This is a genomic window from Acidovorax sp. 22279 (assembly GCF_052045435.1).
GTDB classification, from domain to species: Bacteria; Pseudomonadota; Gammaproteobacteria; order Burkholderiales; family Burkholderiaceae_C; genus Acidovorax; species Acidovorax delafieldii.
The window spans coordinates 219,855-268,380 of the sequence record NZ_JBQEOV010000004.1; the positions used below are offsets into that span (position 1 = coordinate 219,855).

Genomic DNA, 48,526 nt, shown 5'->3' on the forward strand with positions numbered 1-48,526 from the left:
GCCGTGTTTGCGCTGGGCGCGATGCTGGCCGGGCTGGGTGGCGCACTGCAACTGCCGCGCGAGCCCGCGACGCTGGAGATGGACCTGCACACCATCGGTGCCGCCTTCGTGGTGGTGGTGGTGGGTGGCATGGGCTCCATTCCGGGCGCGTACGCCGCCGCGCTGCTGATCTCCGAGATCAAGGCCATCTGCATCTGGCTGGGTGTGGTCGATGTGTTTGGCCTGAGTGTGTCGTTTTCCAAGCTGACCCTGGTAGTGGATTTTCTGGTGATGGCGGTGGTGCTGGTCTGGCGCCCGTGGGGCCTGTTCGGCAGGCCGCAGGCGCCCAGCCGCTACGTGGGCATGCAGGAGGAGCCGCTGCGTCGGCCTGGCAAGGCCTACCTGGTGGCGGCCGCCGTGCTGGGCCTGCTGCTGGCGGCAGCGCCGCTGCTGACCGCGCAGTCGCCGTACACCACGGTGTTGCTGATTGACCTGCTGATCGCAGCGCTGTTTGCGGCCAGCCTTCACTTCATCATGGGGCCTGCGGGCATGCACTCCTTCGGCCATGCCGCCTACTTCGGGCTGGGCGCCTATGGCGCGGCCCTGCTGGTCCGCTCGCTCGGGCTACCGATGGAGATTGCACTGGTGGTGGCGCCGCTGGTGGCGGCGGCCGGGGCGTTTGTCTACGGGTGGTTCGCAGTGCGGCTGTCGGGTGTGTACCTCGCCATGCTGACGCTGGCCTTCGCCCAGATCACCTGGGCCATCACCTACCAGTGGGACAGTTTCACGGGGGGCAGCAACGGCCTGACCGGTGTCTGGCCTGCGGCCTGGCTGGCAGACAAGCGCATGTATTACTGGCTCACGCTGGCACTGGTGGGGGCAGGGGTGTGGTGGCTGCGCCGCGTGCTGTTCTCTCCGTTTGGCTATGCGCTGCGCGCGGGGCGCGACTCTGTGCTGCGGGCCGACGCCATCGGCATCGACGTCAAGCGCATGCAGTGGGCGGCGTTTGTGGTGGCGGGCACGGCTGCAGGGCTGGCAGGGGCGCTGTATGCGTTCTCCAAGGGCAGCATTTCGCCGGAGTCGCTGGCCGTGGGCAAATCGGTGGACGGGCTGGTGATGGTGCTGCTCGGCGGCATCCAGACGCTGGCGGGCCCCGTGGTGGGCGCGGTCACCTTCACCTGGCTGCACGACACCGTGGCGCGCAACACCGACTACTGGCGCGCCATGCTGGGCGCCATCATCCTCATCCTGGTGCTGCTGTTTCCGCAGGGCATCGCGGGCACCATCAAACAGATTTTTGACAACATGCGCGACGCCAAGAACAACAAGGAGGGCACAGCATGAGCCTCCTCAAAGTCACCGGTCTGGGCAAATCGTTTGGCGGCGTCAAGGCGGTGGATGGCATCCACTTCGAACTGGCGGCTGGCGAGCTGCTGGCGCTGATTGGCCCCAATGGCGCGGGCAAGTCCACCACCTTCAACATGGTCAACGGCCAGCTGCCTGCCGATGCAGGCTCCATCCAGCTCAACGGCCAGGAGCTGGTGGGCCGCAAGCCTCGCGACATCTGGCGCATGGGGGTGGGCCGCACCTTTCAGATCGCCGAAACCTTTGCATCGCTGACGGTGGTGGAGAACGTGCAGATGGCACTGATCTCCAACGACGGTCTGCTGTTCTCCCTATGGCGCAGGGCTGCCGACCACAAACGCGAAGAAGCCCTGGCGTTGCTCGACCAGGTGGGCATGAAGTCGCAGGCTGACCGGCCCTGTAGCGTGCTCGCCTATGGCGATGTGAAGCGCGTGGAGCTGGCGATTGCCATGGCCAACGCTCCCAAGCTGCTGCTCATGGACGAGCCCACCGCCGGCATGGCGCCCAAGGAGCGCAACGAACTCATGGCGCTGACCAAGCAGCTGGTGATCGACCGCAATATGGCGGTGTTGTTCACCGAGCACAGCATGGACGTGGTGTTTGCCTATGCCGACCGCATGATCGTGCTGGCGCGCGGGCGGCTGATTGCCGAGGGCAAGCCGCTGGAGCTGCGCGACCACCCCAAGGTGCAGGAGGTCTACTTCGGCACCGGCAAGACGTTTGAGAAGAAAGCCGCAGCCAATGCGGAGGCGGCATGACCATGACGACCCACAACCCCAAAGAACTGCTGCTCCAGGCCAAGGGCCTGCAGGCCTGGTACGGTGCCGCGCAAATCCTGTACGACGTGGACCTGGACGTGCGCCGTGGCGAAGTGGTTGCGCTGATGGGCCGCAACGGCGCAGGCAAATCCACCACGCTCAAGACGCTGATGGGCATGCTGGCCAAGCGAAAGGGCAGTATCCAGTTCATGGGCAAGGACCTGTCCAGAACCGATCCGCACGACGCTGCCCGCCTGGGCCTGGGCTTTGTGCCCGAAGACCGCCGAGTGTTCACCGACCTCACGGTGATGGAGAACCTGGAAGTGGGCCGCCAACCCGCCCGCACCTGGCCCGATGGCACAGCCGCCCCGTTGTGGACGCCCGAGCGCCTGTTCAAGCTCTTCCCCAACCTGGGCGAGATGCCCCAGCGCCCTGGCGGCCGCATGAGCGGTGGCGAACAGCAAATGCTGACCGTGGCCCGCACGCTCATGGGCAACCCTTATCTGGTGCTTCTGGACGAGCCCTCTGAAGGTGTGGCGCCCGTCATCGTGGAGCAGATGGCGCACATGATCCTGGAGCTGAAAGAGCAGGGCGTGAGCATCCTGCTGTCCGAGCAGAACATGCACTTTGCCGAGCTGGTCTCCGACCGCGCCTACGTGCTCGAAAAGGGCCAGATCCGTTACCAGGCCAGTATGGAAGAGCTGGCCGCCAACGAAGAGGTGCGCCGCGCCTACCTCAGCGTGTGAAGCAGAAGTTCCCCGGCCCTGGCCTTACCGGGCCATGGCCGATGTGTCAGTGCGTTCCCAACCGGAGTGTTCACCATGCAAACTGCGCAACGTCGTCGCTTTCTTCTTCAATCGGCCGCGCTTACCGTGGCCGGGGCCAGCTTCCCTGCCAGCTGGGCGGCAGGCAAGATCAAACCCGGTGAGCGAGCGGCGCTCATCGTGGTCGATGTGCAGAACTGTTTTGTTCCCGGCGGCACGCTGCCCGTGGCGAAGGGGGATGAGGTGGTACCGGTCATCAACCGCATTGCCACAGCGTTTGAAAACGTGGTGGTCACGCAGGACTGGCACACCCAGGGCCACGCCTCTTTTGCCAGTGCTCACGCGGGCAAGAAGCCGTTTGAAACCACCAAGCTGAGCTACGGCCAGCAGGTGCTGTGGCCCGACCATTGCGTGCAGGGCACCGACGATGCCGCCCTGCACAAGGACCTCCAGGTGCCCAAGGCCCAGGTGATCCTGCGCAAGGGCTTTCACCAGCATGTGGACAGCTACTCGGCCTTTGAAGAGGCCGACCGCAAGACCTCCACCGGCCTGGCGGGTTACCTCAAGCAGCGTGGCATCAAGACCGTGTTTGTCACGGGCCTGGCCACCGACTTCTGCGTGGCCTGGACGGCGCTGGACGCCAAACGCCTGGGCTTCGAAACCTATGTGGTCGAAGATGCGACCCGCGCCATTGACCTCAACGGATCGCTCGACGCGGCCTGGAAAAACATGAAGGCCAAGGGCGTCAAACGCATCCAGTCCAGCGACATCGATGTCGCCTGACGGCGCACCGCACCGGTGCTTCGGCGCCGGGGTTTGACGGATTCACAACACCCCGCAGAAATGGTTGCGCAGCCGCTCCGCTTGCAGGGAAACTTGCGCCTTTGATGTAAGGAGCGTTTCATGAAATGTCGTGGGATGGAGGAGGGCAGCATCGACCGCCGTGTGGTGCTGACGGCCCTGGCCGCCGCTGCTCTGGGGGCCGCGGGCCCGGCGGCTGCCGAGACCGGGGTGACGGACACCCGCATCAAGGTGGGGCAGTCGGCGGTGTTCACCGGCCCGGCCAAGGATTTCGGGGTGGACTACAAGGCGGGCATTGCGCTGGCGTTCGACAAGGTGAACAAGACCGGCGGCGTGCAGGGGCGCACGCTGGAGCTGGTGTCGCACGATGACGCGTACGAGCCAAAGAAGACCGCCGAGAACACGGCCAAGCTCATTGACGAAGACAAGGTCTTCGCACTGATCGGCTACGTGGCCACCGGCAACCTCATCGCCGCCATGCCCCTGGCAGAGAAGGCTGGCGTTCCCATGTTCGCGCCGCTGGTGGGCACCACCTCGTTTCGCACCAACCACAACCGCTACCTGTTTCACGTGCGCGCCAGCTACGAGACCGAGCTGCGCAAGATCGTGGGCCACCTCGCCACGCTGGGCATCAACAACATCGCCGTCATCTACCAGAACAGCGCGTTTGGCAAATCCAACCTCGACACCTGCCTGCAGATCGCCCAGGGCCTGAAGGTCAAGGTGGTCGATTCCGTGCCCATGGAGATCGCAGCCACCGACGCCAAGCCCCAGGTGGCGCAGCTCACCAAGGCCCAGCCGGGCGCGGTGGTGATGATCATGGCGGGCAAGATGGTGGAGGTGTTCCTGCGCGACTACCGGGCGGCGGGCGCTGCGTCGCCGCTGTACACCATCTCGGTGGGCATCACCGACGCACCGGGCTCCGCGCAGCGCCTGAACGGCGGCATCGAAGGGCTGGTCACGGCCAGCATCGTGCCCTCGCCGCAGGCCAGCCGCCTGGCCATCGTGGCCGACTACCGCAAGGACCGCGCGGATGCAGGCGAAAAAATCGACAGCTACACCATGCTGGAGGGCTATATCGCCGCGCGTGTATTTGTGGAAGGCCTCAAGCGCGCAGGCAAAGCGCTCACGCGGGAAGGCTTCATCAAGGCCATGGAAGACATGGGCACCACCAAGATCGGCGACTTTCCGCTGGTGTACGGCCCGGGCAACCACAATGGCTCCAACTTTGTGGACCTGGAGATGTACACGCGCAGCGGGTCACTGCGACGCTGAGAACAACCCACCGAGACATGCACGCGCCCGCTTCACCCTCCCCGGTCGTCGTCAATGGCCAGCCGTTTGCCCTGCCGCAGAGCACCTTGGCCAGCGCCACGTTGCTGCACGTGCTGCGCAACGACCTGTCGCTCAACGGCCCCAAGTACGGCTGTGGCCTGGGGCAGTGTGGTGCCTGCACGGTGCTGGTGGATGGGATTGCCGCGCGGGCCTGCGTGATCCCGGCGCAGGGCGTGGCGGGCCGCGAGGTGACCACGCTGGAAGGGCTGCCCGGGCGCTGCAGCCGCACCGCAGGACTTCACCCGGTTCAGCAGGCCTTTGTGGATGAACAGGCCGCGCAATGCGGCTATTGCCTCAACGGAATGGTGATGATGGCCGTGGCCTTGCTGGAGCGCAATCCTGACCCCGACGAAGCGGCCGTGCGCCGCGAGCTGTCGGGCAACCTGTGCCGCTGCGGCACACATGTCGAGATCATCCGCGCCGTATTGCGCGCGGCCCAGTTGATGCGCGAGGCCCAGGCATGAACACGCCTCCACCCCTGCGCGCCCACAGCCCGCTCACCCGCGCCGACTTCCATGCCGCCCAGGGCGTGCTGCTGGTGGTGCGCAACCCGCCGCCCGCACCACCGCCCGTCAAGGGCCAGCCCGCCCTGGTGGCGGGCAACCCGGCCGAGGGCGTGGAGATACTGGTCGCCGTGTGGGACGACGGCAGCGTGACCGCACTCAACGGCCATGTGGACCTGGGCACCGGCATCCGCACCGCGCTCGCGCAGATCGTGGCCGAAGAACTCGACGTGCCCTTGGCCCAGGTGAACATGGTGCTGGGCGACACCACACGCGCGCCCAACCAGGGCGCCACCATCGCGAGTGCATCCATTCAGATCCACGCCAAGCCCCTGCGCACCGCTGCCGCGCAGGCGCGCCACTGGCTGGTGGCCCAGGCCGCAGAGCGGCTGGGTGTGCCGGTGGAGGCAATGCAGGTGCGTGCGGGGATCGTGCAGGTCACTGCAGACCCGTCGCGCCACGTGGCCTACGGCGCGCTGCTGGCGGGCGCGCACACCACGCTGGAGCTGGTGGACGCCACGACCACCAAGGCCGCCGCCGATTACACCGTGGTCGGCCAGTCCGTGCCGCGTGTGGACATCCCCGCCAAGGTCAGCGGCGAGCTGGTGTTTGTGCACGACATGCGCGTGCCCGGCATGCTGCACGGCCGTGTGGTGCGCCCGCCGTATGCGGGGGCCGACCATGGCGACTTCATCGGCAACACGCTCGAATCGGTGGACCAGCAGTCCATCGCGCACATCCCCGGCATCCGCGCCGTGGTGGTGATCCGCGACTTTGTGGGCATCGTCGCCGAGCGCGAGGAACAGGCCGAGCAGGCGCTGCGCGAGCTGAAAGTGCGCTGGAAGGACTGGCCCGGCTTTCCGCGCCAGGACAGCGCCGAGGCGCTGGAACAAGCCATCCGCGCCAACCCCGCCACGCAGCGCCGTCTGGTGGACGAAGGCGATGTGGAGGGCGCCCTGGCCGCGCTGTCTGCCGACGGCCAGCCCATGCCGCGCACCTATGTGTGGCCCTACCAGATGCATGGCTCCATCGGCCCATCGTGCGCGGTGGCCGAATGGCGCAGTGATGACAGCACGGGCCGCCCGCGCATGACGGTGTGGGCGGGCACGCAAAACCCCCATGTGCTGCGCGCCGACCTGGCCCGCCTGATGGGCCTGCCCGATGTGGACATCGACCTCATCCGCATGGAGGCCGCAGGCTGCTATGGCCGCAACGGTGCCGACGATGTAGCGGCTGACGCCGCGCTGCTCGCGCGCGCCGTGGGCGCCCCGGTGCGCGTGCAGCTCACGCGCGAGCAGGAGCATTTGTGGGAGCCCAAGGGCACGGCGCAGCTCATGCAGGTGCGCGGCGGGCTCAAGGCCGATGGCACCGTGGCGGCGTACGACTTTGAAACGTCCTACCCCTCCAACGGCGCGCCCACGCTGGCCCTGCTGCTCACCCGCACCATCGAACCCGTGGCCCAGGCCTACGAGATGGGCGACCGCACCGCGCGCCCGCCCTACCAGTACGACAACCTGCGCGTGGCCGTCAACGACATGCCGCCCATCGTGCGCGCATCGTGGTTGCGCGGCGTGTCGGCCCTGCCCAACTCGTTTGCGCACGAGTCCTATGTGGACGAGCTGGCGACAGCGGCGGGTGTGGACCCGGTGCAGTTTCGCTTGCAGTTGCTGAACGACCCGCGCGCTGCCGAGCTGGTGCAGGCCACGGCCGAAAAGGCGGGCTGGATTCGCCGCACCGGCCCGCAGCAGCGCCCCTTGGAGGGTGACAACAAAGGTGAGTGGGTCCAAGGCCAGGGCTTTGCCTACGCCCGCTACATCCATAGCAAGTGGCCCGGCTTTGGCGCCGCCTGGGCGGCCTGGGTGGCCGATGTGGAGGTCAACAAGAAGACCGGCGAGGTGCACGTGCGCCGCGTGGTCGTGGGGCACGACGCGGGCCTGATGGTGAACCCCGCCGGTGTGGAGCAGCAGGTGCACGGCAACGTGCTGCAGACCACCAGCCGCGCGCTCAAGGAGCAGGTGACTTTCGAGCCTGTCAAGCAGGCCGTGGACAACCGTGAATGGGGTAGCTACCCCATCCTGAGCTTTCGCGAGGTGCCGGTCATCGAGGTCATGCACATGCCCCGGCAAGACGAGGCGCCGCTGGGCTCGGGCGAGTCGTCTTCTGTGCCGGGCACAGCAGCGATTGCCAATGCGATTTTTGACGCCACGGGTGTGCGCTTTCGCGCGCCGCCCTTCACGCCCGAGGTGGTGCGCGCCGGGCTCAACCCCTTGCCCGGTGGCGCAGGCGAGGCGGCTGCAGGCAGCACCGCACCCACTGAGCAGGCCGAGGTATTGCCCACGCTGGAGCTGCCCGCACCCACCGTGCCAGCCAGCGCCACATGGCCCACCCAGCGCAGCCCCTGGGCGCGCGCCCTGGCCCTGGCCGCTGGTGGCATCGCCATGGGCGCCGCGCTGCTGGGCTGGCGCCCCTCCATCGCGCCCGTGGTGCAGACGGCGGGTGCCTCGGTCTACAACGCCGCCACCATCGAGCGGGGCCGCCTGCTGGCCGCTGCGGGCGACTGCGTGGTGTGCCACACCGCACCGGGCGGCACGCCCAACACGGGCGGCCGCGCCATGGAAACGCCCTTTGGCAAGGTCTACACCACCAACCTCACGCCCGACGCCGAGACCGGCATCGGCCAGTGGTCCTTCAGCGCCTTCCAGCGCGCCATGCGCGAAGGCATCTCGCGCGATGGCAAACACCTGTACCCCGCGTTCCCCTACACGTCGTTCGCCAAGATGAGCGACGACGACCTCACCGCGCTGTACGCCTACCTGATGGCGCAACCCGCCGTGCGGGCCGAGGTGCCGAAGACAGAGTTGACCTTCCCGTTCAGCGTGCGCCCGCTCATGGCGGGCTGGAACGCGCTGTCCCACGACGCGACCCCGTTCAAGCCCGACCCGAATCGCCCCCCCGAGTGGAACCGCGGCGCCTACCTGGTGCAGGGCGTGGGCCACTGCGGCGCCTGCCATACGCCGCGCAATGCGCTGGGGGCTGAGTTGGGCGGGGCTGCGTTCCTATCGGGCACCATGGTGGATGGCTGGGAGGCGCCTGCGCTCACCGGCCTGTCGAAGGCGCCCGTGCCCTGGACGGCCGATTCTTTGTATGGCTACCTGCGCCACGGCCACAGCCCGCAGCACGGCAGCGCCTCCGGCCCCATGGCGCCCGTGGTGCGCGAGCTGGCCCACTTGCCTGACGACGACATCCGCGCCATGGCAAGTTACCTGGCCTCGTTCACCGCTGCGGACGCGGCTACCCAGCCAGCCACCCTGCCAGTGTCTGACCCGCAGCAGCGCGCCCAAACCGCTGTGGCCCAGGCCGCTGCGCTGGCCCCGCAGCCCGGCCAGGCCCAGCGTTTGTTCGACGGCGCCTGCGCCGCCTGCCACCACGACGGCGTCGGCCCGCGCCTGCTGGGCGTGAACGTGCCCCTGGCGCTGAACAGCAACCTGCACAGCGACCGGCCCGACAACCTACTGCAGGTCATCGTGCACGGCATCCGCGAGCCCGCCGCGCGGGACATCGGCTTCATGCCCGGCTTTGGCCACGCGCTCAGCGACGCGCAGATCACCGAGCTGGCGGGCTACATGCGCCAGCGCTACGCCCCCGGCCGCCCGGCGTGGCGCGATGTGCCCGAGGCGCTGGCCCGTGTGCGGGCGGGGCCTGCACATCCTTAGAGCGGCTAACAAAACTCTTCTGGCGTTGTTGCTGTGTCTTGTCGTACTGCTCGTACTGCCTGCGACACAGCGCCTAGCCAGAACCGCTTCGCTGAGTTTTGTTAGCCGCTCTTAGACGGCTCCGACGACCCTCCAGGCCATGCCTGGGGGAGCGTCAGCACGTTTTGGAGCCTTTTGGTGCTGATGTGCTAGTGGAATATGCGCAAGCAGCTATCAAAAATGGAGCAAATGGATCGTCCGTAGGCCCCGTGTTCAGCCCGACAATCGCGCTACACCACCGCCCAGACACCATGACACCTGCCGCTCCCTCGCCATTGCACAGCGCCCTGCGCATCCCGCACCGGCGCGTGCAGCGCATCGGCGGCGCCGCAACGCTGGCCCTGTGTTGCCTGGCCCTCACGGCCTGCGGGCCGGATGTGCAGGGGTCGCCCAAGCCGCCTCCGGCGTTTGGCCCCGTGCAGAGCAGCTGGTTCGGCTGCCCGTCCTTGCAAGGGGTGTACGCCTGGCCGCCGGTGGAGCCCGGTGGTGTGCGGGGCAGCCTGCCGTTTTTTACCGGCTCGCCGGAGATGCAGGTCTGGGTGCAGCAGCAGCGCGGCGTAACCACGCTGCGCACGCGCACCGTCAACCGCGCGCGCAACGTGCGCACCTCGCTCACCCGGCAGTGGAGCCTCGTCACCTACAGCGGCGTGCAGGCCCGCTGCAGCTCCGGCATGCTCGACCTGGTCCCGCAGACCGTGTCGCCGGACAAAGAGCCTGGGGCCTCGGGCGTGCTGCAAGGGTTCAGGCTGGCGCTGCTCAAGGATGGCGGGCTGGCCGTGGGCAAGCGCACCGTCAGCACGGGCAACAAGGGCTCGTACTTCTCGTGGGGCGGGCAGTCCTACGGCAGCTACGACGCACCTGATGTGGAGACCTGGACCTGGTTCAAGCTGGCCCGCACCGCTGCGGGGGACAGCGAGCCGCCGGTCATTGACGCCTACGTGCCCGGAGCCACCTCGCCTTAGGCTTTTTGGCTGCAGAGCGGCGTGCCAAAAAGCCCGCGAACTTCCCCGTTTATTGCGCTACCGCCTGCGCCGCCTCCTCGGCACAGTGGCATCGGGGCTTGGTCCATGGTGGGGCAGGCCCGGTCGCCCGCCTCTTTTTGTCGTGGCTGGCGCCCATGTCATCGGCCAGCCCCTGCGGCGGCCGCCCACTGTTGCCGTTCAAGGAGAAAACCATGCCCGCTAGCGAAATTGAAATCCACGCGATCGTGCTGCGACTGCTGCGTGAAGGCTATACCGCCCTGACCGCCGCCCAACGCCGGGTGGTGGACACACTGATGGCGGTGTGCTGACAGCTGCCCGCGGGCTGTTCGGAGGCCCCACGGGGCTGTTCGCGATCCGTTTGAAGCCTTTTGGGCCGGATGCGCTAGTGCTGATTGCCTGAATAGCTATCAAAAATGTAGTAACTGCAGTTCGGCCTGCATCGCCTGCGCAATCAGGCGCATGTCGTGGTCGCTCACGGCAAACAGCCCAAACCGGAACTTGCTGCCCCAGCGCTGGCGGTCGTCCACAAACTCCAGCGCGTCCAGCAGCGGCGCAATCGCCGCCTCGCGCGTAGGCACATAGGCCACATCCCGCCGCGACGGCACAAACCCGCCGCCCATGTCAAACGCATACGGCGCGCCCGGCAACACGATGCCGATGGAGACAAACGCCTGCAGCCGGTCCTTGCCCCCCATGGTCACCGTCGGCGCGTAATACGCCACGCGGTCGCCGGGCCGTATGCGCTGCAGCGGCGCCACCTTGCCATGGCACACCTGCATGTAGCCCGCGCCTGGCGTGGCACAGCCCCGGCGGGCATGCTGGGCGCAGGCCACGGCGATCCAGTTGCGGCGCGTGGCGGCCGCAGAGGTCGCTGCCGACAGGGGCATGTCGTTGCGCGCAGGCTCGGCATCCGGCCAAAGAGGGTGTTGCAGCACGGCGTTGGTCATGAGAAAAGCTCCGGATCAAAGAAGCCACCGATGGTGCGGGCGTGCTGCTGACACCGCAGTGTCAGTACCTTTGCAGCATCCCTGTGCGCAGCGCAACGCCTCAGACCAGCTGCCCCCACTGCCACAGTGCAAACCCGCCCAGCAGCAGGGCCGACGCCCGGTTGATGCGCTGGCGCCAGGCGGGCGTAAAGCGCTGCCGCTGGTAGGCAATCGCGCCGGTCAGCAGCAGCCACCAGGCGGCAGAGCCCACCAGCACGCCCGCCACCATCCACAGCGGCGACGGCAGGCTGGGCCGGCCGCCACCCAGCGAGCCAAACACCGCAATGAACGACACGATGGTGGCCGGGTTGGCCAGCGTCAGCGCAAACGTGCCGGCCGCCAGGCCCAGCAGCCCCCGCGCATCGCGGGCCGGGGCTGCGGTGTGGGCCACCGGCGCGTGCCAGGTGCGCCAGGCCAGCACCAGCAGCAGGGCGCCGCCGCCCAGCGCCAGCGGCGTCTTGGCCTGCGTCAGCCCATCGATGAGCCAGCGCACGCTGAAGGCGCCCACGGCGCCATACACCGCATCGGCTGCAGCGGCGCCCAGGCCGGTGGCCAGCCCGGCCGCCAGGCCCCGCTCCAGGGTGCGTTGCATCGTCAACAGGCCAATGGGGCCCACGGGGGCCGCGATGAGCACGCCGATGACGGCGGCTTGCAGAAACACGGTGAGTGAGGTCAAGTCCATGCTCCGATGCTAGGGCGATGGCTGGCGGTGGAGAATGCAGAAAATTCGGCGAATCCAGAATTTGGTTTCGGTTTTTTCTGTGCCAATCGATAAAGGCTTTTATGGAAGTCGATGACAAAGCCTGGCGCCTGATCAGCGCGCTGCAGGCCGATGGCCGCGCCTCGCTCAAGGAACTGGCCGAGGCCGTGGGCCTGTCGGTGCCCGCCACGCTCGAGCGCCTGCGCCGCCTGCAAGAGGCGGGCGTGGTGCGCGGCGTGCATGCCGACATCGACCCCGCCAAGGTCGGCTACGGCGTGCGCGCCGTGGTGGGCATCAACGTGCCGCAGCCCGGCAAGAAGGCACTGATCGACAAGCTGCGCCAGTCGCCCCAGGTGCTTGAGTGCCACCATGTCAGCGGCAACGACTCGTACGTGATGCAGGTCGTGGCGCGCGACCTGCCCGATCTGGAGCGCTTTCTGGGCGACATCAACGGCTATGGCGAAACACGCACATCCATCGTGTTCTCCACGCCCATCCCGCTGCGCGGCCTGACCCGGCCGGAGGCGGGCTGACTCACCCCTCAGAACGTGATCTTCACCGACGCCGCACTGCGCTGCGCGTCGCCATGGAACACCGCCTCGATGTTGTTGCCGTCCGGGTCCAGCACAAACGCCGCGTAGTAGCCGGGGTGGTACGCGCGCTCGCCCGGCCCGCCGTTGTCGGTGCCGCCGTGGGCCAGTGCGGCACGGTAGAACGCATCCACCATCGCCCGGTCCTGCGCCTGAAACGCCAGGTGCGTGCGGCCTGTCAGGTGGCCCTGAGCTGCAGGGCTGTCGGCCGACGACACAAACAGCTCGTCCGCCCAGAAGTAACCCTCGTCCGCCCCGCCCATGGGCACCTGCAGGGCCTGCAGCACCGCCGTGTAGAAGGCCTGGCTGGCCGCCAGGTCGCGCACGACGAGCTGCACATGGTCAAACAGCCTGCCCCGGTGGATTTCTTGCGCTTCCATGGTGTGCTCCTTTTGTAGACCGTTAGTGCGTTCTGGCTTCAAGACAGTGCGTGCAAACCCACGAGGTTGCCATCCAGGTCGTGGATGTGCGCAAAGAACCCCATGCCCGGTGGCAGCGCCTGGCGCGGCAGGGCCACGCGACCGCCCTGGGCCACCGCGCGGTCCAGCGCGGCGTCGAGCGATGGCGATGCGTCCAAGTACACCAGTGTGCCGCTGCCCGATACCTGCGGTGCCGTTGGGCCCATCATCAGCGCGCCGCCCACGCCGTCTGCTGCGCCGTTGTAGGGAAACACAGCACCTTCGCTGGGCCCCATGTTCTCGCGGCGCAGGGTCTGGCCCAGCACGGCTTCATAAAAAGCCTGGGCGCGGTCGAGCTGGGTGGTGGGGATTTCAAACCAGGCGATGGCGTTTTTCATGAAAGGCTCCTTGTGTGTGAAAGAAAGAAGCCTCGATGGTGAATCGGGGCTACTGACAGCGGCGTGTCAGCAGCCTGTCACGCGGCATCACACCGCCGGAGCGGGCGCCGACGCCGCCACCTGCGCCCGAAACGCCCTTGGCGACAGCCCCGCATCGCGCGTGAAGGCGCGGGTGAAGTACGCCGGGTCGGCATAGCCCAGCGTGTAGGCAATGGTGGCCACGCCCAGGTGGGTGTAGGCCAGGTTGCGCCGGGCCTCGCGCATCAGCCGCGCTTCAATCAGCCGCTGGGCAGACACGCCCGTGGCGGCCCGCGCCACGCGGCTCAGGTGCGTGGGCGAAACGGCCAGCGCGCGCGCATAGTCGGCCACCTGCCAGTGCTCCAGAAAATGTGCCTCGATCAGCGCCTCCAGCCGCTGCACCAGGCTGGACTCTGGTGCAGCGGTGTCGCTCGGGCTGTGATCCTCAATGGCCCGCGCCACCCAGCCCAGCAGCGTGGCGCTCAGGCCCCGCAGCACCAGCGCACGCGCCTTGGCGCGGCCCGAGAACTCCTGCCAGATCTGCCCCATGGCCTGGCTGATGGGTGGGCTGGCGGTGACCACGGCGGGCCGCGCCAGGTCGCGGCGCACATCGCCCACGCGCACAAAAATCTCGTCCATCAGCTCGTCCGCCAGCGTGGCCACCCAGCCCTGCGTGTGCTGCGTAAAGCGGAATGCGTGCACATGCCCCTGCGGCACGTTGATGAGCGCACCGGCAAACAGCGCAATCCGCTCGCCATCCAGGTGCGCCACACCCCCGCCCGAGGTGATCAGCAGCACCTGGTGCAGCCGCGTGTGCCGGTGCGGCGCCAGCTCCCAGTCGTGAAGCGCCGATCGCTCGGCAATCGTCTCGCAGTGCAGCACATCGGGCAGGTGCTGCGACTCGCCGAACAGGCTGTACGAGTGGATGGTTCCGATGTTCGAAAAGTGCATGTTCTGGCTCCATCCGTCCATTCAACGCGGCGACTGTGCCACGTATCTTTGGGTGGTCCGTTTGATCAATGTCATGAACGCACCAACCACTACAGGAGACACCATGAAAACCCAGGTTTGCATCATCGGCGGAGGCCCCTCGGGCCTCATGCTCTCGCAGCTCTTGCACCTCAAGGGCATCGACACCATCGTGCTGGAGCGCCAAAGCCGCGAATACGTGCTGGGCCGCATCCGCGCTGGCGTGCTGGAGCACGGCTTTGCTGCGTTGATGCGCGAGGCACAGTGCGGCGAACGCATGGACAAGGAAGGCGAGATCCACGACGGCTTCATCATCGCCCACGACGGAAAGATGGACCGGGTCGATTTGCACAAGTACAGCGGCGGCAGCTCGGTGGTCGTCTACGGCCAGACCGAGCTGACGCGCGACCTCTACGAAGCGCGCGACCGCATGAAGGGCGTCGTCATCCACAACGCCGAAGACGTGCAGCCGCACGACCTCAAAAGCGCCAACCCGTATGTGACTTACCGCAGTGGCGACGAGGTGGTGCGCATCGACTGCGACTTCGTCATCGGCGCCGACGGCTTCCACGGAGTGAGCCGCAAGTCCATTCCGCGCGACGTGCTCAAGGAGTATGAAAAGGTCTACCCCTTCGGCTGGCTGGGCGTGCTCTCGCGCACCAAGCCCGTCTCGCCCGAGCTGATCTACGCCAAGCACGAACGCGGCTTTGCGCTGTGCTCGCTGCGCTCGCAGGCGCTGAGCCGCTACTACATCCAGGTGCCGCTGACCGACACCGTGGAAGACTGGTCCGACGAAGCCTTCTGGGACGAGCTGAAACGCCGCCTGCCCGCCGAGGTGGCCGACAAGCTGATTACGGGCGCATCCATCGAAAAGTCCATCGCCCCCCTGCGCTCCTTTGTGGCCGAGCCCATGCGCTACGGCAACCTGTTCCTGGCGGGCGACGCCGCCCACATCGTGCCGCCCACCGGCGCGCGGGGCCTGAACAGCGCGGCGTCGGACATTTACTACCTGTACCACGCTATGGTCGCGCACTACAAGGATGGCGACAGCACCGGCCTCGACAAGTACTCCGAAAAGGCCCTGGCCCGCGTGTGGAAGGCCCAGCGCTTCTCTTGGTGGATGACGACCATGCTGCACACCTTCCCGGATTCGATTGCCTACGACCAGAAGCTGCAGGACACCGATCTGGCGTACCTGTTCTCGTCCGAGAAGGCGCTGGGGTCGCTGGCGGAGAACTATGTGGGGTTGCCGTTCTGAGCGCCCGGCAGTAGCACTGCTACCCAATCAAAGGCCTGCATGGGGTTCCCTCATGCAGGCCTTTTTTGTATGTGCCCGGTCGGCGTTGTGTGCAAGCGGCGCTCCGTCTGCTCACGCGGCGCGCCCTACGGCCTGCGCACTGCGGCTCCATGCGGCCCTCATGAAAACTCCGCTTTTCATGCAGCAGCCAGGCACAGCAATCTCCATCTGCTACGCAAAATTTAGGCAGAACTGATGCTTACGCCCACACAGCAGGCCCGATAGCATCGCACCAAGTTTTCAGATCATGTGCCCCGTGGTGTCGATGTGCAATTCGACGATGGCTTGAACACGATGAAGCTGCTGGCGCAGCGTTTTGAGGCAATGCACTTCACATTCGATAGTGCCAGCCAACAGCCAGGAAAATCTCAAAAATGGATTGGGTCCCGATAGTCTTCATCACCTTCAAGGTGCTCGTGTTTGGCACCTGCATGTTCTACGCCATCAAGTGGCACCACGACCAAGGGAAGAAGGCGAAAGAAGAAGCCAGCAGATCGCAGGCGCCGGCTGAACGCAAGCCGGGCGTGACGGAGTAGCTTCCCTCAGGAAACATCGCGGTGGGTGTCATCACTGGGGCTCAGCATGCGGACTACAAAATCGCGGAACACCCGCATCACAGGCTGCTCGGTGCGTCCTGCCAGCGTAACCACACCGAGCATGGCGCCCTGATCCAGGTGAGGGACTACCGACAGTTGCACCAGGTCACCCCTCGACATCTCCTGGCGCGCCGCCGCCAGAATGCCCAGGTAAATCGCGTCCGATTGCTGCACGGTTTGCAGCAGGCTGGAAATCTCTTCACACTGCAACGTGGTCATCTCGGCGGGGTCGGCTTTGGGGCCGTAGCGGGCTACAAGGATCCGCGCTATCTCTTCTGACAAGGGGATCGAGGCCACGGGGTAAGACAGCAGGGCTTCGAAGGGCACGCCGTTGGGGTACTGCGCCAGCAAGGGATGTCCGGCACGGCAAACCATGCCAGCAGGCATGTCAAAGGTCGGCCCAATGCTCAGGTCCGCAGCAGGCACGATGCGGCGTATATCCACGACGAGGGCATCCAGCGAGCGATCGCGCAGCTGCCGCAATTGCACCTCTGTCGGGCCGCGCGTCACCGACACTTTCACTCCGGGGTGATGCGTCGCCATGTACACCAGCCACGGCGTCATCAGCAAGGCACCCGGGCCGGACCCCAATCCGAGCCGCAGGCTCCCCAGTCCGCCTTGTTGAAGCAGGGCGGCGCCCCGTTTCAATTCGGCGGCCTCTTTGACGATGCCCCGCGCCCGCTCCAGCACTGACTGGCCCAGCGGGGTCATTTCATTGCGTTTTCCGATGCGATCCAGCAGCGGCCCGCCCAGTTCTTCTTCGAGGGACTGGATGCTGCGGCTGAGAGCGGATTGGGTGATGTGCAGTTTCTCGGCCGCACGGCTGAACGAGCCCATATCGGACAGCGCCAGAAAGTGTTCCAGATGCCTGAGGTTCACCTATTCATTTTACGAATGCAAATTGAGAAAAGAAGTCATTGGACGCAACAAAAATCGTTTTCTACGATGCAGCTGGCACTTGAATCCACAACACCAATTTCATGGAGATTCGGATGAACTTCAAAACCTTTGTGGGCGCACTGATCATGGCCGCCAGCGCCATGGGCACAGCCTGGGCGCAGAGCTGGCCCAGCAAACCCATCAGTCTCATCGTGCCTTACCCGGCCGGCGGGCCCTCTGACTTTTTTGCCCGCAAGTTGCAGCCCGAGGCATCCGCCCGGCTGGGGCAGACCATGGTCATCGAAAACGTCGGTGGCGCTGGCGGCTCCATTGGCCTGGCCCGGGTGGTCAACGCGCCCGCCGACGGCTACATGCTGGCCCTGGGCAGTCCGATGGAACTGGTCCTGGCGCCCATGGCCATTCAGGGCGTGAAATACAAAGCCGAAGACTTCACGCTGGTGGCCCAGTTCGCCAACACGACCACCATACTGGCGGTGCGCAATTCACTCAACGTGAAGAACCTGGACGAACTGCTGGCCCTGGCGCGCAAGAAAAGCGGCAACCCCTTGAGCTACGGCAGCGTGGGCCCGGGTTCGCTGTACCACCTCATCGGCGAGAGGTTCTCGCAGCTGACCAAAGTCGAGATGCTGCATGTGCCCTACAAGGGCATTGCGCCCCTGCTCACGGACCTGATGGGTGGCCAGATCGACATGGCTTTCCTGCCCATGGCGGGCTCGATTCCGCAAACCATCATGGACGGAAAGATTCAGGGCCTGGCCGTGACTGCCAAAGCGCCGCACCCGTTGTTCAAACAGTTCCCGGCCATGGCGACCATGAAAGGGCTGGAATCCATGGAATTCAACATCTGGAGCGGTGTGCAGGTACACAAGAGCACCCCTGAGAATGTGATCAACACGCTGAACAAGGCCTTCTATGCGGCGGCGGAAATTCCGGAAACCCGCAAGGCTTTCGAAGCCAGTGGCAATGTCGTGATCAGTGCGCGCAGCCCCGCAGAGCTGGCAAAAATCTACCAGGCCGAGATTGAACTCTATCGCGGCATCGCACGCAGCATCAACCTGCAGCCGCAGTGATGGCAGAAAGGCCCTTCATGAACGCCCCACGCGAAGCTTTTGCGCACCACATCATCGAGGCCCTACAGGCGCAGGCCGCCGAGTTCATTGCGGTGCGCCGCGATATTCACAAGCATCCCGAGATGGGCTACCAGGAGTACCGCACGAGCGACCTCGTGGCCGAGCAGCTCGAAAAATGGGGCTACCAGGTCACCCGGGGCCTGGGTGGCACCGGCGTGGTCGGGCAGCTGCGGCGAGGCAATGGCAGCAAAACCCTGGGCTTGCGCGCCGACATGGACGCGTTGCCCATCGAGGAAAACACGGGCCTGCCGTACGCCAGCTGCAACGTGGGCATCATGCACGCCTGCGGGCATGACGGTCACACCGCCATGCTGCTGGCCGCAGCGAAGCACATTGCACAGAACGTAGAGTTTTCGGGCACGCTCAACCTGATCTTCCAGCCTGCCGAAGAGAGTCTGGGCGGTGCCAGGAAGATGATGGACGACGGCCTTTTCACCCGTTTCCCGTGCGACGCGGTGTTTGCCATCCACAACATGCCGGGCCACCCGCAGGGCCATCTGGTGCTGCGCGACGGGCCCACCATGGCGTCGTCCGACTACGTCACCATCACGCTGGACGGCAAGGGCGGCCACGGGGCCATGCCGCATCTGGCGGCCGACCCAGTGGTGGCTGGCTCGGCCATCGTGCTGGGTCTGCAAGCTATCGTGGCGCGCAATGTGGACCCGCAAGAGACGGCAGTCATCACGGTGGGTGCATTCAACGCGGGCGTGGCCAACAACGTCATCCCCCAAAAAGCCACGCTCAGCCTGAGCGTGCGCTCACTGAATCCGCAAGTGCGCGAACTGCTCGAAAAGCGCATCACCGAACTCGCCCAGGCCCAGGCCCAGAGCTATGGGGTGCGGGCGCAGGTCGAATACAAGCGCGGGTATCCGGTGCTGGTCAACCACGCGCGCGAAACCGACTTTGCGCGGGAGGTGGCTGAAGAGCTCGCAGGCGCTCATCGCGTGACCCGCCAGGGCAAGGCATTGACCGGCAGCGAAGACTTCGCCTTCTTCCTCGAAGAAGTGCCGGGCTGCTACTTGTTCATCGGCAATGGAGAAGGCGAGGGCAGTCACGGCGCCTGCATGGTGCACAACCCAGGCTATGACTTCAACGACGAGAACGTGGCAGTCGGTTCCGCCTACTGGTCTTTGTTGGTCCAGCGTTTCCTGCAACCGTGATGCTGAAGCGTGCCACCTTGGGAAGCACGCACAGCGGCCCAATGCTCCCCGCTGTCGCCGGTTCCGGCGCGTAGCGGCGTGGGTGTGGGCATGGTCGGCTTCGCACCCATTTCTCTCGCATCTGTCACAGCACCCTCACATCACACGTCTTGAGAGCAGGAGGTCGATATCGCCCTCTGCTCAACTTTCAATGTGAAGGAACTGCTGTATGAATCGCGCTGTCTGGTTCAACGTATCGCCCGAGGGGGCCAAGGCCATCGGGACGCTGCACCACTTCGTCACCCAGGGCACAGGCCTGCCCAGCTTGCTGACGCACCTGGTCTTTCTGCGTGTGTCGCAGATCAACGGGTGCGCGCACTGCATTGACATCCACACGCGCGACCTGCTGGCCGAAGGCATGTCGGTGGAGAAGGTGGTGCTGGTTCCTGTGTGGCATGAGGCGGCGTATCTGTTCTCCGAGCAGGAGCGCGCCGCGCTGGCCTGGGCCGAGGAGGTGACGCGCGTGAGCGAGACCCATGCCTCTGATGAGGCCTATACGGCCGCACTGGCCGTGTTTGGTGAGAAGGACCTGGTGGACCTGACGCTCACGATTGCCACCATGAACGCCATCAACCGCATGGGCGTCAGCTTTCGCATGAAGCCTCGCGCCAAGGCGTAAAAGGTAAAGAAAAAGGGAAGCCCGGCTTGCGCCGGACTTCCCGCTTTTCAAGCGCTGATCACTTGCAGCTGAAACTGCTTGCGCTCTCCACATCTCCCGTGCCGTTGTAGCGTGCCACCTTGGGGTACACGCACAGTGGCCGGGTGCGGTTGGCGGACCAGCTGGCGGGCAGCTCGGCGTTGACCACATTGGCGCCTGCGCCGCGTGCCTTGGCGGTCACGCTGTCGGGGGCCTTGCCTTGTTCCACCCAGGCCACCAGCGGGGCCAGCATGTCGAACTGGTCGGTGGCGGGTCCGCCGGAGCAGTGGTTCATGCCGGGGATGAGGAACAGGCGGGCAAAGGCGTCGGCCTTGCCGCTGTGGTTGGCCTGCAGGCGGTCCATCCAGTTGGCGGTGTCCATGGGCGAGAACACGCCGTCGGCCACGCCGTGGAAGACGATCATCTTGGCGCCCCGGTTCTTCAGGGCGCTCAGGTCGGCTTCGTTGGGCGGGGTCATGTACGACCAGGGGGACTCGGCGTATTGCGCCGTGGTGGCGAACATCTTGGGGTAGTCGGTCTCCATGCTGAAGTTCAGCGCGTACTGCATGCCGGGGATGGCGGTGAATGCGGCCACGCTGGATGGGGGCGAGGTGAAGATGAAGGCCACCGCACCGGCGTCACGCGTGGCGGGCGAGCCAAAGTGCCACGATGCAAAGTTGGCGCCCGCAACGCCGGGGTCGAACCAGGTGCCGGTGTACAGCGCTTCGCCCTTGCTGTTCTTGGGGCCTGCAAAGATGCTGGCCAGCACGCCCTTTTGCTCGCTGGTGATGCAGCTGCCGTCGCGCGCGCCGGTGCAGGTGGGCACGTCGGTCTGCAGGTTGAAGGCGGCCTGGCAGGCGGCCACGTCGTTGACCTGGCCGTCGGCCACGCCGTCCAGTGCGTCGCACTTGGCGACGATCTTGCTGCTGATGAGCTTGAACTCGGCCGGGCTCACGGCGGTGGTCAGGTCGGGCAGGCCGGTGGTGGCGTCTTTGGTGGACACCTTGGCGTACTGCTGGGCCTTCCACAGCTGGGTAGTGGCGGCCTTGGGCAGGTGAAAGCCGGGGTTGCCCGCCAGGATGCCGTCGTACTGGTCGGCATAGCGCGATGCGCCCACCATGGCGTGGCGGCCGCCGTTGGAGCAGCCGGCCAGGTACGAGCGGTCGGGCGCCTTGCCGTAGGCGCTCTTGATGAGGTTCTTGGCCATGGGGGTGAGGGTGCCCACGGCCTGGTAGCCGTAGTCCAGCCGCGCCTGCGGGTCCACGCCAAAGAAGGGCGTGGGTGCGCTGTGGCCTGCGTCAGAGCTGAGCACTGCAAAGCCTTGCACCAGGCCGGGTGCCACGGGTGCGGCGCCGCTCACCGAGCCCAGCGCGGTGACCACGCTGCCGTCCAGGCCGCCGTTGGCCTGGTGCAGAAAGCGGCCGTTCCACTCCACGGGCAGGCGCATTTCAAAACCGATGGCGTAGCTGGCGCCGTCCACGGGGCCGGTGCGCTCTTTCATCTTGCCTTTGACGAGGCAGTGCGCAGGCGCCTGGGTGGTCACGCCCTGCACGGTGATGGGGCCTGCGGGCACTTGCTCGGACGAGGTGATGCGCGTGTCGGGCAACGCCAGGCTGCTGGCCAGCGTGGCGCACGACTGCAGGGTGGCGGGGGTGGCCGCGGAGAGCTGGGGCAGGGCGGCATCGGACGAGCCACCACAGCCCATGAGCAAGGCAGCAGCCGCCGCCGAGATCGCCAGGGGGTGGTGGGCACGCATCCGGTTTCTTCTCATCTTCAAGCGCATGGTGTTGTCTCCAGTGGTTTTTTTGAGGCGCAAGGAACCCCGCAACGTGGCCTCAACACGCTGTGGGTGGGAGATGGATGAAGCTTGTGTTTTGCTACTGAATCAGGAGCTGCTAGTGCATATGAATCATGCGCTTGCGGCCTCCTGGGGCCTGAATTCAAATGCCTGGGCAATGCGCTGGCGCAGGATGGTGGTGCGCAGATCGAACTCGGGCAGCACCCACTGGGCGAAGGCCTGGGCGGGCGCGGTCCAGCGGTCTGTGGCGGCCGTGGATTGTTCCGCGCGGTGGGGGCGGGCGGCGCCGATCTGGGCCCAGGCCCATTCCAGCAGCACCAGCGCCACGGCGCGCAGGTAGTCGTCGGCCACCCAGTAGGGCAGTTCGGGGTCGGACTGGGCGGCAATCGCCAGGGTCTGCGTGATCTCCACCAGGGCATGGCGGCGCGCGCTGGCGGCGGCGCTGGGGGCTGCGCCGGGCAGTGTGGTCAGCAGCGTTGCCAGGCCTTGGCCGCCATCGGCCAGCACCTTGCGCACCAGCAGGTCGATGGCCTGGATCTCGTTGGTGCCCTCGTAGATCATGGCCACACGCGCGTCGCGCACGATCTGCTCGATGCCCCATTCACGCACATAGCCGTGGCCGCCAAACACCTGCAGGCAGGCGCTGGCGCCGTGAAAGGCCTGGTCGGTGAGCGCGGCCTTGAGCACGGGCGTGACCAGCGCGCACCAGCGCTGCGCGGCGGCACGTTCGCCGGCGTCGGTGCTGTGTTTGGCCACATCGAGCTGCAGGGCCGTGTGGTAGGCCAGCACGCGGCCGCCGTCGATCCAGGCGCGCTGTGTGTGCAAGATGCGGCGTATGGCGGGGTGGTCTTGAATCAGGCTGGTGTCCTTGGCGCCGGGCGCGCGCATCTGGCGGCGCTCTGCGGCGTAGGCGCTGGCCTTTTGCCACGCGGCCTCCAGCAGGCCGATGCCCTGCAGACCCACATGCAGGCGGGCAGCGTTCATCATCACGAACATGGCGTTCAGGCCCTTGTTCGGCTCGCCCACCAGCCAGCCGGTGGCGTCGTCAAAGCGCATCACGCAGGTGGGGCTGCCGTGCAGGCCCATCTTTTCTTCGATGCGCTCGCAGACCACGGCGTTGTGGCTTCCATCCTGAAGAATCTTGGGCACCAGGAACAGCGACAGGCCCTTGGGCCCCGCAGGCGCATCGGGCAGGCGGGCCAGCACCAGGTGCACGATGTTGTCCGTCAGGTCGTGTTCGCCGCCGGAGATGAAAATCTTGCTGCCGTTCACCCGCGCGCTGCCGTCGGGCTGGGGCACGCCGCGCGTGCGCACCATTCCCAGGTCGCTGCCCGCATGGGCTTCGGTCAGGCACATGGTGGCCAGCCATTCGCCGGTGGCGACCTTCTCCAGGTACTGCGCCTTGAGTTCGTCGCTGGCGTGGTGCTTGATGCATTCGTACGCGCCGTGCAGCAGGCCGGGGGCCATGGTCCAGCCGTGGTTGGCGCCGGCCAGCCATTCAAACAGCACACACTCCAGCACCGCAGGCAGGCCCTGGCCGCCATCGTCGGGCGCGCAAGACAGCGACGGCCATCCCGCCTGCCAGAAGGCCTGGTAGGCATCGCGAAAACCTGCGGGGGTGTGCACGCGTCCACCGTCAAAGCGGCAGCCTTCTTCGTCGCCGCTGCGCTGCAGCGGGGCGATGGCGCTGTCCACAAACTTGGCCGCCTCGTCGAGCACCTGGGCCGCCAGGTCGCCGTCGGTATCCACAAACGGTGCCAGGCCCTGCCAGCGCGTGGGCGCCTTCAGCACGGTGGTCAGCAGGTGCTGGATGTCGGCAAGGGTCTGGCGGGCTTGCATGGTTTGCTCTCTTATTAGTAGCTGTTTGCGCTTGATGGTTGGGCGCTAGCGGCTGTTTCTTCTATTTTTTGCCATGCGGCGGCCCGGACTGGGGTGCCAGTCCGGACCTGCGGCGCAGGGGAAATCAGGACTCTGCGGTGAAGCCGATCTTCTTGATCAGCGGGCCCCAGCTGTCGTACTCGGCCTTTTGCCAGCGGGCCTGTTCTTCAGGGGTGGAGCCATGGGGCATCAGGCCCACGATGGCCAGGCTGTCGATGACCGACTTTTCCTTCAGCGCAGCGTTGATGGCGGCGTTGGCAGCGGCAATCACCGGCTTGGGCGTGGCGGCCGGCGCGTAGAAGCCAAACCATTCTTCAGTGGTCAGCTCAGGGAAGCCCTGTTCGGCAAACGTGGGCACATCCGGCACGTAGATGGAGCGCTTGGGGCCCGAGGTGGCCAGGATGCGCAGCTTGCCGGCCTTGTAGTTGGCGATGAAGTCGCCGTGCGGTGTGACCATGGCCGCCACCTGGCCGCCCACCACGTCCGTCACGCCAGGGATGGAGCCACGGTAAGGCACATGGCGCAGGTCCACACCGCTGTTGATGCCCAGCAGCGCGCCCAGGAAGTGGGGCGTGGAGCCCGCGCCGGGCGAGCCGTAGCTGGCGTCCTTGGGGTTGGCCTTGGCCCAGGCCAGGAAGTCCTTCACGTTCTTCACGCTGGCGGGCACCATGGGGCCCACGGCCAGGCCGTGGTGCATGATGGCTGCGATCGACACGGGCGCGAAGTCCTTGTCGGTGTAGTTCATCTTGCTGTAGATGTGCGGGTAGTTGGCCAGGGCCGACACTTGCGCCACGGCCAGCACCGAGCCGTCTGCGGGCGCAGCTTTGAGCGTCTCCAGCGCAATGCGGCCGCCCGCGCCGGGCTTGTTTTCCACCACGCCAGGGTTCTTGCTGAACGCGCTGCCAGCCCACTTCTCGGCCACGCGGCGGGCCACGGTGTCGCCCGAGCTGCCGGCGGGGAAGCCGAAGTACACCTTCACCTGGTCCACCTGGGCATGGGCGGCAAAGGGGTGGAAGGCGCCCAGCGCGGCGCTGGCGCCAAGGGCCTGAACGAATTGACGGCGGGTGGTGGTCATGCTGATGTCTCCTGGTGTGTGTCTGACGGAAATCTCGGGGGTCAAGCTGGAGCGCTTTCGCGCCCTCTTGTTATTTACTGATGTGTGGCGCTGATCGTTTACCGGGGCGCCATGCGCAGGGCGCCGTCCAGGCGAATGACTTCGCCGTTCAGGTGGCCGTTGGTCACGATATGGCAAGCCAGCTCGGCAAACTCTTCGGGTTTGCCCAGGCGTGGCGGGAAGGGGATGCTGGCCGCCAGCGACTGTTGCACGGCCTCGGGCAGCTCTTTCATCAGCGGCGTGGCAAACAGGCCGGGCGCCACGGTGCACACGCGGATGGCGTGCTGCGCCAGGTCGCGCGCCATGGGCAGCGTCATGCCGGCCAGACCTGCCTTGGAGGCGCTGTAGGCCTGCTGGCCCACCTGGCCATCAAAGGCGGCGACGGATGCGGTGAACATCATCACACCGCGCTCGCCGTTGTCCAGCACGGGCAGCTTGCTGCAGGCGGCGGCAAACAGGCGGCTCACGTTGTAGCTGCCGATGAGGTTGATGTTGATGACGCGCACGAAGTCTTCCAGCGGCGCGGCGCTGCCGTCGCGTTGCACCACGCGCTTGGCGCTGCCAATGCCGGCCACGTTCATGAGGATGCGGGCGGGGCCGTGGGCGGCGGCAGCCTTCTCCAGCGCGGCGGTCACGCTGGCGGCGTCGGTGATGTCGCAGGGGCAGGCAACGCCGCCAATGTCTGCGGCGACCTTTTCGGCCAGCGCGGCATTGCGGTCGAGCACGGCCACCTTGGCGCCCAGGCGGGCCAGTTCGCGTGCGGTGGCCTCGCCGAGGCCCGATGCGCCGCCGGTCACGAGGGCGGCTTGTCCTTGAATCTGCATGGTGGGTCTGTCCTGTTCGGGGTGGGGTTTCAGGCGCCGGGCTTGAGGATGCCCGGTGCTGTGTCGTCGTGCAAGGCCGTGACGAGCGCATCGCGGTGCTTGAGCACGGCACGCTGGTTGACGGAGCCCTTGTCGGTGATTTCGCCCTTGTCGATGGAGGGCGGCTCGGCCATCAGCAGCGCACGGGCCACGCGGCTGGCGCTGCCGGTGGCTTCGCGGGCCAGCCCGTCCAGCACCGCCTCAATGCGCTGGCGCACGGCGGGGTGGGCCACCACGTCGGCCCAGGGGGCGTCCGGGCCCAGGCCGGCGACTTCGCGGCAGGCGGGGGAGGGGAACAGCAGGGCGCCCACTTCCTTCATGTTCAGGCCGGTGAGCACCACGTCCTGGATGTAGGGTGCGCCCGCCACGATGATCTTGGCGCGCATGGGGCCCACGCTCACGAAGGTGCCGGTAGAGAGCTTGAAGTCTTCGGCAATGCGGCCGTCAAACGCCAGGCCCCGGTGGATGTTGTTCTCGTCGATCCACTTCACGGCGTCGCCGGTGCACAGGTAGCCTTCGTCGTCAAACGCGTCGCGTGTGGCGGCGTCGGAGCGCCAGTAGCCGGGCGTGACGTTGGGGCCGCGGTAGCGCACCTCGGTCTTGCCGTCCACCTCCACCAGCTTGAGCACCATGCCGGGCACGGGCGCGCCGATGTGGCCGGAGCGCACGTCGGGGCTGTTGCAGAACATGGCCGAGGGGGCGGATTCGGTCATGCCCAGGCCCGTGCACATCACGATGCGCTCGCCAATGGCGGCTTCCTGCGTGGCGTGCAGGCTGTCCCACACGGGCTGGGCCAGGCCGGCGCCCGAGTAAAAGAACAGGCGCACGCGCGACAGCAGGTTGGCGCGCAGCTGGGCGTCGGTCTTCATGGCCTCGGCAATCATTTCAAAGCCGGTGGGCACGTTGAAGTACACCGTGGGTGCGATCTCGCGCAGGTTGCGCAGGGTCTCGCCAATCAGTGCGGCCGTCGGCTTGCCATCGTCGATGTACAGCGTGCCGCCATGCATCATCGTGAGGCCGAAGTTGTGGTTGCTGCCGAAGGTGTGGTTCCACGGCAGCCAGTCCACCAGCACGGGCGATGCCTCGGCCAGCACCGGCAGCGACAGCGAGATCTGCTGCAGGTTGGCGCACCACATGCGCTGGGTGTTGATGACCGGCTTGGGCATCTTGGTGGAGCCGCTGGTGAACAGGAACTTCACGATGGTGCCGGGGCCGGTGGCGTGCATGGCCGCGTCCACCGCCGGGGTGGCGGTGGTGTGGCGCAGGCTCTGGAAGGTGCCGGCCTTGCGGCCCTCCAGCGCGCCCTGGGCCAGGATCACTTCGACATCGGCCGCCACGGTGGCTGCGATGGCCTTGCCGTAGCGTGCGCCGTCGGCGGCAAACACCAGGCCGGGGGTGAGGGTGTCGATGACGTGGCGCAGCTTGTCGTAGTCCTGGCTCACGGTGGCATAGGCGGGCGACACGGGGCAGTAGGGAACACCGGCGTAGATGCAGCCCAGCGCCAGCAGGGCGTGCTCGACGGTGTTCTCGCTCAGCACCACCACCGGGCGCTCTGCGTTCAGGCCCCGGTCCAGCAGGGCCTGGCCGATGCTGCGCGCGGCGTCGAGCGCCTGGGCGTAGCTCACATGCTGCCAGTCACCCGTCTTGCCTCCTGGCAGCTGTTCGCGGCGTGCCAGAAAGCTGTGGTCGGGCGTGGTCTCCGCCCAGTGCACCAGGTAGTCCGTCACGCGGCGCGCAAAGGCGCCCAGGGGCAGGTCCGCCTGCAGGTAACGCACGCCCGGTGCACCGTCACGCAGGCTGACGCGGGTCACGCCGAAGGTCACGGGGCGGTAGCGGGCCGGGGCGAGGGGGGTGGAGAGGTCGCTCATAGGGGGGTCCAGCAGGGGCAAGGGGTGACTGGGGGCGGGCTCAGTCCTTGCGGACCTTGGCGGCGCGGCCTTCCAGGAAGTCGGCGAGGCGGGACTTGGCTTCGGGCGCGCTCTGGGCGATGGCGGCCATCATGGCTTCGGTGAAGAAGCCCTGGTCGGCGGGCTGCTCGGCAATGCGGGGCAGGGCGTGCATCAGCGCGTAGTTGGTCAGCGGCGCGTTCTGCGCCACGCGCACGGCCAGCTCAAAGGCCTTGTCAAAGGCCTGGCCTTCGGGCACAAGGTACTGGGCAAAGCCGACCTTCTCGCCGTCCTGCGCGTTGTAGACGCGGCCGGTGAGCATCATGTCCGTCATGCGCGCAGCGCCGATGAGCTTGGGGATGCGCACCGCGCCGCCGCCGCCCACGAAGATGCCGCGCGAGCCTTCGGGCAGCGCGTAGAAGGTGGATTCGTCGGCCACGCGGATATGGCAGGCGCTGGCCAGCTCCAGCCCGCCGCCCACCACGGCGCCATGCAGCGCAGCGATGACCGGCACGGGGCCGTACTGCACACGCTCCAGCGCAGCGTGCCACATGCGCGAGTGGTGCAGGCCCTGGCCGGCGTCACGCTCTTTGAGCTCCGACAGGTCCAGCCCGGCGCAGAAATGGGGGCCGTCGCCATCGATGACGGCCGCGCGCACGGTGCTGGGCATTTTCTCGAACAGGTCGCGCAGCGCGAGGATCAGGCCGTCGTTCAGCGCGTTGCGCTTGGCCGCACGGGTCAGGCGGATCACGGCCACTTCCTGGTGGTCGCCGCGCAGCTCGAAATGGATGTCTGGATGGGTCATAGAGGCTTTCGTGTTGGTTGAATTGTGGTTATAGTTCATAACCAATTCAAGCAAGCCAAGCCCGTTTTTTATTGGTGTTTACCCTTGATCTGCGTCACGCGCCGTGGCGCATGCTGGGGGTTTGACGCTGCACCGGCGGGCGCCAACCCAGGAGACACGCATGGACCACGCCAATCTGATCGCCATCGACATCCACACCCACGCCGAGGTGAGCTGCTGGAACCCGTTTGACAACTACGGCGAGGAGTACGACCGCGCCGCCGACAAGTACTTCAAGAACGGCCGCCGCCCCACCATTGCCGAGACGGTGGCCTACTACCGCGAGCAGAAGATTGGCCTGGTGATGTTCACCGTGGACGCCGAGTCCAAGATGGGCCGCCGCCGCATCCCCAACGAAGAGATCGCCGAGGCCGCCAAGGCCAACAGCGACATGATGACGGCCTTCGCCAGCATCGACCCCCACAAGGGCAAGATGGGCGCGCGCGAAGCCCGCCGCCTGATCGAGGAGTTCGGCATCAAGGGCTTCAAGTTCCATCCCACGGTGCAGGCCTACCACCCCTACGACAAGATGGCCTGGCCTATCTATGAGGTGATCGCCGAGTACGGCATGCCCGCCATCTTTCACACCGGCCACAGCGGCATCGGCAGCGGCATGCGCTGCGGCGGTGGCCTGCGGCTGGAGTACAGCAACCCCATGCACCTGGACGATGTGGCCATCGACTTCCCTGACATGCAGATCGTCATGGCCCACCCCAGCTTTCCGTGGCAGGACGAGGCGCTGTCGGTCGCCACGCACAAGCCCAATGTCTGGATCGACCTGTCGGGCTGGAGTCCCAAGTATTTCCCCAAGCAGCTGGTGCAGTACGCCAACACGCTGCTCAAGGACCGCGTGCTGTTCGGCAGCGACTACCCGCTGATCACGCCCGAGCGCTGGATGAAGGACTTCCAGGAAGCGGGCTTCAAGCCCGAGGTGATGCCCGGCATCCTGAAGGGCAACGCGGTGCGCTTGCTGGGGCTGGACAAGGCCCCGGCAGCGCCGGCCGCCTGATACGCACCCAGGCCTCTTGTGGCCGGCTGAGCGGCCGCTGGATCAGTCGTAGACTTTTTGCAGCAGCCGGATCAGCGTCTTGCGCTCGGCCGCCGTCAGGCGGTTGGTGGCGTCTTCTTCCAGTTGCGCGGCCGTCTGCTCGGCCTGCGCCGTCAGTTCCACCCCGGCGGGCGTCAGGTGCACGCCCATGGCGCGCCCATCGCTCGGGTGTGGGCGCCGCTCGATCAGGCCGCGCCGTTCCAGTGCCGCAATCAAGCCCACCATGTTGGGCGGCAGCACGCTGAGCGTGGCGCACAGCTGGCGCGAGGTGATCCCCGGGTTGTGCGCCACCAGTGACAGCACCGAGAAATCCACCACCTTCAGGTCGTACACGGCCATGCGTTCCATGAACACGGCAATGATGGACAGCGCCGCGCGCCGCGTGTTGTAGCCCACCAGCGTGCGCAAAAAGCCGGTGTCCACGGGCTCGTTGGCGGGGGCTGCGGTGTCTGTGGGGGCGGGGACCGACGGGGATTTCTTGGGGGAGCGGACGCTGGACATGGGGGGAGATTGTGCCGGGCGCCCGGGCCCCTGCGGCCGGTGCGCAGCGCCCGCTGGGTGCTGCGCACCCTCTTTTTGATCAAAATCAGCCGCAGGCGCTAGTGATACATGCGCCAGGCGCTATCAATTTGATATCTGTCTCCGTCAAGGTGCTGATGTGCCTCAAGGGCCGCCAGCGCTACTCACACCGGGCTGCGCAGTACGCGGCGGTATTGCACGGCCTCGGCGACATGGCTGACCTCGGTGGTGGGCGCGCCCGCCAGGTCGGCGATGGTGCGCGCCACCTTCAGCGCCCTGTGCGTGCTGCGTGCCGACCAGCCCAGGCGCGCGGCAGCGGTGTTGAGGAACTTGGCGGCCGCATCGTCCAGGTGCAGGTGGGCGTCGATGGCCTGCCCCTGCAGCGCCTGGTTGGTGCTGCCCTGGCGCGCCAGCGCCTTGGCGCGGGCCTGCTCCACCCGGGCGCGGATGCTGGCGGTGGACTCGCCCGCAGCCGCCTGCACCAGCTGCTCGGCGGGCAGGGCGGGCACCTCCACATGCAGGTCGATGCGGTCCAGCAGCGGGCCGCTGAGCTTGGCCTGGTAGCGGTGCACCTGGTCGGGCGTGCAGCGGCAGGCGCGCTGCGTGGAGCCCAGAAAGCCGCAGGGGCACGGATTCATCGCCGCGATCATCTGGAACCGGGCCGGAAACTCCGCGCGTTGCGCTGCCCGGGCGATGGTGATGTGGCCGGTCTCTAGCGGCTCGCGCAGAGCCTCCAATGCGGCGCGCGGGAATTCCGGGAGTTCATCAAGGAAGAGCACGCCCTGGTGGGCCAGCGAGATCTCGCCCGGCCGGGGTGGCGAGCCACCGCCCACCAGCGCCACCGCGCTGGCCGTGTGGTGGGGCTGGCCGGTGGGGCGCACGCCAAAAGCCTCGGGCCGAAAGCGCCCCGCCAGGCTGGCAATGGCGGCGCTCTCCAGCGCTTCGTCCACCGTCATCGCGGGCAGCAGCCCGGCAAAACGCTGCGCCAGCATCGACTTGCCCGAGCCAGGTGGCCCGGCCATCAGCAGGCTGTGGCCGCCAGCCGCTGCAATCTCCAGCGCGCGCTTGGCGCCCGCCTGGCCCTTCACGTCGGCCATGTCGGGCCCGGTGGTGCTGGCGGTGAGCGCGGTGGCCTGCAGGCGGGTCCAGCCGTCGTTGGCCACGTCGGCATCGCCACCGGCCGTGCTGCCCGGTGGCAGGAACGCCCGCACCACATCCAGCAGGTGGCGCGCACGCACCACGCGCGCGGCGGGCACCAGGGCGGCCTCTTCGGCACTGCCGGGCGGCAGCACCAGCTGGGCGTCAATCTGCTGGGTCTGCAGGGCCAGGCTGGTGGCCAGCGCGCCGCGCACGGGGCGCAGCTCGCCGGACAGCGACAGCTCGCCCGCAAACTCGTAGCCTGCCAGGCGGCTGGCGTCCACCTGACCGCTGGCGGCGAGGATGCCCAGCGCAATCGGCAGATCGAAGCGGCCCGAATCCTTGGGCAGGTCGGCGGGGGCAAGGTTGACGGTGATGCGCTTGTTCGACGGGAACTCCAGCCCCGCGTTCTGCAGCGCGGAGCGCACGCGTTCGCGGGCTTCTTTCACCTCCACCTCGGCCAGCCCGACCAGCGTGAAGCTGGGCAAACCGTTGGCCAGATGCACTTCGACGGTGACTGCAGGCGCCTGCAGCCCCAGAAGGGCGCGGCTTTGCACCAAAGCAAGACTCATGAAGCGATTTCTCCCCAGATGGGTGCGTTTTGTGGTTTTTTAGCGCGACCCGTTGGGTGTCTGCACCAGTTGGGTGCAACATGCCGGACGCGGTCACCGCCACTGTACTGGGGATTGTTGTAACGCAACGCAACCGTGCAGCGCGCCGTGCACCTTGGTGTGGCACGGTCCGTGCTTAAAGCGCTTGTCCCTACTTTGTCCAACCGGAGGAAACATGACCCGCGCCATCATCAAGACCCTGGGCGTTGCCCTTGTTGCAACCCTTCCCATGCTGGCCAGCGCCCAGCTCACTGCCAACGTCAGCCTGACCACGAACTACAAGTTCCGTGGCCAGGACCAGGACACGTCCAAGGTCAAGGCCGTCAAGCCCGCACTGCAAGGCGGCTTTGACTACACCTTCGGCGAAACCGGCTTCTACGTGGGCAACTGGAACTCCAGCGTCAACTGGCTGTCCGGCAACTCGCTCGAATCCGACATCTACGGCGGCTACAAGTTCAAGGCCGGTGACGTGGACCTGGACGTGGGCCTGCTGACCTACATCTACCCCGGCAACAGCGCGGGCAACACCACCGAAGTCTATGGCGCTGCCACCTTCGGCCCCGTGACGGCCAAGTATTCGCACACCCTGTCCAAGGACTACTTTGCCTACGCAGGTCCTGGCATGAAGGGCCGCAACACCGGCTACCTGAACCTGGCGTTTGCCCAGGAAGTGGCCCCCAGCACCACGCTGAAGGCGTCGGTCGGCTTCACTCGCTTTGGTGGTGACATCACGGCCCCCAACTTCATGGACTACAGCCTGGGCGGTTCGTACGACTTCGGTGGCGGCGTGTCCCTCGGCGCTGCCGTGGTTGGCGCCACCAAGAAGGCCTTCTACGGCCCGGTCAACAAGTCGCGCGTGATCGTCACGCTCACCAAAACCCTGTAAGTCTCAATGGGCGCCGGTGGCGCCCATTCCGGAGGAACTGAAAATGAAAATGGTGACAGCCATCATCAAGCCCTTCAAGCTCGACGAAGTGCGCGAAGCGCTCTCCGACATCGGCGTGCAAGGCATCACGGTGACCGAAGTCAAGGGCTTTGGCCGCCAGAAGGGCCACACCGAGCTGTACCGCGGTGCAGAGTACGTGGTGGACTTTCTCCCCAAGGTCAAGATCGAGGCCGCTGTGGCCGACGACCTGGTGGACCGCGTGATCGAGTCCATCGAGACCGCAGCGCGCACCGGCAAGATCGGTGACGGCAAGATTTTCGTGACCCACCTGGAGCAGGTGGTGCGCATCCGCACTGGCGAAACCGGCAAGGAAGCCCTGTAAGGGCGAGGCCGCATCCCATCCAAGAAGAGAAACGCCATGAAAAAACTGCTTGCTTCCTTCATTCTGGGGCTGAGTCTGCTATCCGGCGGATCGGCTGTCCTCGCCCAGGCGCCCGCCACGGCAGAGGCCTCGGCACCCGCTGCGGCTGCACCAGCGGCTGAAGCCCCTGCCCCTGCCGCAGCGGCTGCACCGGCTGCTGCTGCCGCCGCTGCGCCTGCAGCGCCCGCCGCAGAAGCGCCTGCTCCTGTCCCCAACAAGGGTGACACCGCGTGGATGATGACTTCCACCATCCTCGTGATCCTGATGGTCCTGCCCGGCCTGGCGCTGTTCTACGGCGGCCTGGTGCGCAGCAAGAACATGCTGTCCGTGCTGATGCAGGTGATGGTCACGTTCTCGCTGATCGTGGTGCTGTGGTTCATCTACGGCTACAGCCTGGCCTTCACCGAAGGCGGTGCCTTCATCGGTGGTTTCGACCGGCTGTTCATGAAGGGCATCTGGGACAACGCCGCAGGCACGTTTGCCAACGCGGCCACGTTCAGCAAGGGTGTCGTGATTCCGGAAGTGGTGTTTGCCGCCTTCCAGGCCACGTTCGCCGGCATCACCTGCGCCCTGATCGTCGGTGCGTTCGCAGAGCGCATCAAGTTCAGCGCCGTCATGCTGTTCATGGTCCTGTGGTTCACGTTCAGCTACCTGCCGATCGCCCACATGGTGTGGTTCTGGATGGGTCCTGATGCCTACGCCTCCAAGGAAGTGGCCGACGCCATGACCAGCAAGGCCGGCCAGATCTGGCAGTGGGGTGCTCTCGACTTCGCTGGCGGTACCGTGGTACACATCAACGCCGCTGTGGCGGGCCTGGTGGGTGCGTTCATGGTGGGCAAGCGCATTGGTTACGGCAAGGAAGCCATGGCGCCTCACAGCCTGACGCTGACCATGGTCGGTGCCTCGCTGCTGTGGGTGGGCTGGTTCGGTTTCAACGCCGGCTCTGCCCTGGAAGCCAACGGTTTTGCAGCCCTGGCCTTCATCAACACGCTGGTGGCTACCGCTGCTGCCGTGCTGGCATGGTGCATGGGTGAAGCGCTGATGCGCGGCAAGGCTTCGATGCTGGGTGCGGCGTCGGGTGCCGTGGCGGGCCTGGTGGCCATCACGCCGGCTGCAGGCAACGTCGGTATCGGCGGTGCGCTGGTCATCGGTCTGGTGGGTGGTTTTGCTTGCCTGTGGGGTGTCAACGGCCTCAAGAAGCTGCTGGGTGCGGACGACTCGCTCGACGTGTTCGGCGTGCACGGCATCGGCGGTATCGTGGGTGCCCTGCTGACCGGCGTTTTCAACGCCCCTGGTCTGGGTGGCCCTGGCTACGTGGCCGACTGGGTGACCGCCACCATGGTGACCTCTGCCGACTACTCCATCGCTGCCCAGGTGTGGACACAGGCCAAGGCCGTGCTGCTGACCATCGTGTGGTCGGGTGTGGTGTCCTTCGTGGCCTACAAGGTGGTTGACCTGACGGTGGGCCTGCGTGTCTCGGAAGAAGACGAACGCGAAGGTCTGGACATCACCTCGCACGGCGAGACGGCGTACAACCGCTGATCGCTCTGCGCCCTACGCGCCGCGGTGTCTGGTGGCACCGTGGCGTCGCAATAAGAACAAGCGAGTTACTCCTCTGGTTACTTCAGCCCGCCGACCACCGGCGGGCTTTTTTCGTACCGGTGGGTGACGCGTGTGGGACTGGCGCGCCAGGGGGCCAAAGGCCCCATGGCATCCGCCAGTCCTTTGCACGTCCGCTGTTCAAAAAATTCACGCCCCCTGCATGCCGTGCGGCGGACCGCTGCCGCTACGATGCACGGATGGACTTTTCCCTCGCCCCGATCACTGAGCGCGTGCGCGCTGCCGCCGCCGACCAGACCCCGTTGCGCATCCGTGGCGGGGGCACCAAGGACTTCCATGGCCTGGCGCTGCACGGCGAGGTGCTGGACACCCGGGTGCTGCGTGGCATCGTGAGCTACGAGCCCAGCGAGCTGGTCGTCACCGTGCGGGCCGGCACCCCGCTGGCCGAGCTGGAGGCCGCGCTGGCCGAGCAGGGCCAGTGCCTGCCTTTTGAACCCCCGCATTTCGCCAAGCCCCTTTCGGGTGCTGCCACCGTGGGCGGCATGGTGGCGGCCGGCCTGTCGGGCCCGGCGCGCGCCAGCGTGGGGGCGGTGCGTGACTATCTGTTGGGCGTGACCCTGCTCAACGGCAAGGCCGAGTTGCTGACCTTTGGCGGCCAGGTCATGAAGAACGTGGCGGGCTATGACGTGGCGCGCCTCATGGCCGGTGCCTGGGGCACGCTGGGGCTGCTGACCGAAGTAAGCCTCAAGGTGCTGCCCGTGGCCCCCGGCGAGGCCACGCTCCGGTTCGAGGGCATCAACCAGGCCGATGCGTTGCGCAAGCTGCACGCCTGGGGCGGCCAGCCGCTACCCCTTAACGCCAGTTGCTGGGTGCAGGACGAAGGCGCAGGCACCCTGTATGTGCGCCTGCGCGGCGCCGTGGCGGCGGTGGAGGCCGCGTGCAAGACCATGGGTGGCACGCGCATGGACAACGCCACCGTGGCCGCTGACTGGACCGCCTGCCGCGAGCAGACCCTGCCGTGGTTCGCCGACCGGGTCACGCGCCCCGACCACGCCCTGTGGCGCCTGTCGGTGCCCGCCACCGCGCCGGTGCTGGCCTTGCCCGGCGGCGTGCAGCCCCTGGTGGAATGGCATGGGGCGTTGCGCTGGGTGCAGGCCCCCGAGTCCGCCGGAGACGCGCTGCGCGAAGCCGCCCGGGCGGCGGGTGGGAGTGCTTCTCTTTTTGTAGCTGTCGAGGCAAATAAATCCGGCGCCAGCGGTGCTTTTGACTTGCAATCCAAGGCGCTGGAGCAAATCCACGCCCGCCTCAAGCACAGCTTTGACCCTGCCGGCATCTTCAACCCCGGCCGCATGGCGCGGGCCTGGTAGGCAGGCCAACCCCCCGCTCACAGCCACCACCGCCACCCTGGCCATGCGACGCCTTTTTCACCTCACCGGACACCACCGCACGGTTGCGAGCAACCAGGTGCTGGGCCTGCTGTTGGCGTTCAACGCCGGGGCGGTGAATGCCGGGGGGTTTCTGGTGGTGCACCTCTACACCTCGCACATGACGGGTTTCCTGTCGTCGCTGGCCGACAACCTGGTGCTGGGGCAGATGAAGCTGGTGCTGGGCGCCGTGGGCGCGCTCTGGGCCTTCATGTCGGGGGCGGGCACCACGGCCATCATGGTCAACTGGGCGCGCCAGCGCAGGCTGCGCAGCACCTACGCGCTGCCGCTGCTGCTGGAGTCCGTGCTCATGCTGCTGTTTGGCCTGGTGGGCGCCATCACCCTCAGCTGGCCCACGCCTTTTGCGGTGCCACTCACGGTGCTGCTGCTGTCCTTCATCATGGGCCTGCAGAACGCCACGGTGACCAAGATGTCCTCGTCCCAGATCCGCACCACCCACATGACGGGCGTGGTGACCGACCTGGGCATCGAGATGGGCAAGATGCTCTACTGGAACCGCACAGGCACCGCGCCCGAATCGCAGGTGCGTGCCAACCAGGCCCGGCTGCGGCTGTTTGCCGGGCTGGTGGGCATGTTTCTGGTGGGCGGCATTGCGGGGGCTGCGGGCTTCAAGCACGTGGGCTTTGTGTTTGTGGTGCCGCTGGCGCTGGTGCTGCTGGCCCTGTCGCTGCCCCCGCTGTGGGCGGATCGTGCCCGGCTGCGCCAGCCCTGGCGCAAGGCGCTGGCGCTGCAGGCGCCGCACGATCCGCCGCTGGACCCGCCGACAGCGCGCTGAACCGGCCCCCTCTTTTTTGTTCCTTCGCCCAGGCATGCCCGATGCAGACCCAGCTCTCCCCTGAATACCGCGCCCGCGCCGATGGCCTGGAGGCCGAATCCATCCTGCGCAAATGTGTGCACTGCGGCTTCTGCACCGCCACCTGCCCCACCTACCAGCTGCTGGGTGACGAGCTGGACGGCCCGCGCGGCCGCATCTACCTCATCAAGCAGGTGCTCGAAGGCGCCGAGCCCACGCGCAAGACCCAGATGCACCTGGACCGGTGCCTCACCTGCCGCAACTGCGAAAGCACCTGCCCGAGCGGCGTGCAATACGGCCACCTGGTGGACATCGGTCGCAAGATCGTCGATGAAAAAGTGCCCCGCCCCGTGGGCGAAAAAGCCCTGCGTTGGGCGCTGAAGGAGGGCCTGCCTTCGCCGCTGTTCGCCCCTGCCATGAAGGCAGGGCAAATGGTGCGCGGCCTGCTGCCCGAGGCGCTGAAGGCCAAGGTGCCCGCACCGCAGGACGCCGGCGCCTGGCCCACGCGTGAACATGCGCGCAAGGTGCTCATGCTGGCGGGCTGCGTGCAACCGGCCATGATGCCGAACATCAACACGGCCACCGCCCGCGTGCTCGACGCGGTAGGCATCCAGACCGTGATCGCATCCAAGGCGGGCTGCTGCGGCGCCGTCAAATTCCACCTCAACGACCAGGCTGGCGGCATGGCAGAGATGCGCGCCAACATCGACGCCTGGTGGCCGCTGGTGGCCGCAGGTGGGGTCGAGGCCATCGTCATGAACGCCTCGGGCTGCGGCGTCACCGTCAAGGAATACGGTCACATCCTGAAGGACGACCCACAGTACGCGACCAAGGCCGAACGCATCAGCAGCCTCACGCGCGACCTGTCGGAGCTGCTGCCCGCCCTGCTGCCCGAGCTGGCCACCAAGCTGCAGGGCAGGGTCAACCAGCCGGACACCCTGTACGCCTACCACCCTCCTTGCACGCTCCAGCACGGCCAGAAGCTGCGCGGCGGGGTGGAGGCGCACCTGAACCAGCTGGGCTTCAAGCTGCGCACCGCGCGCAACGATGCCCACCTGTGCTGTGGCTCGGCGGGCACCTATTCGGTGCTCAACCCCGACCTGTCCTACCAGCTGCGCGACCGCAAGCTCGGTGTGCTGGGCGAGGCCTTCGGCAACCAGCCGCCCGACATGATCCTGTCGGCCAACATCGGCTGCATCACCCATCTGCAAAGCGGCACGGGGACGCCTGTGCGGCACTGGGTGGAGGTGCTGGACGAGGCCCTGCGCACGGGTTGACGGCTCGTTGGGCGAGACGCGGGGCCCTCACGGCGTGCGCCGGAATCTGGCCCATTTGGTGCCTGTAGCCCCGAGGCTGGCATGATCGAGGGTTTTGTCGCCTCTCATTTGCCCCCGAACTGCACCGCCATGACCGACTCCGTGTCCGCACAAGAACAACCCCAAACCGCACCCGTCGCGCCTGTAGCGCCTGCCGCTCCCCAGGCAGCGCCTGTGCCGACCGAGGCTGCTGCGGTCGCCGTGGCGGCCTCTGAGCCTGCTGCGTTGGCTGAAGCCGGCGCTCCCCAGCGGCGCCAGGACGGCTCGCGCCGGGGCGGCCGCAACCGCCGCAAACCCGAAGGGCGCCAGGCGCCGCAGGGCCGTGCGAGCGCCGACGGTGCGGCGGACGCTGCAGCGCCCGCAGGTGGCCCGGGCGCAGGCACGCGCGCGCCGCAGCGCGTGCACCCCGCGCTGGAGCAGCTGGCAGGGCTCTACCCCCACCTGTTTGGCGCCGTGTTCCGTCCGCTCAAGCGCGGCATCTTCCAGGACATCCTGGCGGCCCACCCCGAGCTGTTCGAGCGCGAGGCGCTCAAGGTGGCGCTGGGCCTGCACACCCGCTCCACGCGCTATCTGCAAAGCGTGGCGGCAGGCGATAAGCGCCACGACCTGCAGGGCCAGCCTGTGGAAGACATGGCCCCCGAGCATGTGCACCATGCGCTGCTGGAGGTCTACCGCCGCAAGAAGGCGCGCGCCACCGAAGACCTGCTGCCCAAGTTGCGCAACCGCATGATGGCCGCGTTCGAGGCCTCGGGCCTCACCCGCGAGGCATATACCCAACTGGTGTTGAGCCGCGACGAAGCCGCCAACGCCATCCTCGAAGAAGCCTTTGCCGAATGGTCGGCCCGCAACGCCAAGGATGAAGCCTTGCTGCGCGCCTTTGAGGCCAGCGGCCAGACCCTGGACGCCTTTGCCGATATGTACGGCATGGTGCCCCGCACGGTGGGGCAGCAGCTGGAGCGCGCCCGCCGGCGGGCGGCTGCTGCAGCGGCTGCGGTATCTGCTGCTCCCGCCGTAGAGTCTGGCGACTCCGCCGCCGCAGCCTGACCGGCCCGTGCTGAGCTGAGCTGAGCGGGGGGCGGCACAACGCTCCCTCTGCCCTCGCTGGTCATGGCGTGCTGGCAGCGGCTTCCGTCATCTTCTCGTCGGCCGAGAGAGGACCCTGCGGAGTGGCTCCGTCTGCGTCGGCGCGTGGCACGGCTTGTTGCAATGCTGCAGACAGGCTACTGACACCATGTTGTCAGCAGCCGGGCTGCACCATGCCGGGCCCGACACAGAGAGGAGCTTGACCATGACAACAACCCCCACCATGACCCCGGTTGCCGCGTTTCATGTCACTGGACTGACGGTACGCACCCGCAACCGCGACGAGATGGACCCCGCCACCGCCCGCATTGGAGGTCTCTGGGACCGCTTTTTCTGCCAGAGCTGGGAGCGCAACCTGCCCGGCCGTGGTGAGGATGGCCGCATCTTCGGCGTCTACAGCGACTACGAATCCGACGAACACGGCGCCTTTGATGTCACTGCTGGCGTGGCCGTGCCACCGCCCGTCACCTCGGTGCCAGGGGCTGTGCAGATCGCGGTGCAGGCGGGCGACTATCTGGTGTTCCAAGGCCACGGCACAATGCCGCAGATGGTGATCGATGCCTGGGGCGAGGTCTGGCGCTACTTTGCGGCCCACCCGCAAGTGCCACGGCGCTTTGGCACCGATTTCGAGCTGTATGAAGGCCCGGACCGCGTGGCCATCCATATCGGCATCGCCCCCAGTGCGCCCCGCGCATGACCTGAACGAACCAGGAGCCTCCATGAACACATCTTCTGCCGCCCTGACGTTCTACACCCACCCCATGTCCCGAGGCCGTACCGCGCGCTGGATGCTGGAAGAGTGTGGTGTGCCCTACGACACCGTGCTGCTTGAATACGGCACCACCATGAAGGCTCCCGACTACTTGGCCATCAACCCCATGGGCAAGGTGCCTGCACTGCGGCATGGGCAGGTGGTGGTCACCGAGGTGGCGGCCATCTGCGCCTATCTGGCCGACCTGTTCCCCGACAAATCGTTAGCCCCCCCTGTGGGGACACCTGCCCGCGCTGCGTACTACCGCTGGCTGTTCTTTTGCGCCGGCCCGCTGGAGAGCGCCGCCACCGCCAAGGCGCTGAACCTGCTGGCACCCGCCGAACGGGCGGCCATGGTGGGCTACGGCAGCTACGCCGATGTGATGAACACCCTGGAGCAAGCCGTGAGCCAGGGCCCGCATCTGTGCGGCGACCACTTCACGGCCGTCGACCTGTATGTGGGCGCGCACCTGATCTGGGGCATGCAGTTCGGCACCATCGAACGCCGCCCCGCGTTCGAGCAGTTTGTGCAACCGTTCAGGCAGCGCCCCGCGTTTGTGCGCGCCTCCCAGATCGACGACGCGCTGGCGCAGCAGAGCAAAGGCCATGGCTGAGTTCTGCGTCCTGACACTGCCCATCTGGTCGGCTGCAGCTCGCCCCGGGGGGCACGTTCATGCGCCGCGCTGACCGCCTGTTCCAGATCGTCCAGCTCATCCGGGGGCGGCGCCTGTCCACCGCCGCCTTCCTGGCCGAGCGGCTTGAAGTCTCGGCCCGCACCATCTACCGCGACGTGGCGGACCTCCAGCACCAGGGCGTGCCCATTGAGGGCGAAGCCGGTGTGGGCTACCGCCTGGGCGCGGGCTTCGATCTGCCGCCGCTGATGTTCAGCCAGGGTGAAGCCAATGCGCTGGTAGCTGCCGCCCGTCTGGCCCAAACCTGGCTGGATGCCGGGCTGGCCCGAGAGGTGGAAGGCGCCCTGGGCAAGATCCTGTCCGTGCTGCCCCCCGCCGCGCGCGTCGCGGCCGAGGCCCAGGCCCTGTATGCCCCGCCCGTCGGCCTGGACCCGCGCGCCCAGGCCACCCTGCAAGCCCTGCGCGAGGCAGTGCACAGCCGCCACGTGGTGCAGGTGGACTACGCCGACGTCAACGGCCGCCCCAGCCTGCGCCGCCTGCGCCCGCTGGGCTGCTTTTACTGGGGCAAGGTCTGGACACTGTCGGCCTGGTGCGAGCTGCGCAATGACTTTCGGGGTTTTCGCATCGACCGCATTTCTTCCATCACCGTGCTGGACGAGCAGTTCCGGCAGGAGCCCGGCAAGACCCTGGCGGACTTGCTGCGCAAGGTGGAGGGGGAGATGGAGGGGAGAGCGGTGGAGGGGGGTGATCCTCAAGCGGCGCCGTCGGCAATGGCCTGATGCCGTGCCTCCAATCGTTTTCGATGCCGAGCTCAGCCTTGGCAGAAATGTCGTGGCAAAGCGCCTCGCGATGATCCTGATGGGCGGCCTGCTGCAAATGACATGAGCCTTGTTTCAAAAAGAGTTGGACAGGAGTTGTTCATTACCACAGGTGCCTTTGCCGATTTTCTTTCTGTTGCAAGATGTCTTGAAGATTCCTGATTGGTAACCGAAGTTACTTTTTGCGTTAATTTCGCCGTATTAACGGCGCCTTCTGTCAAAAGAAAATACCTGCCTGCAGCTATCATCCGCCGCACTTTGCACTCATCGGCCGGACAGTCTGCAGCACATGAAACGTCGCGTCACCATTCAAACGCCTCTGGGCGACCAGCTCAAATTCAGGCAACTCCAGGGTATCGAAGAGATCAGCCAACTCTTCACCCTGGACGTGGACTTGCTGAGTGAGAGCAAAAGTGTGGATCCCAAGGCGTTGTTAGGCAAAAACGCCACCATCGTTGTAGAAACGGAGGGCGGTGGCACCCGCCATATCGACGGCATCGTCACCCGGTTTGGCATGCAGGGGCAAGACCACCGCATGTACTCCTACCGGGCGCGGCTCAGCCCCTGGCTCTGGCTGGCAACCCGTAAAAGCGATTTCAAGATATTTCAGAACAAAACTGTTCCAGAAATCATTGAAGAAGTTCTGGGTAAATATGGTTATCCCCTCGATAAAAAGCTGACGCGTAGTTATCGTGCCTGGGATTATTGCGTTCAATACAACGAAACTGATTGCCAGTTTGTTTCTCGCCTCATGGAGCATGAGGGTATTTATTATTACCACCAGCATTCAGCAGGACAACACACGCTCACGCTGGCGGACGACATTGTGGCGTCGCACAGCCCTTTGCCAGACGCAGCCTCAATCCCCTTTTATCCCCCTGAAAAAGCTGCCATCGCTGATCGCGAAAGCATCTATGCGTGGGAGTTGGCGGAGGAAATCAAACCGGGTCGGCATTACAACGACGACTACGACTTCAAGAAGCCCAAGGCAGATTTGTCGAACATGCGCAAAGATCCCCCGGGTCACGCGCATGACAGCCACGAGATCTACGAGTGGCCCGGTGGCTATACCGAATATGGAGATGGCGAGGCGTATGTGAAGGTGCGCCTCCAGGAGAACCTGACTCGCCAAAGCGTCGTACAAGGTAAATCCAGCTGCCGCGCGCTCACCCCCGGCTACACCTTCAACCTGGAAAACTACCCGCGCGAAGACCAGAACCAGCAGTACCTCATCACCTCGGTGCAATACCATTTTCAGGAGAACCCTGAGGTCAGCAGCGTAGCCAAGCCCACGCCTAAAACCACCAAGGATGAGGTGGGGTCCATTCAACGGTTTGTGCTGAAGGCGCAACCCACCAGTTTGCCGTTCACCCCACCCCGGGTCACGCCCAAGCCCCGTAGCCAGGGCCCCCAGACGGCTGTGGTGGTGGGCCCGCCTGGTGAGGAAATCTGGACCGACAAATACGGACGTGTGAAGGTGCAGTTCCACTGGGACCGCATTGGCTCCATGGACGAGAACTCCAGCTGTTGGATCCGAGTGTCGCACCCGTGGGCGGGCATGAAGTACGGCGGTATCTTCACGCCGCGCATCGGCCAGGAAGTCATCGTGGACTTCCTCAACGGCGACCCCGACTATCCCATCATCACTGGCCGCGTCTACAACGCAGACCAGATGCCACCGTGGGAGCTGCCCAAGCACAAGACGCAGTCCGGCTTCCAGACGAACTGGAGCAAAGGCGGCGGCGGCAAGCACATGCTGCGGTTTGAGGACCAAAAGGGCATCGAGCACATCGAGCTCTCCACCGACCATGGCAATACGCACCTGCACATGGGTTACCTGATGAACCAGAGCACCGAGGCCAAGCGCAGCTATGGCTTTGAGCTGCGCACCAATGAGTGGGGTGCCATCCGGGCGGACAAGGGGCTGCTGATCACGACGTATACGCAGGATTTCAAGCAGAAGCTGGCGCACGACAACCCGGACGGCTTCGACGGCCTGGGTGAAGGCCTGGCCAACACGGCTTCGCTGATGGAGGAAGCAGGCGAGGCCGTCACGGCCATGAACGGTGCCATCGAGTCCATCAATGGCCTCAAGACATCGCACATGATGGAGCTGAGTTCGGGAATCGCCGCGATGACCGGCGGCAAGGCTGCCATGGCCACCTTGTCGAAAGCGGCAGCTGCCATTGCTGCGCTCGCCGGCGACGGAGGAGGGGGTGGTGCAGGGGCGGAAACGCTCATGCCCACGAATACCGACCCGGCGATGCCACAGTCGCAGGCGCTGCGAGAGCTGTCCAAGGACATCAGCAAGCCGGTGGTTTCCATCGTGAGCCCCGAAGGGCATTCGATGATCAGCCCCAAGCCCATCGTGATCAGTTCGGGGCAGAGCGCCTCCATGCATGCCAAGCAGCACATCACGCTGTCCAGCGGCGCGCAGCTCACCCAACTGGCCAAGAGCGGCATGCTGACCCACGTGTCCGAAGGTGGTCAGCGCAACACCGTGTCCAAGGGCGACATCGCTTCGGAAGCCCAGACGGGCAACATGAACCTCACCGCCCAGCAGAACATCACCCTGGCTTCCAAGCAGGACACCGCCACCGTCGTCGGTGACCAGAACGTGAACATCCAGGCCACGAAGGATTCCGTGCTGGTGAAGGCGGCCAAGCACATCAGGTTGCAGGCGGGCGAGAGCATTACGCTGACCATCGGTGAGGGAGAGGGCGTCGCTTCGCTCAAGCTCACCGACAAAGGCGAAGTCGTCATCAAGGGCAAGAACGGTCTGATCAAACTGAGCGAGTTGCTGGACGTTCACGGGGCGCCCATCCAGCTCAACTGCTGAATCACCCCCCTACGCAGCGTACCTTTTCGCCAGCACGACAGCCATCTCCACCAAAGAACCTTCGCATGCAATTCCACCTCAACGAAGGCAGCTTCACGCTGCCCGACGGCCTTCGGGACAACAGCATGAACATGCTGCTGACGGGCCACAGTGGCCTCGATCTGAGCCTGATCATCACCCGGGACAGGCTTGAGCCTGGCGAATCCTTCGAGGCCTTCGTCGACCGCCAGATCAAGGCGGTGACACTGCAGGTCAGCAAGTTTTCCATCCAGGAAAAACACGCGCAGAAGGCTCCCGACAGGGACGACACCATTGCCGTGGAACTTGCCCAGCAGTTCACGCAGAACGGCCAGGTCATTCACCAGCGGCAACGCACGTGGCTGCTGCCCGACGCCGCCAGCGTGCTGGTGCTCACGGCGGCGTCTGCCGCGCCCATCACCGACGCGCAGAAGAATGCCTGGCTGGCCATCTGCGCAAGCTTCCAGCCGCGCCACTGAACCAGGCAGCGCCGGGTTGCGAGCCCGCGTCCCGGCAGTCGCTCCGACGCGCATCGACGGACCTCGGCACTCGTTGGCGCCGCAGTTCCCCGTAGCGCAACCCGGCAGCCGCCTCACCCCTCGTTCCACGACCCCCTTCGCCCATGAGTCAGTTTCCACCCGCGGCCCGACTGGGCGACCCCATTGCCCACAGCAATGCCAACGCACGCCTGCTGGCCAAGGTGGTTGGCATAGCCGCAGGCGCTGCCGCGCTTGGTGCGCTGTGCGCTGGAACCATCGCGGCCGGGGTGACAGCGGGTGTTGCAGCCGTCGGCACCGTGGTCACGGGCGGGCTGGCGGCGCCGATCCTCGCGGGAGCCGTCGTGCTGACCGGAGCGCTGGCCACCCTCGCTGTCAGCATGGCGGGGGGCGCTATCGGAGAAAAAATTGCCGATTGGCTGGTCCCTGAAACCTGGGATGTGACCGGGGCCATCACGACCGGCTCACCCGATGTGTTCGTCAACAGCATTCCCGCTGCGCGGGCCACCAACGCGGTACCGCTGGACGAAGTGGTTTGCGGCAAGCACACCATCACGCCCGTGAACCTGATCGCGCAGGGCGCTGCGGTCGGACCCAAGCAGACCGTCATCAATGAAGCCCTGGCTGCCCGCAAGGGCGACAAGGTCGTGTGCGGGGCCACCATTCATGCAGGCTCGCCCAACGTCTTTATTGGCGGGGCTCCTGAGACGGTGCGTGACTACGACGACGAGGTCAATTCACTGCTGCGGGCGGCACTATTCATTGCGGAGGCCCGAAATCTGCTGAAGAACATCAAATGTCTCTGGAAGCTGGTCAAGGATCCGAAGGCGCTCGTCAAAAACGCGGAATGCATGTTGAAGGCTGCGCAAGCCGCAGGCTCAGCGGCCATGACCGTGCCGGCCATCCTGGGCAACCCTGTGCACATCGCCACGGGCGCCAAGCTCCTGGCCGATGGGAGCGATCTGGATTTCGTGCTGCCAGGCGTGCTGCCCGTGGCGTGGCAGCGCATCTACAACAGCCTGGACGAGCGCAGCGACGGCCCGCTGGGCCGCGGCTGGAGCACACCTTACACGGTGCAGCTGCACCTGGACCACGATCCGCAGGGCCGGCCCGCCGTCACCTACTACGACGCAGATGGGCGCGACATACAGTTCACCCGCCCGGCGCCGGGGCAAGGCCTGTTCAGCGTCGCTGAAGGGATCGGCGTGCTGTGCAGTGAAGGCGGTGACTACGTCGTCGTCACAGCCGAAGGCATGTACCAATGGTTCGGCCAGGCGCCCGCCGGGAGCGTGGGTGATGCTGCGGCGGTGGGCGTATTGCACCTGCAGCGCATCGAGGACCGCAACGGCAATTATCACGCGCTGCGCTACGGTGACCACGGTGTGCTCACCCATGTGGCGGACAGCGCAGGCCGGCTCCTGGAGTTTCTGTATGTTCCGGGCACTGCCCGGCTTCAGCAGATTCATCTGCGCGTGGGCGCCGATGGCGAGGCTCCGCAGGCGCTGGTGAACTACTGCTACGACGCCGCAGGCCAACTGGCCGAAGTGAGAGACCGCGCAGGGCAGACGACGCGCAGGTTTACCTATGCAAATGGCCGCATGGCGAGCCACCAGCTGCCCGGTGGCTTGCTGTGCAGCTACGAATGGCAGGAGTTTGCCCAAGGCATCGGCAATCGCCCTGGCCCCCATGCGCGCGTGGTGCGGCACTGGACGGACGACGGCGAAGCGTATGCCTTTGAATACGGCCTGCATGGCGACGGCAGCGGCAGCACCCAGGTCACCGACGGCCTGGGCCGCTGTCAGCAGTGGCACTGGAATACCGACCACGAAATCACCCGCCACACGGACGCTCTGGGCCACACCACCACGCAGGTGTGGGGCACCACCAAACAGCTGCTGGGCCATACGGATCCGCTGGGGCGATCCACCACGTACACCTACGACGACGCTGGCAACCTCACCGCAGAAACGGACGCCCTCGGACGCACGCACCGCCAGCGCTGGAGCCCCGGCCCGGCCAGTCTGCTGGTCGCGACGGAAGACCCTGGCGGCGGAACCTGGCGCTACCAGTACGACGACCACGGCAATCTGGTGGCGGAGACCGACCCTCTGGGCCACGTGACCCGCTACGCGAACGACGACCGAGGCCTGCCCGTTCTGGTGACCGATGCCCACGGCGGGCGCAAGCAGCTGCGCTGGGATGCCAGGGGCCTGCTGACCGCCTACACCGATTGCAGCGGCAAGACCACCCGTTACACGTACGACGCGCAGGGCCACCTTCACCAGGAAATCGACGCCCTGGGCCAGTCCACCGTTTTCGAGCGCGACCCGCTGGGCCGGCTGTTGCAGCTGACCCTGCCGGACGGCGCGCAGCACCAGTACCGCTACGACGCGGCGGGCCAGTGCGTGATCGCCACCGATGCGCTGGGCCATACCACCAGCTACAGCTACAACCAGCGCGGCCAGCTGACTGGGCGCTCCAAAGCGGTTGGCGCACTCACCAGCAACATCCAGCTGGGGTATGACGCGGCACGGCGCTTGTCGGCGCTGGTCAATGAAAACCGCCAGGCGTACCGGTTCGCTTACGACGCGGTGGACCGCCTGGTGGCCGAGACCCGCATCGACGGCACCCGGCAAGTGCTGCACTACGATGCAGCCCACCAGGTCGTCGGCGTGACTGAACACCCCATGCCCCAGGGCCAGGGCGACGCCGTGCCGGGCCACGCCGAGGTGCAGCCCATCCACACCCAGTTGGTGCGCGATGCTGCGGGCCAGCTGGTTCAGAAGAACGTCTACACACCCGGTGCGGCCGCGCAGGCGGGCGCAGCCGCAACGCAGGCGCCGCCCGAGCTGCAAGCCCGGATCGACTATGCATACAGCCCCACCGGCGACTTGTTGACGGCGCAACACAGCACGCCGCTGGGCGAAGTCGTTGCACAGCACACCTGGCAATACGACGCTTTGGGCCAGGTACTGCAGGAAACCGCAGGGCACGCCGTGCAAGGTAAGCAGCGCAGCAGCGCGCTGCACCACCAATACGACGCATTGGGCAACCGCATCGGCACCAGGCTGCCGGACGGACGCGCGCTGAACCACCTGTACTACGGCAGCGGCCACCTGCACCAGATCAATTTGGACGGTGCCGTCCTGGCCGACATCGAGCGCGACGACCTGCACCGCGAGGTGCTGCGCACGCAAGGCCGCCTGGCCAGCCGTTTTGCCTACGACCCGGTTGGTCGCAAAGCGGCGGCCTGGGTGCGGCCAGCCATGCTGCGGGTAGGGCGCGGCATCGGCACCGACCCAGGTGTCGATGGCCCGTGGAGCCCCCACAGCGCGGACTGGAGCCAGCGCTTGGAGCAGCGGCACAACGCCGAAGACGTGCTGCTCAAACGCTACAGCTACGACAGGAACGGAGAACTCACCAGCGTGGAGCACAGCCAGCAGGGGCACACCCTGCACCGCTACGACCAGGGCGGGCGCATCACGCAGACGCTGTCGAACCAGCCTGAGCGCAACGAACGCTTCCACTACGACCTGGCGGGCAACCGCATCAGCGCGCTGGAGGAAGGCAGCCTCAGCAGCCAGGGCCGAGGCTGGGTGCAAAACAACCGCGTCAAGGTGCTGCAGGACAAGCGCTACGACTACGACGGCTTCGGTCGGCTGATCAGAAAACGCATAGGCAGCCACACGGAGCAGCACTACCGCTACGACCA

General features: G+C 66.3%; 42 protein-coding genes (1 of these 42 running past the window's edge). 28 read left to right on the forward strand and 14 right to left on the reverse strand.

Annotated features, from left to right (window positions below; genetic code table 11):
• The 8 genes from ACTJKQ_RS07295 to ACTJKQ_RS07330 form a co-directional block, all read left to right on the forward strand.
• On the forward strand, window positions 1-1,323 hold the 3' portion of the coding sequence (locus tag ACTJKQ_RS07295) for an ABC transporter permease (RefSeq protein WP_440596458.1). Its footprint begins 585 nt before the window's first position; the window shows 1,323 of its 1,908 coding nt (coding positions 586-1,908); the start codon falls outside the window, past its left edge; the stop codon is at window positions 1,321-1,323.
• Window positions 1,320-2,102, forward strand: coding sequence for an ABC transporter ATP-binding protein (locus ACTJKQ_RS07300; protein ID WP_056742258.1), 783 nt, complete (start codon window positions 1,320-1,322; stop codon window positions 2,100-2,102). The genes ACTJKQ_RS07295 and ACTJKQ_RS07300 overlap by 4 nt, the downstream gene beginning before the upstream one ends.
• Window positions 2,103-2,104: 2 nt before the next feature.
• Window positions 2,105-2,848 (forward strand): ABC transporter ATP-binding protein, encoded by a 744-nt coding sequence (locus tag ACTJKQ_RS07305; RefSeq protein ID WP_440596528.1) that lies wholly within the window; start codon window positions 2,105-2,107, stop codon window positions 2,846-2,848.
• Between the two features lie 75 nt (window positions 2,849-2,923).
• On the forward strand, window positions 2,924-3,649 hold the full coding sequence (pncA, locus tag ACTJKQ_RS07310; protein ID WP_056057733.1) for a bifunctional nicotinamidase/pyrazinamidase: 726 nt from the start codon (window positions 2,924-2,926) through the stop codon (window positions 3,647-3,649).
• 120 nt (window positions 3,650-3,769) lie between these two features.
• Window positions 3,770-4,942 carry an ABC transporter substrate-binding protein gene (locus tag ACTJKQ_RS07315; protein WP_207780597.1) on the forward strand — a complete coding sequence of 391 codons (1,173 nt, stop codon included), beginning with the start codon at window positions 3,770-3,772 and terminating at the stop codon, window positions 4,940-4,942.
• A 17-nt stretch (window positions 4,943-4,959) separates the two neighbouring features.
• The gene (locus ACTJKQ_RS07320) at window positions 4,960-5,466 is read left to right on the forward strand and encodes a (2Fe-2S)-binding protein (protein WP_440596459.1); all 507 of its coding nucleotides are present in this window, start codon (window positions 4,960-4,962) and stop codon (window positions 5,464-5,466) included.
• Window positions 5,463-9,218 carry a molybdopterin cofactor-binding domain-containing protein gene (locus ACTJKQ_RS07325; RefSeq protein ID WP_440596460.1) on the forward strand — a complete coding sequence of 1,252 codons (3,756 nt, stop codon included), beginning with the start codon at window positions 5,463-5,465 and terminating at the stop codon, window positions 9,216-9,218. Before ACTJKQ_RS07320 ends, ACTJKQ_RS07325 begins: the two co-directional genes overlap by 4 nt.
• A 290-nt stretch (window positions 9,219-9,508) precedes the next feature.
• A complete protein-coding gene (locus ACTJKQ_RS07330) occupies window positions 9,509-10,219 on the forward strand; it encodes a hypothetical protein (RefSeq protein ID WP_440596461.1) in 711 nt (236 codons plus the stop codon).
• A 428-nt stretch (window positions 10,220-10,647) separates the two neighbouring features.
• Here the strand turns inward: ACTJKQ_RS07330 and ACTJKQ_RS07335 are convergent, their stop codons facing one another.
• Together ACTJKQ_RS07335 and ACTJKQ_RS07340 are read right to left on the reverse strand one after the other, a co-directional pair.
• Window positions 10,648-11,187, reverse strand: a complete 540-nt coding sequence (locus ACTJKQ_RS07335) for an EVE domain-containing protein (protein WP_440596462.1) — start codon at window positions 11,185-11,187, stop codon at window positions 10,648-10,650.
• Between the two features lie 100 nt (window positions 11,188-11,287).
• The gene (locus ACTJKQ_RS07340) at window positions 11,288-11,908 is read right to left on the reverse strand and encodes a LysE family translocator (RefSeq protein ID WP_121941667.1); all 621 of its coding nucleotides are present in this window, start codon (window positions 11,906-11,908) and stop codon (window positions 11,288-11,290) included.
• A 101-nt stretch (window positions 11,909-12,009) separates the two neighbouring features.
• Here ACTJKQ_RS07340 and ACTJKQ_RS07345 point away from each other — a divergent pair, with 101 nt between their 5' ends.
• Window positions 12,010-12,459, forward strand: a complete 450-nt coding sequence (locus ACTJKQ_RS07345; RefSeq protein WP_094290073.1) for an Lrp/AsnC family transcriptional regulator — start codon at window positions 12,010-12,012, stop codon at window positions 12,457-12,459.
• Between the two features lie 8 nt (window positions 12,460-12,467).
• On the opposite strand, the gene ACTJKQ_RS07350 is transcribed toward ACTJKQ_RS07345, so the two are convergent.
• From ACTJKQ_RS07350 to ACTJKQ_RS07360, 3 genes are all read right to left on the reverse strand, one after another.
• On the reverse strand, window positions 12,468-12,896 hold the full coding sequence (locus ACTJKQ_RS07350; RefSeq protein WP_440596463.1) for a VOC family protein: 429 nt from the start codon (window positions 12,894-12,896) through the stop codon (window positions 12,468-12,470).
• A gap of 38 nt (window positions 12,897-12,934) precedes the next feature.
• The gene (locus tag ACTJKQ_RS07355; RefSeq protein ID WP_440596464.1) at window positions 12,935-13,312 is read right to left on the reverse strand and encodes a VOC family protein; all 378 of its coding nucleotides are present in this window, start codon (window positions 13,310-13,312) and stop codon (window positions 12,935-12,937) included.
• 87 nt (window positions 13,313-13,399) lie between these two features.
• Window positions 13,400-14,281 carry a helix-turn-helix domain-containing protein gene (locus ACTJKQ_RS07360; RefSeq protein WP_440596465.1) on the reverse strand — a complete coding sequence of 294 codons (882 nt, stop codon included), beginning with the start codon at window positions 14,279-14,281 and terminating at the stop codon, window positions 13,400-13,402.
• 103 nt (window positions 14,282-14,384) lie between these two features.
• On the opposite strand from ACTJKQ_RS07360, the gene pobA reads away from it, so the two are divergent.
• The gene (gene pobA, locus ACTJKQ_RS07365) at window positions 14,385-15,557 is read left to right on the forward strand and encodes a 4-hydroxybenzoate 3-monooxygenase (RefSeq protein WP_440596466.1); all 1,173 of its coding nucleotides are present in this window, start codon (window positions 14,385-14,387) and stop codon (window positions 15,555-15,557) included.
• Between the two features lie 413 nt (window positions 15,558-15,970).
• Window positions 15,971-16,132, forward strand: coding sequence for a hypothetical protein (locus tag ACTJKQ_RS07370; protein ID WP_440596467.1), 162 nt, complete (start codon window positions 15,971-15,973; stop codon window positions 16,130-16,132).
• A 6-nt stretch (window positions 16,133-16,138) separates the two neighbouring features.
• Here ACTJKQ_RS07370 and ACTJKQ_RS07375 read toward each other — a convergent pair whose 3' ends face one another.
• Complete coding sequence (locus ACTJKQ_RS07375) at window positions 16,139-17,071, reverse strand: LysR family transcriptional regulator (RefSeq protein WP_440596468.1); 933 nt, start codon at window positions 17,069-17,071, stop codon at window positions 16,139-16,141.
• A 113-nt stretch (window positions 17,072-17,184) separates the two neighbouring features.
• On the opposite strand from ACTJKQ_RS07375, the gene ACTJKQ_RS07380 reads away from it, so the two are divergent.
• The 3 genes from ACTJKQ_RS07380 to ACTJKQ_RS07390 all read left to right on the forward strand — a co-directional run bounded on the left by ACTJKQ_RS07380 (window position 17,185) and on the right by ACTJKQ_RS07390 (window position 20,040).
• Window positions 17,185-18,162: a Bug family tripartite tricarboxylate transporter substrate binding protein gene (locus tag ACTJKQ_RS07380; RefSeq protein ID WP_056057200.1), complete on the forward strand. Its 978-nt coding sequence runs from the start codon at window positions 17,185-17,187 to the stop codon at window positions 18,160-18,162.
• A 17-nt stretch (window positions 18,163-18,179) separates the two neighbouring features.
• Window positions 18,180-19,382, forward strand: coding sequence for a M20 aminoacylase family protein (locus ACTJKQ_RS07385; RefSeq protein WP_440596469.1), 1,203 nt, complete (start codon window positions 18,180-18,182; stop codon window positions 19,380-19,382).
• 208 nt (window positions 19,383-19,590) lie between these two features.
• Window positions 19,591-20,040 carry a carboxymuconolactone decarboxylase family protein gene (locus ACTJKQ_RS07390; protein ID WP_440596470.1) on the forward strand — a complete coding sequence of 150 codons (450 nt, stop codon included), beginning with the start codon at window positions 19,591-19,593 and terminating at the stop codon, window positions 20,038-20,040.
• 58 nt (window positions 20,041-20,098) lie between these two features.
• Here ACTJKQ_RS07390 and ACTJKQ_RS07395 read toward each other — a convergent pair whose 3' ends face one another.
• The 6 genes from ACTJKQ_RS07395 to ACTJKQ_RS07420 form a co-directional block, all read right to left on the reverse strand.
• Complete coding sequence (locus ACTJKQ_RS07395; protein WP_440596471.1) at window positions 20,099-21,814, reverse strand: tannase/feruloyl esterase family alpha/beta hydrolase; 1,716 nt, start codon at window positions 21,812-21,814, stop codon at window positions 20,099-20,101.
• Between the two features lie 153 nt (window positions 21,815-21,967).
• Window positions 21,968-23,695, reverse strand: a complete 1,728-nt coding sequence (locus ACTJKQ_RS07400) for an acyl-CoA dehydrogenase family protein (RefSeq protein ID WP_440596472.1) — start codon at window positions 23,693-23,695, stop codon at window positions 21,968-21,970.
• Between the two features lie 124 nt (window positions 23,696-23,819).
• Window positions 23,820-24,809, reverse strand: coding sequence for a Bug family tripartite tricarboxylate transporter substrate binding protein (locus ACTJKQ_RS07405; protein WP_056057208.1), 990 nt, complete (start codon window positions 24,807-24,809; stop codon window positions 23,820-23,822).
• Window positions 24,810-24,907: 98 nt separating this feature from the next.
• A complete protein-coding gene (locus tag ACTJKQ_RS07410) occupies window positions 24,908-25,672 on the reverse strand; it encodes an SDR family NAD(P)-dependent oxidoreductase (RefSeq protein WP_440596473.1) in 765 nt (254 codons plus the stop codon).
• Between the two features lie 29 nt (window positions 25,673-25,701).
• On the reverse strand, window positions 25,702-27,579 hold the full coding sequence (locus tag ACTJKQ_RS07415) for a feruloyl-CoA synthase (RefSeq protein ID WP_436076566.1): 1,878 nt from the start codon (window positions 27,577-27,579) through the stop codon (window positions 25,702-25,704).
• Window positions 27,580-27,619: 40 nt separating this feature from the next.
• Window positions 27,620-28,402 (reverse strand): crotonase/enoyl-CoA hydratase family protein, encoded by a 783-nt coding sequence (locus tag ACTJKQ_RS07420; RefSeq protein WP_056057212.1) that lies wholly within the window; start codon window positions 28,400-28,402, stop codon window positions 27,620-27,622.
• 160 nt (window positions 28,403-28,562) lie between these two features.
• On the opposite strand from ACTJKQ_RS07420, the gene ACTJKQ_RS07425 reads away from it, so the two are divergent.
• Window positions 28,563-29,450: an amidohydrolase family protein gene (locus ACTJKQ_RS07425; RefSeq protein ID WP_056057215.1), complete on the forward strand. Its 888-nt coding sequence runs from the start codon at window positions 28,563-28,565 to the stop codon at window positions 29,448-29,450.
• A 42-nt stretch (window positions 29,451-29,492) separates the two neighbouring features.
• Here the strand turns inward: ACTJKQ_RS07425 and ACTJKQ_RS07430 are convergent, their stop codons facing one another.
• Window positions 29,493-29,990, reverse strand: coding sequence for a MarR family winged helix-turn-helix transcriptional regulator (locus ACTJKQ_RS07430; RefSeq protein ID WP_056057218.1), 498 nt, complete (start codon window positions 29,988-29,990; stop codon window positions 29,493-29,495).
• Window positions 29,991-30,172: 182 nt separating this feature from the next.
• Window positions 30,173-31,717 carry a YifB family Mg chelatase-like AAA ATPase gene (locus ACTJKQ_RS07435; RefSeq protein ID WP_099731536.1) on the reverse strand — a complete coding sequence of 515 codons (1,545 nt, stop codon included), beginning with the start codon at window positions 31,715-31,717 and terminating at the stop codon, window positions 30,173-30,175.
• A 214-nt stretch (window positions 31,718-31,931) separates the two neighbouring features.
• On the opposite strand from ACTJKQ_RS07435, the gene ACTJKQ_RS07440 reads away from it, so the two are divergent.
• The 13 genes from ACTJKQ_RS07440 to ACTJKQ_RS07500 all read left to right on the forward strand — a co-directional run.
• Window positions 31,932-32,642 carry a TorF family putative porin gene (locus tag ACTJKQ_RS07440; protein WP_056057222.1) on the forward strand — a complete coding sequence of 237 codons (711 nt, stop codon included), beginning with the start codon at window positions 31,932-31,934 and terminating at the stop codon, window positions 32,640-32,642.
• A 43-nt stretch (window positions 32,643-32,685) separates the two neighbouring features.
• Window positions 32,686-33,024 (forward strand): P-II family nitrogen regulator, encoded by a 339-nt coding sequence (gene glnK, locus ACTJKQ_RS07445; protein ID WP_015012094.1) that lies wholly within the window; start codon window positions 32,686-32,688, stop codon window positions 33,022-33,024.
• Between the two features lie 36 nt (window positions 33,025-33,060).
• The gene (amt, locus tag ACTJKQ_RS07450) at window positions 33,061-34,605 is read left to right on the forward strand and encodes an ammonium transporter (RefSeq protein ID WP_395457567.1); all 1,545 of its coding nucleotides are present in this window, start codon (window positions 33,061-33,063) and stop codon (window positions 34,603-34,605) included.
• Window positions 34,606-34,862: 257 nt separating this feature from the next.
• Window positions 34,863-35,990: a glycolate oxidase subunit GlcE gene (gene glcE, locus ACTJKQ_RS07455; RefSeq protein WP_440596474.1), complete on the forward strand. Its 1,128-nt coding sequence runs from the start codon at window positions 34,863-34,865 to the stop codon at window positions 35,988-35,990.
• Window positions 35,991-36,033: 43 nt separating this feature from the next.
• Window positions 36,034-36,843 (forward strand): YoaK family protein, encoded by an 810-nt coding sequence (locus tag ACTJKQ_RS07460; protein WP_056742209.1) that lies wholly within the window; start codon window positions 36,034-36,036, stop codon window positions 36,841-36,843.
• A 41-nt stretch (window positions 36,844-36,884) separates the two neighbouring features.
• On the forward strand, window positions 36,885-38,138 hold the full coding sequence (glcF, locus tag ACTJKQ_RS07465; RefSeq protein WP_121941681.1) for a glycolate oxidase subunit GlcF: 1,254 nt from the start codon (window positions 36,885-36,887) through the stop codon (window positions 38,136-38,138).
• 129 nt (window positions 38,139-38,267) lie between these two features.
• Window positions 38,268-39,221 (forward strand): ProQ/FINO family protein, encoded by a 954-nt coding sequence (locus tag ACTJKQ_RS07470; RefSeq protein WP_440596475.1) that lies wholly within the window; start codon window positions 38,268-38,270, stop codon window positions 39,219-39,221.
• A 244-nt stretch (window positions 39,222-39,465) separates the two neighbouring features.
• Window positions 39,466-39,957, forward strand: coding sequence for a GyrI-like domain-containing protein (locus ACTJKQ_RS07475; protein WP_440596476.1), 492 nt, complete (start codon window positions 39,466-39,468; stop codon window positions 39,955-39,957).
• A 22-nt stretch (window positions 39,958-39,979) separates the two neighbouring features.
• Entirely contained in the window at window positions 39,980-40,624 is a 645-nt protein-coding gene (locus tag ACTJKQ_RS07480) for a glutathione S-transferase family protein (protein ID WP_056742202.1), read from the forward strand.
• Between the two features lie 59 nt (window positions 40,625-40,683).
• Window positions 40,684-41,421, forward strand: a complete 738-nt coding sequence (locus tag ACTJKQ_RS07485; RefSeq protein ID WP_056057237.1) for a helix-turn-helix transcriptional regulator — start codon at window positions 40,684-40,686, stop codon at window positions 41,419-41,421.
• Between the two features lie 328 nt (window positions 41,422-41,749).
• Window positions 41,750-44,299: a type VI secretion system tip protein TssI/VgrG gene (gene tssI, locus ACTJKQ_RS07490; protein ID WP_440596477.1), complete on the forward strand. Its 2,550-nt coding sequence runs from the start codon at window positions 41,750-41,752 to the stop codon at window positions 44,297-44,299.
• 65 nt (window positions 44,300-44,364) lie between these two features.
• Entirely contained in the window at window positions 44,365-44,796 is a 432-nt protein-coding gene (locus ACTJKQ_RS07495) for a DcrB-related protein (RefSeq protein WP_056057242.1), read from the forward strand.
• A 143-nt stretch (window positions 44,797-44,939) separates the two neighbouring features.
• A partial coding sequence (locus ACTJKQ_RS07500) for a DUF6531 domain-containing protein (protein WP_440596478.1) occupies window positions 44,940-48,526 on the forward strand: 3,587 nt, incomplete at its 3' end.

Bases quoted from the DNA above. Each gene is read 5' to 3' on its own strand.
- ACTJKQ_RS07300 (WP_056742258.1), top strand. From the start codon at position 1,320: ATGAGCCTCCTCAAAGTCACCGGTCTGGGCAAATCGTTTGGCGGCGTC.
- ACTJKQ_RS07305 (WP_440596528.1), top strand. From the start codon at position 2,105: ATGACGACCCACAACCCCAAAGAACTGCTGCTCCAGGCCAAGGGCCTG.
- pncA (WP_056057733.1), top strand. From the start codon at position 2,924: ATGCAAACTGCGCAACGTCGTCGCTTTCTTCTTCAATCGGCCGCGCTT.
- ACTJKQ_RS07315 (WP_207780597.1), top strand. From the start codon at position 3,770: ATGAAATGTCGTGGGATGGAGGAGGGCAGCATCGACCGCCGTGTGGTG.
- ACTJKQ_RS07320 (WP_440596459.1), top strand. From the start codon at position 4,960: ATGCACGCGCCCGCTTCACCCTCCCCGGTCGTCGTCAATGGCCAGCCG.
- ACTJKQ_RS07325 (WP_440596460.1), top strand. From the start codon at position 5,463: ATGAACACGCCTCCACCCCTGCGCGCCCACAGCCCGCTCACCCGCGCC.
- ACTJKQ_RS07330 (WP_440596461.1), top strand. From the start codon at position 9,509: ATGACACCTGCCGCTCCCTCGCCATTGCACAGCGCCCTGCGCATCCCG.
- ACTJKQ_RS07335 (WP_440596462.1), bottom strand. From the start codon at position 11,187: ATGACCAACGCCGTGCTGCAACACCCTCTTTGGCCGGATGCCGAGCCT.
- ACTJKQ_RS07340 (WP_121941667.1), bottom strand. From the start codon at position 11,908: ATGGACTTGACCTCACTCACCGTGTTTCTGCAAGCCGCCGTCATCGGC.
- ACTJKQ_RS07345 (WP_094290073.1), top strand. From the start codon at position 12,010: ATGGAAGTCGATGACAAAGCCTGGCGCCTGATCAGCGCGCTGCAGGCC.
- ACTJKQ_RS07350 (WP_440596463.1), bottom strand. From the start codon at position 12,896: ATGGAAGCGCAAGAAATCCACCGGGGCAGGCTGTTTGACCATGTGCAG.
- ACTJKQ_RS07355 (WP_440596464.1), bottom strand. From the start codon at position 13,312: ATGAAAAACGCCATCGCCTGGTTTGAAATCCCCACCACCCAGCTCGAC.
- ACTJKQ_RS07360 (WP_440596465.1), bottom strand. From the start codon at position 14,281: ATGCACTTTTCGAACATCGGAACCATCCACTCGTACAGCCTGTTCGGC.
- pobA (WP_440596466.1), top strand. From the start codon at position 14,385: ATGAAAACCCAGGTTTGCATCATCGGCGGAGGCCCCTCGGGCCTCATG.
- ACTJKQ_RS07370 (WP_440596467.1), top strand. From the start codon at position 15,971: ATGGATTGGGTCCCGATAGTCTTCATCACCTTCAAGGTGCTCGTGTTT.
- ACTJKQ_RS07380 (WP_056057200.1), top strand. From the start codon at position 17,185: ATGAACTTCAAAACCTTTGTGGGCGCACTGATCATGGCCGCCAGCGCC.
- ACTJKQ_RS07385 (WP_440596469.1), top strand. From the start codon at position 18,180: ATGAACGCCCCACGCGAAGCTTTTGCGCACCACATCATCGAGGCCCTA.
- ACTJKQ_RS07390 (WP_440596470.1), top strand. From the start codon at position 19,591: ATGAATCGCGCTGTCTGGTTCAACGTATCGCCCGAGGGGGCCAAGGCC.
- ACTJKQ_RS07395 (WP_440596471.1), bottom strand. From the start codon at position 21,814: ATGCGTGCCCACCACCCCCTGGCGATCTCGGCGGCGGCTGCTGCCTTG.
- ACTJKQ_RS07400 (WP_440596472.1), bottom strand. From the start codon at position 23,695: ATGCAAGCCCGCCAGACCCTTGCCGACATCCAGCACCTGCTGACCACC.
- ACTJKQ_RS07405 (WP_056057208.1), bottom strand. From the start codon at position 24,809: ATGACCACCACCCGCCGTCAATTCGTTCAGGCCCTTGGCGCCAGCGCC.
- ACTJKQ_RS07410 (WP_440596473.1), bottom strand. From the start codon at position 25,672: ATGCAGATTCAAGGACAAGCCGCCCTCGTGACCGGCGGCGCATCGGGC.
- ACTJKQ_RS07415 (WP_436076566.1), bottom strand. From the start codon at position 27,579: ATGAGCGACCTCTCCACCCCCCTCGCCCCGGCCCGCTACCGCCCCGTG.
- ACTJKQ_RS07420 (WP_056057212.1), bottom strand. From the start codon at position 28,402: ATGACCCATCCAGACATCCATTTCGAGCTGCGCGGCGACCACCAGGAA.
- ACTJKQ_RS07425 (WP_056057215.1), top strand. From the start codon at position 28,563: ATGGACCACGCCAATCTGATCGCCATCGACATCCACACCCACGCCGAG.
- ACTJKQ_RS07430 (WP_056057218.1), bottom strand. From the start codon at position 29,990: ATGTCCAGCGTCCGCTCCCCCAAGAAATCCCCGTCGGTCCCCGCCCCC.
- ACTJKQ_RS07435 (WP_099731536.1), bottom strand. From the start codon at position 31,717: ATGAGTCTTGCTTTGGTGCAAAGCCGCGCCCTTCTGGGGCTGCAGGCG.
- ACTJKQ_RS07440 (WP_056057222.1), top strand. From the start codon at position 31,932: ATGACCCGCGCCATCATCAAGACCCTGGGCGTTGCCCTTGTTGCAACC.
- glnK (WP_015012094.1), top strand. From the start codon at position 32,686: ATGAAAATGGTGACAGCCATCATCAAGCCCTTCAAGCTCGACGAAGTG.
- amt (WP_395457567.1), top strand. From the start codon at position 33,061: ATGAAAAAACTGCTTGCTTCCTTCATTCTGGGGCTGAGTCTGCTATCC.
- glcE (WP_440596474.1), top strand. From the start codon at position 34,863: ATGGACTTTTCCCTCGCCCCGATCACTGAGCGCGTGCGCGCTGCCGCC.
- ACTJKQ_RS07460 (WP_056742209.1), top strand. From the start codon at position 36,034: ATGCGACGCCTTTTTCACCTCACCGGACACCACCGCACGGTTGCGAGC.
- glcF (WP_121941681.1), top strand. From the start codon at position 36,885: ATGCAGACCCAGCTCTCCCCTGAATACCGCGCCCGCGCCGATGGCCTG.
- ACTJKQ_RS07470 (WP_440596475.1), top strand. From the start codon at position 38,268: ATGACCGACTCCGTGTCCGCACAAGAACAACCCCAAACCGCACCCGTC.
- ACTJKQ_RS07475 (WP_440596476.1), top strand. From the start codon at position 39,466: ATGACAACAACCCCCACCATGACCCCGGTTGCCGCGTTTCATGTCACT.
- ACTJKQ_RS07480 (WP_056742202.1), top strand. From the start codon at position 39,980: ATGAACACATCTTCTGCCGCCCTGACGTTCTACACCCACCCCATGTCC.
- ACTJKQ_RS07485 (WP_056057237.1), top strand. From the start codon at position 40,684: ATGCGCCGCGCTGACCGCCTGTTCCAGATCGTCCAGCTCATCCGGGGG.
- tssI (WP_440596477.1), top strand. From the start codon at position 41,750: ATGAAACGTCGCGTCACCATTCAAACGCCTCTGGGCGACCAGCTCAAA.
- ACTJKQ_RS07495 (WP_056057242.1), top strand. From the start codon at position 44,365: ATGCAATTCCACCTCAACGAAGGCAGCTTCACGCTGCCCGACGGCCTT.